At 73.8% G+C, this 56499-nt stretch carries 50 protein-coding genes and 2 pseudogenes; 22 read left to right on the forward strand and 30 right to left on the reverse strand.

Translation table 11 applies throughout. From position 1 onward, the window contains the following. From ABZY91_RS19335 to ABZY91_RS19345, 3 genes and pseudogenes are all read right to left on the reverse strand, one after another. Nucleotides 1-356: pseudogene (locus ABZY91_RS19335) on the reverse strand (hypothetical protein); the annotation flags it as partial. Nucleotides 357-362: 6 nt separating this feature from the next. Further along, on the reverse strand, nt 363-4253 hold the full coding sequence (locus tag ABZY91_RS19340; RefSeq protein ID WP_355403812.1) for a glycosyltransferase: 3891 nt from the start codon (nt 4251-4253) through the stop codon (nt 363-365). A gap of 270 nt (nt 4254-4523) precedes the next feature. Further along, the gene (locus tag ABZY91_RS19345) at nt 4524-4793 is read right to left on the reverse strand and encodes a WhiB family transcriptional regulator (RefSeq protein ID WP_030310813.1); all 270 of its coding nucleotides are present in this window, start codon (nt 4791-4793) and stop codon (nt 4524-4526) included. Between the two features lie 619 nt (nt 4794-5412). Between ABZY91_RS19345 and ABZY91_RS19350 the strand changes: the two genes are divergently transcribed. The 3 genes from ABZY91_RS19350 (at nt 5413) to ABZY91_RS19360 (ending at nt 8449) form a co-directional block, all read left to right on the forward strand. Beyond that, nucleotides 5413-6081 carry a cysteine dioxygenase family protein gene (locus ABZY91_RS19350; RefSeq protein ID WP_355403814.1) on the forward strand — a complete coding sequence of 223 codons (669 nt, stop codon included), beginning with the start codon at nt 5413-5415 and terminating at the stop codon, nt 6079-6081. A 68-nt stretch (nt 6082-6149) separates the two neighbouring features. After that, complete coding sequence (gene cofD, locus ABZY91_RS19355) at nt 6150-7160, forward strand: 2-phospho-L-lactate transferase (protein WP_329950816.1); 1011 nt, start codon at nt 6150-6152, stop codon at nt 7158-7160. After that, the gene (locus ABZY91_RS19360) at nt 7157-8449 is read left to right on the forward strand and encodes a coenzyme F420-0:L-glutamate ligase (RefSeq protein ID WP_355403817.1); all 1293 of its coding nucleotides are present in this window, start codon (nt 7157-7159) and stop codon (nt 8447-8449) included. The genes cofD and ABZY91_RS19360 overlap by 4 nt, the downstream gene beginning before the upstream one ends. A gap of 34 nt (nt 8450-8483) precedes the next feature. On the opposite strand, the gene ABZY91_RS19365 is transcribed toward ABZY91_RS19360, so the two are convergent. Both ABZY91_RS19365 and ABZY91_RS19370 read right to left on the reverse strand, forming a co-directional pair. Beyond that, nucleotides 8484-8831, reverse strand: coding sequence for a VapC toxin family PIN domain ribonuclease (locus ABZY91_RS19365; RefSeq protein WP_355403819.1), 348 nt, complete (start codon nt 8829-8831; stop codon nt 8484-8486). Between the two features lie 55 nt (nt 8832-8886). Continuing rightward, on the reverse strand, nt 8887-9822 hold the full coding sequence (locus ABZY91_RS19370; RefSeq protein ID WP_355403822.1) for a DNA-3-methyladenine glycosylase 2 family protein: 936 nt from the start codon (nt 9820-9822) through the stop codon (nt 8887-8889). Between the two features lie 39 nt (nt 9823-9861). Between ABZY91_RS19370 and ABZY91_RS19375 the strand changes: the two genes are divergently transcribed. Beyond that, entirely contained in the window at nt 9862-10353 is a 492-nt protein-coding gene (locus ABZY91_RS19375) for an SgcJ/EcaC family oxidoreductase (RefSeq protein WP_355403824.1), read from the forward strand. Nucleotides 10354-10459: 106 nt separating this feature from the next. On the opposite strand, the gene ABZY91_RS19380 is transcribed toward ABZY91_RS19375, so the two are convergent. Continuing rightward, nucleotides 10460-11776 carry a peptidoglycan recognition protein gene (locus ABZY91_RS19380; protein WP_355403826.1) on the reverse strand — a complete coding sequence of 439 codons (1317 nt, stop codon included), beginning with the start codon at nt 11774-11776 and terminating at the stop codon, nt 10460-10462. 103 nt (nt 11777-11879) lie between these two features. Here ABZY91_RS19380 and ABZY91_RS19385 point away from each other — a divergent pair, with 103 nt between their 5' ends. The 3 genes from ABZY91_RS19385 to ABZY91_RS19395 all read left to right on the forward strand — a co-directional run bounded on the left by ABZY91_RS19385 (nt 11880) and on the right by ABZY91_RS19395 (nt 16062). Then, complete coding sequence (locus ABZY91_RS19385; protein WP_329882765.1) at nt 11880-12671, forward strand: TIGR03089 family protein; 792 nt, start codon at nt 11880-11882, stop codon at nt 12669-12671. Nucleotides 12672-12707: 36 nt separating this feature from the next. Next, nucleotides 12708-14153 carry an LCP family protein gene (locus ABZY91_RS19390; protein ID WP_355403828.1) on the forward strand — a complete coding sequence of 482 codons (1446 nt, stop codon included), beginning with the start codon at nt 12708-12710 and terminating at the stop codon, nt 14151-14153. 214 nt (nt 14154-14367) lie between these two features. Continuing rightward, the gene (locus tag ABZY91_RS19395; RefSeq protein ID WP_355403830.1) at nt 14368-16062 is read left to right on the forward strand and encodes an LCP family protein; all 1695 of its coding nucleotides are present in this window, start codon (nt 14368-14370) and stop codon (nt 16060-16062) included. Between the two features lie 140 nt (nt 16063-16202). Here the strand turns inward: ABZY91_RS19395 and ABZY91_RS19400 are convergent, their stop codons facing one another. Together ABZY91_RS19400 and ABZY91_RS19405 are read right to left on the reverse strand one after the other, a co-directional pair. Continuing rightward, nucleotides 16203-16892, reverse strand: coding sequence for an acyltransferase (locus tag ABZY91_RS19400; RefSeq protein ID WP_355403832.1), 690 nt, complete (start codon nt 16890-16892; stop codon nt 16203-16205). A gap of 102 nt (nt 16893-16994) precedes the next feature. Next, nucleotides 16995-18035, reverse strand: a complete 1041-nt coding sequence (locus ABZY91_RS19405) for a glycosyltransferase family 2 protein (RefSeq protein WP_355403834.1) — start codon at nt 18033-18035, stop codon at nt 16995-16997. 176 nt (nt 18036-18211) lie between these two features. Here ABZY91_RS19405 and ABZY91_RS19410 point away from each other — a divergent pair, with 176 nt between their 5' ends. Continuing rightward, nucleotides 18212-19849, forward strand: a complete 1638-nt coding sequence (locus tag ABZY91_RS19410) for an LCP family protein (protein ID WP_355403836.1) — start codon at nt 18212-18214, stop codon at nt 19847-19849. A gap of 202 nt (nt 19850-20051) precedes the next feature. On the opposite strand, the gene ABZY91_RS19415 is transcribed toward ABZY91_RS19410, so the two are convergent. The 4 genes from ABZY91_RS19415 to ABZY91_RS19430 form a co-directional block, all read right to left on the reverse strand. Beyond that, the gene (locus tag ABZY91_RS19415) at nt 20052-22622 is read right to left on the reverse strand and encodes an FtsX-like permease family protein (protein ID WP_355403838.1); all 2571 of its coding nucleotides are present in this window, start codon (nt 22620-22622) and stop codon (nt 20052-20054) included. Between the two features lie 19 nt (nt 22623-22641). Continuing rightward, nucleotides 22642-23409: an ABC transporter ATP-binding protein gene (locus ABZY91_RS19420; protein WP_329882793.1), complete on the reverse strand. Its 768-nt coding sequence runs from the start codon at nt 23407-23409 to the stop codon at nt 22642-22644. Nucleotides 23410-23809: 400 nt separating this feature from the next. Next, nucleotides 23810-24364 (reverse strand): NADPH-dependent FMN reductase, encoded by a 555-nt coding sequence (gene ssuE, locus ABZY91_RS19425; RefSeq protein WP_329882758.1) that lies wholly within the window; start codon nt 24362-24364, stop codon nt 23810-23812. Between the two features lie 185 nt (nt 24365-24549). Next, nucleotides 24550-24636: a putative leader peptide gene (locus ABZY91_RS19430; protein ID WP_355403890.1), complete on the reverse strand. Its 87-nt coding sequence runs from the start codon at nt 24634-24636 to the stop codon at nt 24550-24552. A gap of 366 nt (nt 24637-25002) precedes the next feature. Between ABZY91_RS19430 and ABZY91_RS19435 the strand changes: the two genes are divergently transcribed. Further along, nucleotides 25003-26400, forward strand: a complete 1398-nt coding sequence (locus ABZY91_RS19435; protein WP_355403840.1) for an LCP family protein — start codon at nt 25003-25005, stop codon at nt 26398-26400. 48 nt (nt 26401-26448) lie between these two features. Then, the gene (locus ABZY91_RS19440; protein WP_355403842.1) at nt 26449-26943 is read left to right on the forward strand and encodes a hypothetical protein; all 495 of its coding nucleotides are present in this window, start codon (nt 26449-26451) and stop codon (nt 26941-26943) included. A gap of 50 nt (nt 26944-26993) precedes the next feature. Here ABZY91_RS19440 and ABZY91_RS19445 read toward each other — a convergent pair whose 3' ends face one another. Then, nucleotides 26994-27614 carry a hypothetical protein gene (locus ABZY91_RS19445; protein WP_355403844.1) on the reverse strand — a complete coding sequence of 207 codons (621 nt, stop codon included), beginning with the start codon at nt 27612-27614 and terminating at the stop codon, nt 26994-26996. Between the two features lie 188 nt (nt 27615-27802). Between ABZY91_RS19445 and ABZY91_RS19450 the strand changes: the two genes are divergently transcribed. Further along, nucleotides 27803-28336, forward strand: coding sequence for an NUDIX hydrolase (locus ABZY91_RS19450; RefSeq protein WP_355403847.1), 534 nt, complete (start codon nt 27803-27805; stop codon nt 28334-28336). An 84-nt stretch (nt 28337-28420) separates the two neighbouring features. Then, nucleotides 28421-28945, forward strand: a complete 525-nt coding sequence (locus tag ABZY91_RS19455; RefSeq protein ID WP_355403849.1) for a peptidylprolyl isomerase — start codon at nt 28421-28423, stop codon at nt 28943-28945. 94 nt (nt 28946-29039) lie between these two features. Here the strand turns inward: ABZY91_RS19455 and ABZY91_RS19460 are convergent, their stop codons facing one another. Then, the gene (locus ABZY91_RS19460; RefSeq protein WP_355403850.1) at nt 29040-29618 is read right to left on the reverse strand and encodes a TetR/AcrR family transcriptional regulator; all 579 of its coding nucleotides are present in this window, start codon (nt 29616-29618) and stop codon (nt 29040-29042) included. A gap of 98 nt (nt 29619-29716) precedes the next feature. Here ABZY91_RS19460 and ABZY91_RS19465 point away from each other — a divergent pair, with 98 nt between their 5' ends. After that, on the forward strand, nt 29717-30157 hold the full coding sequence (locus ABZY91_RS19465; protein WP_329882751.1) for a DoxX family protein: 441 nt from the start codon (nt 29717-29719) through the stop codon (nt 30155-30157). A gap of 110 nt (nt 30158-30267) precedes the next feature. On the opposite strand, the gene ABZY91_RS19470 is transcribed toward ABZY91_RS19465, so the two are convergent. Both ABZY91_RS19470 and ABZY91_RS19475 read right to left on the reverse strand, forming a co-directional pair. Continuing rightward, a complete protein-coding gene (locus ABZY91_RS19470; RefSeq protein WP_355403852.1) occupies nt 30268-30762 on the reverse strand; it encodes a peptidylprolyl isomerase in 495 nt (164 codons plus the stop codon). 107 nt (nt 30763-30869) lie between these two features. Beyond that, nucleotides 30870-31508, reverse strand: coding sequence for a class I SAM-dependent methyltransferase (locus ABZY91_RS19475; RefSeq protein ID WP_355403854.1), 639 nt, complete (start codon nt 31506-31508; stop codon nt 30870-30872). 63 nt (nt 31509-31571) lie between these two features. Here ABZY91_RS19475 and ABZY91_RS19480 point away from each other — a divergent pair, with 63 nt between their 5' ends. From ABZY91_RS19480 to ABZY91_RS19490, 3 genes are all read left to right on the forward strand, one after another. Beyond that, entirely contained in the window at nt 31572-32183 is a 612-nt protein-coding gene (locus ABZY91_RS19480; protein ID WP_355403856.1) for an NAD(P)H-dependent oxidoreductase, read from the forward strand. A 256-nt stretch (nt 32184-32439) separates the two neighbouring features. Beyond that, nucleotides 32440-33039 carry a hypothetical protein gene (locus ABZY91_RS19485; protein ID WP_355403858.1) on the forward strand — a complete coding sequence of 200 codons (600 nt, stop codon included), beginning with the start codon at nt 32440-32442 and terminating at the stop codon, nt 33037-33039. A gap of 50 nt (nt 33040-33089) precedes the next feature. Continuing rightward, a complete protein-coding gene (locus ABZY91_RS19490; protein ID WP_329882746.1) occupies nt 33090-33308 on the forward strand; it encodes a DUF397 domain-containing protein in 219 nt (72 codons plus the stop codon). Nucleotides 33309-33355: 47 nt separating this feature from the next. On the opposite strand, the gene ABZY91_RS19495 is transcribed toward ABZY91_RS19490, so the two are convergent. From ABZY91_RS19495 to ABZY91_RS19505, 3 genes are all read right to left on the reverse strand, one after another. Further along, entirely contained in the window at nt 33356-33835 is a 480-nt protein-coding gene (locus tag ABZY91_RS19495; protein ID WP_355403860.1) for a GNAT family N-acetyltransferase, read from the reverse strand. Nucleotides 33836-33879: 44 nt separating this feature from the next. Then, complete coding sequence (locus ABZY91_RS19500) at nt 33880-35196, reverse strand: beta-ketoacyl-ACP synthase II (RefSeq protein ID WP_355403863.1); 1317 nt, start codon at nt 35194-35196, stop codon at nt 33880-33882. A gap of 202 nt (nt 35197-35398) precedes the next feature. Continuing rightward, nucleotides 35399-36715, reverse strand: a complete 1317-nt coding sequence (locus ABZY91_RS19505) for an LCP family protein (protein ID WP_355403865.1) — start codon at nt 36713-36715, stop codon at nt 35399-35401. Nucleotides 36716-36926: 211 nt separating this feature from the next. Between ABZY91_RS19505 and ABZY91_RS19510 the strand changes: the two genes are divergently transcribed. Beyond that, entirely contained in the window at nt 36927-38264 is a 1338-nt protein-coding gene (locus tag ABZY91_RS19510) for a UDP-glucose/GDP-mannose dehydrogenase family protein (RefSeq protein ID WP_329882742.1), read from the forward strand. A gap of 111 nt (nt 38265-38375) precedes the next feature. On the opposite strand, the gene ABZY91_RS19515 is transcribed toward ABZY91_RS19510, so the two are convergent. Continuing rightward, entirely contained in the window at nt 38376-38498 is a 123-nt protein-coding gene (locus tag ABZY91_RS19515) for a hypothetical protein (protein ID WP_355403868.1), read from the reverse strand. A 353-nt stretch (nt 38499-38851) separates the two neighbouring features. Here ABZY91_RS19515 and ABZY91_RS19520 point away from each other — a divergent pair, with 353 nt between their 5' ends. Further along, on the forward strand, nt 38852-39628 hold the full coding sequence (locus ABZY91_RS19520; protein WP_355403870.1) for a TIGR04222 domain-containing membrane protein: 777 nt from the start codon (nt 38852-38854) through the stop codon (nt 39626-39628). 42 nt (nt 39629-39670) lie between these two features. Here the strand turns inward: ABZY91_RS19520 and ABZY91_RS19525 are convergent, their stop codons facing one another. From ABZY91_RS19525 to ABZY91_RS19540, 4 genes are all read right to left on the reverse strand, one after another. Beyond that, entirely contained in the window at nt 39671-40090 is a 420-nt protein-coding gene (locus tag ABZY91_RS19525; protein ID WP_355403872.1) for a CoA-binding protein, read from the reverse strand. A gap of 197 nt (nt 40091-40287) precedes the next feature. After that, entirely contained in the window at nt 40288-41520 is a 1233-nt protein-coding gene (locus ABZY91_RS19530; protein WP_329882738.1) for a dipeptidase, read from the reverse strand. 23 nt (nt 41521-41543) lie between these two features. Continuing rightward, the gene (gene purE / locus ABZY91_RS19535) at nt 41544-42077 is read right to left on the reverse strand and encodes a 5-(carboxyamino)imidazole ribonucleotide mutase (protein WP_355403874.1); all 534 of its coding nucleotides are present in this window, start codon (nt 42075-42077) and stop codon (nt 41544-41546) included. Beyond that, nucleotides 42074-43192 (reverse strand): 5-(carboxyamino)imidazole ribonucleotide synthase, encoded by a 1119-nt coding sequence (locus ABZY91_RS19540; RefSeq protein WP_355403876.1) that lies wholly within the window; start codon nt 43190-43192, stop codon nt 42074-42076. The genes purE and ABZY91_RS19540 overlap by 4 nt, the downstream gene beginning before the upstream one ends. A 280-nt stretch (nt 43193-43472) precedes the next feature. Between ABZY91_RS19540 and ABZY91_RS19545 the strand changes: the two genes are divergently transcribed. Further along, nucleotides 43473-44084, forward strand: a complete 612-nt coding sequence (locus ABZY91_RS19545) for a GtrA family protein (protein ID WP_355403879.1) — start codon at nt 43473-43475, stop codon at nt 44082-44084. Between the two features lie 194 nt (nt 44085-44278). After that, nucleotides 44279-44569, forward strand: a pseudogene (locus ABZY91_RS19550) (ester cyclase); the annotation flags it as partial. A 58-nt stretch (nt 44570-44627) separates the two neighbouring features. On the opposite strand, the gene ABZY91_RS19555 reads toward ABZY91_RS19550, so the two are convergent. Together ABZY91_RS19555 and ABZY91_RS19560 are read right to left on the reverse strand one after the other, a co-directional pair. Continuing rightward, a complete protein-coding gene (locus tag ABZY91_RS19555; RefSeq protein ID WP_329882734.1) occupies nt 44628-45875 on the reverse strand; it encodes an ATP-binding protein in 1248 nt (415 codons plus the stop codon). A 71-nt stretch (nt 45876-45946) separates the two neighbouring features. After that, nucleotides 45947-46621, reverse strand: a complete 675-nt coding sequence (locus tag ABZY91_RS19560; protein ID WP_030300686.1) for a response regulator transcription factor — start codon at nt 46619-46621, stop codon at nt 45947-45949. Nucleotides 46622-46951: 330 nt separating this feature from the next. On the opposite strand from ABZY91_RS19560, the gene ABZY91_RS19565 reads away from it, so the two are divergent. Continuing rightward, nucleotides 46952-48460 carry an oligopeptide:H+ symporter gene (locus ABZY91_RS19565; RefSeq protein ID WP_355403881.1) on the forward strand — a complete coding sequence of 503 codons (1509 nt, stop codon included), beginning with the start codon at nt 46952-46954 and terminating at the stop codon, nt 48458-48460. A gap of 132 nt (nt 48461-48592) precedes the next feature. Further along, complete coding sequence (locus tag ABZY91_RS19570; protein WP_355403883.1) at nt 48593-50701, forward strand: prolyl oligopeptidase family serine peptidase; 2109 nt, start codon at nt 48593-48595, stop codon at nt 50699-50701. A gap of 134 nt (nt 50702-50835) precedes the next feature. On the opposite strand, the gene hutI is transcribed toward ABZY91_RS19570, so the two are convergent. From hutI to hutU, 4 genes are all read right to left on the reverse strand, one after another. Then, nucleotides 50836-52005, reverse strand: coding sequence for an imidazolonepropionase (gene hutI / locus ABZY91_RS19575; protein ID WP_329950731.1), 1170 nt, complete (start codon nt 52003-52005; stop codon nt 50836-50838). A 166-nt stretch (nt 52006-52171) separates the two neighbouring features. Continuing rightward, the gene (locus tag ABZY91_RS19580; protein WP_355403885.1) at nt 52172-53521 is read right to left on the reverse strand and encodes a formimidoylglutamate deiminase; all 1350 of its coding nucleotides are present in this window, start codon (nt 53519-53521) and stop codon (nt 52172-52174) included. Next, the gene (locus tag ABZY91_RS19585; RefSeq protein WP_355403892.1) at nt 53512-54711 is read right to left on the reverse strand and encodes an allantoate amidohydrolase; all 1200 of its coding nucleotides are present in this window, start codon (nt 54709-54711) and stop codon (nt 53512-53514) included. Before ABZY91_RS19585 ends, ABZY91_RS19580 begins: the two co-directional genes overlap by 10 nt. 29 nt (nt 54712-54740) lie before the next feature. After that, nucleotides 54741-56408: a urocanate hydratase gene (gene hutU / locus ABZY91_RS19590; protein ID WP_329950729.1), complete on the reverse strand. Its 1668-nt coding sequence runs from the start codon at nt 56406-56408 to the stop codon at nt 54741-54743. Between the last annotated feature and the right edge of the window lie 91 nt (nt 56409-56499).

Raw genomic sequence — 56499 nt, forward strand, 5'->3', positions numbered from 1 at the left:
GCGGCGGCGGGCGCGGCCGCCTCGGAGATCCAGCCGGCCCCGCCGGCGGCGGGCGCACCGGCACCCGGCGGGGTGTAGGCGGTGAACGCGGTGGAGCCGGTGAGGCCCTGGATCGGCTGCGGGCAGACCACCGAGGTCCGCTCGACCTGCGCCGAGGCGGCGGTGGCGGTGGTCGCGGCCGGGGTCGCCGGCGGGCGGAGCGAGGCGATCCCGAACACCGCCGCCAGCACCACGGCGGCGGCCAGCAGCGACTGGGTGGTCCTCGCCGCGCCGGAGCCCTTCGGAGCGGCGCCGGACTGCCCGGCGGCCCCCTCGGTCTGCGGGTCGGACTTCTTCTTGAACGCGGGCTTCTTCATCGCGGGTCAGCTCCCCGATCCGTGGTGGTGCGGGTACCGGCCCGGCCCGTGCGGATCGTTCGGGTCATTCGGACTGTTCGGGTCGTAGTAGGGCTCGGGCTGCGGCTGCCCCGGCACCCACGGCTGCTGCCCGGTCTGCTGGTACTGGTCGTAGCCGTACGCCGGGTCCTGCGGGTCCTGCTGCTGGTACGGGTCGTAGCCCGGGGTCTGCGGGTAGGCCTGCGGCTGGTAGCCGTCCTGCCCGTAGCCCGCCCCGCCGCCGTACGGCGCGGCCACCGGCTGCTGCGCGGTGTAGGGGTCGTAGCTGTACGGGTCGGCCTGCTGGTAGGCCTGGTACGGGTCCGCGTACGGCTCGGACTCCTGGGCGGCGGCGGCCGCCCGGACCGCGCCGCCCGACGGGTCGCCGGCGGCCTGGGCCGGGACCGCACCCGGCCGGCCCTCGTACACGCCGCCGTCCGGGTCGCCGTGCTCCGGGCCGTCGCCGGCCTCGCCGCCCTCGGCGCGCTCGGCCATCCGGCGGGCCCGGCGGCTGCCGGGGGCGGGGGCCTGCGCCTGGGCCGCGGCGGCCAGTGCGGCGGCGGCCACCACGTCCTCCGGGAGGTCGTCGTCCTTGTGGCTGCGCCGGCCGGGCAGGGCCAGCACCAGGACGGTCAGGCCGAGCAGCAGCTGGGCCCAGATCCAGCCGGTGTGCAGCAGGCTGCCCTCCCGGGTGACGGCGAGCTTGCCGCCGGCCGCCGGGAGCTTGAAGCCCTGCGCCCAGCCGTCGACGGTGGTCGCCTCCAGCGCGGTGCCGTCCAGGGTGGCCTGCCACTCGGGGCCGACGGCCTCGGCGAGCCGGAGGACCCGGCCCTCGGGACCGGCCGGGACGGTGGTGGCGATGTCGCGTTCGCCGGACGGGACCACCACCGGGACGGCGCCCGGGGCGGTGATCAGGGCGCGGGTCGCCGGGGTGCCGTCGACCTGCCAGAGCGCGGCGCCGCCGTCCTGGTTGGCCTTGACCAGGCCGGGGGTGGTGTCGAGGACGTCCTTGAAGGCGCCGATCAGCGGCTGGTCGACCAGGACGTAGGCGATGCCGTACCCGGCGAGCGCGACCGCCTGGTCGGCGCCGGAGCCGGCCAGCAGGCTGCCGACCGTCCGGTCCAGGCCCGCGGTGGTGCCGGTGGCCGGGTCGACGGTGGACTCGGCCTGGCCGAGCGTCAGCCCGGCGCCGCGGACCACGGTGTAGCTGACCGAGCCGCCCTTCCGGTCGCCGGTGACGACCAGGGTGCGGGAGCGGTCGGAGGTGCCGGCCTGCTCCGCGATGAAGGCGGGTACCTGGGCGGAGCGGGCCCGGTGCAGCGGTCCGTCGGCGCCGGTGACCGCCCACCAGAGGCCGGTGCCCAGCGGGGCGAGCACCGCGGCGGCCACCACCAGGGCGGCGACGGGCTGGCGCCAGCCGAAGGCGATGCCGGCCACGCGGGTGTTGGCGCCGTCGGCGCCGATCGCGGCGGCGGCGAGCAGGGCGATGCCGGCCAGCAGGGTGGCCGGGCCGGACCACGCGGGGATGTCCGGGCCGCCGGAGGCCGGGGTCACCGAGGTGCCGGCGACCGCGACCGCGAAGAGCAGTCCGGCCCCGGCCGCGCCCCAGGCGGCGAGCACCGCGCGGCGGCGGTCGGCCCGGAGCAGGGCGGCCAGCGCGGCGAGCACCACGCCGGCGGAGAGCCAGACCGGCGGCACCCCGGCGCCACCCGGGTTGACCATGAGCAGGCCGGCCGCGGAGGGGACGGCGCCGTGCGGGCCGGGCAGGCCGGCCTCCAGCAGCAGCCGCTGGGGGTGCGACAGCACCTGGAACGACCAGGGGGCGAGCACCGCCACCGGAAGCGCGAGGATCACCAGGACGCGCAGGCCGAGCAGGCGCAGCGCGGCGACGCCGGAGCCGAAGGCACCGCCCCGGACCACCGCGGCGACCAGCATGGCCAGGCAGAGCGGGACGGCCAGGGCCCAGGCCAGCGGGACGAACGCGGTGGCCAGGGTGAGCAGCAGGACGGTCATCCAGACGGGGCGCCAGCCCGGCCGGGCGCCCTTGGCGGCGCTCTCGGCGCGGATGCCGAGGCCGGCGCCGATCGCGGCGGCGCGGGCCAGCGGCGGCAGCAGGACGGCGAGGACGGCGGTGCCGATCCGGCCCTGGGCGAGTGCACCGGTGGCGGCGGGCAGCAGCGCGTAGGTGGCGCTGGCCCAGGCGCGGACCAGCTTGGAGTCGATCAGCGGCCGGGAGACCAGGTAGGCGCTGACCGCCGAGAGCGGAACGGCGAGGACGACCAGCAGGGTGACCGCGAGGTCGGCGTGGTCGAACAGGATCCAGGAGAGCACCGACAGCACCGCGAGGTAGGGCGGCGCCGCGGAGGTGGAGCCGGTGCCGACCGGGTGCCAGGCGTCGGCGTACATCGACCAGAGGCCGGCGGCGCCGTCGGACGCGGGCAGCAGGGCGCCGCCGAAGAGTGCGCCGCCGCCGAACAGGCCGCGGCAGGCGACCAGGGCGAACACCAGCAGGGCGGCGAACAGGACCGGCGCGGGGCGCCGGGCCAGCTTCTTGATCAGCGTGAACTGCTCGACGACCAGGTCCTCGGCGTCCTCGTCGCCGGGGCCGGCCTCGACCGAGCCGTGCCGGCCGGCTCCGGCGTCGTCCGCTCCCCCTATGCCGAGCGAGCCGACCACACTTTCGACGGCGAGGCGGGCGGTGGCGCCGGGTGCGGGGAAGAGCGTCCGGTCGTCCAGGGCGTCGGCGGCGCGGGCCCGGGCCCGGCGTTTGCGGGCGGCCAGCAGACGGGGGAAGCGGACCAGCTCGTGGCCGAGGCCGGCCAGCTCGTCGAAGGCCTGCTTCGGGTCCTTGCCGAGCAGGTTGGCGACCACCCGCAGCACGGTGCCGAGCACCAGCCGGAGCAGGACGTAGGGGAAGAGCACGCCCTTGGAGTTGGCGAGCAGGGTGTAGACGGCGCCGGCCTTGTCCATCCGGTGCGGGTGGGCGGGGCCGCAGTCGATGGCGCGGCGCTCGCGGCTGGCGGCCTCGGCGTGCCGCAGCACGGCGTCGGGGGCGACGACGACCCGGTGGCCGGCCGCGTTGACGCGCCAGCAGAAGTCGGCGTCGTCGCGCATCAGCGGCAGGGCCTTGTCGAAGCCGCCGAGCTCCTCGAAGACGTCGCGGCGCACCAGCATGCCGGCGGAGGAGACGGCGAGCACCGGGCGGACCTGGTCGTGCTGGCCCTGGTCCTGCTCGCGGCGGTCGAGACCGGTCCAGCGGCGGCCGGAGCGCGCGATGCTGATGCCGACCTCCAGCAGCTGGCGCCGGTCGTACCAGCTGCGCAGCTTGGGGCCGACCACGGCGGCGCTGGGGGTGGAGTCGGCGACCTGGAGGAGGCGGCGCAGCGCGTCGGTCTGCGGCTCGCAGTCGTCGTGCAGCAGCCAGAGCCACTCGATCGGCTGGGTCTCCCGGGGGCCGCCGCGGCCGAGGTCGTCGTCCTGGCCGAGCGGGTCGCCGAAGTCGTCCCAGCCGCCGGTGACCGGGTCGTAGCCGGAGGGGTCGAGGCGGTAGGGCAGGTCCTCGGGCCGCAGCGGCGGGCTGTTGAAGACGGCCTCGGCGACGGCGGTGCCGAAGCCCGCCCGGCGGCCGAGGACGGTCGGGCCGCTCTCGGGGAGCCAGTCGGCGAGGGTGTCGGCGAGCAGTCGCGGAGAGTCGTCGGTGGAGCCGGTGTCGACGGCGAGGATCCGCTGGACCTGGCGGTCCTGGCCGAGCAGGCCCGCGAGGGCCTGGGGCAGCCAGCGGGCGCCGTCGTGCGAGACGATCACGGCGGTGACCAGGTGACGCGGATAGGCGGGCGGCCTGCTGGCGGAGAGTCCGCTCTGGTGGCTGTAGACGGTCATCGCGTGCGCGGGCCCCAGTTCTCGGTGGACACAGCCGGTGAACGGCAACCGGATGGCGCACCACACTAACGGCTCCGGGTGGCCGCTCCGTCCACGGAGTCCGTGCGAGCGGTGCAGGGGCCGTGGAGAAAGGGCCGGGAACGCGAAGGCGCCTCACCACCGGGGTGAGGCGCCTTCAGGGCGGTGCGGGTGTCCGGCCGCGGTCGCCGCCGGGGTTCGCGGAGGGTCGGGAGGGTCCGGAGCGGTGGCCGGGCCCGGAGGCCGGACCGGTCAGACGGCGCTCTTCTTGAGCCGACGGCGCTCGCGCTCGGAGAGGCCGCCCCAGATGCCGAACCGCTCGTCGTTGGCCAGGGCGTACTCCAGGCACTCGGAACGGACCTCGCAGGCGAGGCAGACCTTCTTGGCCTCGCGGGTCGAGCCGCCCTTCTCCGGGAAGAAGGACTCGGGGTCGGTCTGGGCGCACAGCGCGCGCTCCTGCCAGCCGAGTTCCTCCTCCTCTTCGATGCCGTCACCGATCAACAGCTCAAAGAGCTCGCTCATGTGGCGCGCCTCCTCTGCCCCTATTGGCGTCCCCGTGGTTGCCGTTGCCTCGTGCGGCCGACGACACGAGTGAAATTACAGTTGCGTCACTCTGGCCCAGTCAAGCCGAGCTCTGGTATTGGGGCCAGGATTCACTCCCCGGCACCAAGCCGTTACGAATAGTGTACATAACCGGACACATGGGACCTGTCGCCCGATTGCCTCGAACGTTCATGAACCGTTCGCCATCAGGGGCCGAATGACGCGCACTCACCTGCACAGGCCGGTCATCGGGCTGCCTTCCCGGCGATCTTCTCATCGAAACATAGAGGGTGATTTATCACCCCATCGGTTAGTTCATGGCCGATATCACCTGAATGTCCGCTCTCCGGAGTTGACACCGCACCCGCGGATGCGGTCTCCTTTCCCCTATGTCAGAGTTCGCCAGCCCCCGGAGCGGTTCCACGCTCCGCCGTGCCGTGAACTCCTGTTGTCGCCTCTGTTCCTGCCGCTGTATCTAGGCGCCCGCCGTCCCACCGCGCGCCGCCCAGGAAGCACAGAGGCCGCCCGCGATTCCCGCCCCAGGACATCCCGGATCCGGCTGATCCCCTGACGAACCAGCCATCCGAGGACGACTCCCGTGCGAATGATCCGCATCCGCAAGCGGAACCGCGACCGCAACAAGCTCATCCACCGCGGTCCCGGTGCCGCACACCCGGCTACCCCGGTCCGCCCGACCCATGCCTGGACGGACGGACTCAGCGACGTTTCCATCGCCGGCGACCCGCTGGCCTTCCCGCACCTCGCCCGCACCGACCTGCCCAGCCACCCCACCACCGTCGCCGGCTACGCCCAGCTGGTCCGCGAGATCGCCGCCGACCGCTCCCGCTGGGAGCCGCTCGTCCGCTACGACGCGCTCACCCGCTGGTACTCCCGGCTGGAGACCGGCCCCGGCTACGAGGTCTGGCTGCTCAGCTGGCTGCCCGGCCAGAGCAGCGGCTTCCACGACCACGGCGAGTCCAACGGCGTCATGACCGTCGTCCGGGGCGAGCTGGTCGAGCGCTCGCTCACGCACGCGGGCGAGGGCGCCCGGACGCTGCGCCCCGGCGGGCAGCGCGTCTTCTCCTCCGGCTACCTGCACGAGGTGGTCAACGGCTCGCTGGAGCCGGCCGTCTCCATCCACCTGTACACCCCCGGTCTGACCGCGATGAACCAGTACGGCGGCGCCGCGGTCCCCGAGCAGCACGCCGAGCAGCACGCCGACCGGGAACCGCAGCAGCACCCGCAGGAGCAGGCCGGAGCCCACTGACCCGGGACCCGGCGACGGACGGTCGAGGGTCGGGCTGACGACCCGTCGGCGCGTGGCAGGATGGGCGCATGCGCATCGTGGCACTGGCAGGCGGGATCGGCGGAGCGCGTTTCCTGCGCGGACTCCGGGAGGCCATCGGTCCCGAGGACGAGATCACCGTCATCGGCAACACCGGTGACGACATCCACCTCTACGGGCTGAAGGTCTGCCCCGACCTCGACACCGTGATGTACACCCTCGGCGGAGGAATCCACGAGGAACAGGGCTGGGGCCGCACCGACGAGACCTGGTCGATCAAGGCCGAGATGAAGGAGTACGGCGTCGGCCCCGAGTGGTTCGGGCTCGGCGACCGCGACTTCGCCACCCACCTCGTCCGCAGCCAGATGCTCACCGCCGGCTACACCCTCAGCCAGGTCACCGAGGCGCTCTGCGTCCGCTGGCGGCCCGGCGTGCGACTGCTGCCCATGAGCGACGACCGGATCGAGACCCACGTCCGGATCACCGACGAGCAGGGCACCCGGGCGATCCACTTCCAGGAGTACTGGGTCAGGCTGCACGCCGCCGTCGACGCCGAGGCCATCGTCCCGGTCGGCGCCGACACCGCCAAGCCCGCACCCGGCGTGCTGGAGGCCATCGCCGCCGCCGACGTCATCCTCTTCCCGCCGTCCAACCCGGTCGTCTCGATCGGCACCATCCTCGCCGTGCCCGGCATCCGCGCCGCGGTGGCCGCCGCGACCGCGCCCGTGGTCGGGCTCTCCCCGATCATCGGCGGCGCGCCCGTCCGGGGCATGGCCGACAAGGTGCTCGCCGCCGTCGGCGTCGAGGCCACCGCCGAGGCCGTCGCGCTGAACTACGGGAGCAGGGCGGCGCTGCGGGACGGCACGGACGAGGGCGGCCCCGGACACCGGGAGGGCCTGCTCGACGGCTGGCTGGTCGACACCGCCGACGAGGCCTCCGTGGCCGCCGTCGAGGCGGGCGGCATCGCCTGCCGGGCCGTCCCGCTGCTGATGACCGACGTCCCCACCACCGCCGAGATGGCCAGGGCCGCCCTCGCGCTCGCCGAGCAGGTGCGCGCGTGACCCTGACCGTCCTCCCCGTCACCGGACTGCCCGAGATCGACGAGAGCTCCGACCTCGCCGGGCTGATCGCCAAGGCCGCGGCGTACGAGGACGGCGACATCCTGCTCGTCACCTCCAAGGTGATCAGCAAGGCCGAGGGCCGGGTGCTCCGGGCCACCGACCGGGAGTCCGCGATCGACGCCGAGACCGTCCGGGTGATCGCCCGGCGCGGCAGCATCCGGATCGTCGAGAACCGCAACGGCCTGGTCATGGCCGCAGCCGGCGTCGACGCCTCCAACACCGCCCCCGGCACCGTCCTGCTGCTCCCCGAGGACCCGGACGGCTCGGCCCGCGCCCTGCGCGCCCGCCTCCAGCAGCTGACCGGCCGCCGGCTCGCCGTCGTCGTCACCGACACCTTCGGCCGCCCCTGGCGCAACGGGCTCACCGACGTCGCCATCGGCGCCGCCGGGCTGCCCGTCCTGGAGGACCACCGGGGCCGCACCGACTCGCACGGCAACGAACTGGCCCTCACCGTCACCGCCACGGCCGACGAGCTCGCCGCCGCCGCCGACCTGGTGAAGGGCAAGGCCACCGGCACCCCGGTCGCCGTGGTCCGCGGCCTCGGCCACCTCGTCACCGCCGAGGACGGCGAGGGCGTCCGGCCGATCATCCGCCCCGCCACCGAGGACATGTTCCGGCTCGGCACCTCCGAAGCGGTCCGACAGGCCGTCACCCAGCGGCGCACCGTCCGCGCCTTCACCTCTGAACCGGTCGACCCCGGCGCCGTCCGGCGCGCCGTCGCCGCCGCGGTCACCGCACCCGCACCGCACCACACCACGCCCTGGCGGTTCGTCCTGCTGGAGACCCCCTCGGTGCGGACCGAGCTGCTGGACGCGATGCTCGCCGCCTGGCGACGCGACCTCGCCGGACTCGACGGCTGGGACGAGGAGAAGATCGCCCGCCGTACCGCCCGCGGCGACGTCCTGCGGGCCGCGCCCTACCTGGTCGTGCCCTGCCTGGTGATGGACGGCTCGCACGACTACCCCGACGCGCGCCGGACCACGGCCGAACGGGAGATGTTCACCGTCGCGATCGGCGCCGCCGTGCAGAACCTGCTGGTCGCCCTGGCCGGCGAGGGCTACGGCTCGGCCTGGGTCTCCTCCACCATGTTCTGCCGCGACACCGTGCGGGAGGTGCTGGACCTCCCCGGTCACTGGGACCCGATGGGCGCCGTGGCCGTCGGCCGCCCCGCGGAGCCGCCGCGCAGCCGCCCGGAGCGCACCGCCGACGCGTTCGTCGAGGTGCGGTAGCCGCACCGGGACACGGGAGCGACCGACGCCGGGATCAGCTGCCGAGGCCGTCCGGCAGCAGCCGGAAGGCGTCGTGGTTGCTCAACGGCCGGATCGCACGGAAGTGGCGCCGGTCGGCCGTCAACACCGCGTCGGTGCGGAACTCGGCTGCCGACGCGACGTTGACCGCGCCGGTCAGGCCGACGTTCAGCGCCGGGTACCTGCGCATCACGACCCTGGCCGCCGCGAGGCGCGAGGCGACCTCCGGCACCTCGAAACGGCCGACGGCACACTTGTCGATCACGTCGTCGAGGATGCGCATCGCCCCGGCCGGGCCGAGCGCCCTGGTGGCCAGGTGGTCCAGCTCCGCGAGGACCAGCGGCGAGATGACCGGATGGCCCACGGTCCGCAGGGCCTTTGGGCAGGCGACGTGATCGGGTTCGTCCCCCGCGTTCGGGTCAGCGGTGGCGGTGGTCGTTGGGGGCGAGGCGGGGGCCGAAGCGGGGTGCCTGGGCGCCGGTGGAGGCGAGCAGGCGGCAGAGCCGGTGGCGGTGCGGACGGTACGGCTCCAGCAGGGCCAGCATCTGGGCGTCGTCGCTGCGCACCCGGCCGGCCAGCGCCCAGCCGACCGTGTTCGGGAGGTGGAAGTCGCCGACCGAGACCGCGTCCGGATCCCCGTTGCTGCGCTGCAGCGTCTCGGCCGCCGTCCAGACACCGATCCCGGGGACGGCGGTGAGGCGGGCGAAGGCGGCGGCGTGGTCCATCGCGGACGCCTCCTCCAGCCGGGGTGCCAGCCGGACGGCCCGCTGGACCGTCGCCGAGCGCTTCGGGTCCACGCCCGCACGGTGCCACTCCCAGCTCGGCACCATGGCCCACTCCCGCGCCGACGGCGCCACCCACATGTCCTCGGCCGGGCCCGGCGCCGGGGTGCCGAAGTCCCGCAGCAGGGTGCGCCAGGCCCGGTAGGCCTCCCTGGTGGTGACCTTCTGCTCCAGGATCGCCGGCACCAGCGACTCCATGACCAGGCCGGTCCTGGCCAGCCGCACCCCCGCCGCCGCGCGCTGGGCGTCGCGCAGCGGACCGGGCGGCAGCACCAGGCCCGCCGGGTCGTCCTCGGCGCCGAGCAGGACGGGCAGCCGGTCCAGCAGCCACTCGGCGCCCGGACCCCAGGCGTTCGCCTCGACCGCGCCCTCGGCCGGGCGGGCCAGCACCCGCAGGGTGCCGACACCCGCCGGGGTGCGGGACGCCCGCCAGACCGCGCCGTCCCCCGTGGTCCGGTACGACGGGTCGGCGGGGCCGCGGCGCAGCGGGAGCAGGGTCCGGGCCGCGTCCAGCGGGAAACCGGGCCGCCAGCGGCGGGCGGTGCCCTCCACCGTCGCGACTGCGCCGTTCATCGCCGTGCACCTCCATCGCTCGCCCCCGACCATGGGGGTATGAACGATACGCGGCTGCCGGAGCTCTCCCCGGGGGACCGGAACGCGGTCCGGGCCCTCTACCGCCGGGCCCTGGAGGGGTGGAACCTGCGGGACGGCTCGGCGTTCGCCGGACCGTTCGCGGCGGACGGCGAGGTGATCGGGTTCGACGGGACCCGGCACAGCGGGCGATCGGTGATGGCCGCCGAACTGGGCCGGATCTTCACGGACCACGCCACCCCGGAGTACGTCGCCAAGGTGCGGCGGGTGCGGGCACTGGGGCCGGGGGTCGCGCAGCTGGACGCGGTGGCGGGGCTGGTGCCGGACGACGCGGAGGACCCGGACCCGGCGCTGAACGCGGTGCAGACGGTGATCGCGGTGAACGCGGGGGCGGGGTGGCGGATCGCGCTGCTGCAGAACACCCCCGCCCGGTACGACCTGCGGCCGGACCTCGCGCAGGCGTTGACGGCGGAGCTGCGGGGGCTGACCGGGCGGGGGCCGGGGCCGGAGTGACGCCGGGGCGGCACCTGATCGCCGTCTCCTTCGCCCCGCCGCCCGCACCCCGGCGGTGGGGCGCGCGGGGGTGCGGGCGGCGGAAGGGTCCGGCGGGCAGCGGGGGTCAGCGGCCCTGGAGCGCGGCGGCCCGGGTCCGCAGGTCGGGCAGCAGCGGGTAGAGGGCGGCCCCGGGGCACTCGGTGTTGAAGCCGTCGCGGTGGCCGGAGACGGCGTCGAAGCCGACCCTCGTCCCCAGGGGGTAGCGGCTGGCGTTCGACCCGGACACCAGCTGGGTACGGCCGGCGGCGTCCTGGTCGGTGAGACCGAGCTTCCAGGCGGAGATCCCGGCCAGGCCGTCCAGCAGGGGCTGCGGCGGGACGTCGGTGACGTAGGTGCCGATCGCCGCGACGCCGGCCGAGTCGGTGTTGAAGCCCAGGGTGTGCGCGCCGTGCACCGGCAGGTCGGTGCCGCCGGCGCGGCCCTCGTAGACGGTGCCGCAGCGGTCGACCAGGAAGTTGTAGCCGATGTCCCGCCAGCCGTTGCCCTGCACGTGGTACTGGTAGATCGCCCGGATCACCCGGGGCGCGTCCGCGCACTCGTACGCGGTGGCCGTGGCGGTGTGGTGGACGAAGACGACCCGGACCGCACCGGTGTACGCGAACTCCGCCTCGCGGATGGACTCGTCGGCGCCCCAGCCGGCCCGGGTGACGATCCCGGGCCGCGGCGCCTGGTGACCCACCCGTCGACCGCCGCCCGGGGGTTCGGCGGGCAGCGTCCGGACGGCCGCGGAGTCGGCGCCGTGCCCCGGGTCGACCAGGTCGACCCGCAGCCCGGCCGGCAGACCGCCGGGACCGGGCAGCACCTCGACGGCCACCCCGTCGCTCGGGCCGGTCCAGAGCGGTGCCGTCGCACCGCGCGGCAGACGGTCCGGGCCGTGGGCCGCGCCGTCCGGACCGTCCTCGCCGTCCGTCTCCAGCTCGTGCCAGCCGCTCCACACCCGGGTGGCCGCGTCCCGGGTGCGGACCCGGACGGTACCGCCGGCCAGCGAGCTCGCGGGGCCGTCCCAGCCGACGCCGAGCAGTTCGAACCGCGGGGTGCTGCGCGGCGTGAGGAGATGACCGGCGGTCAGCGGCAGGGTGGTGACCGACCCGCCGCCCGCCGACGTCCGGATCCGGGCGGACGGGCCGGCCGACGCGGCGGATGCCGCCGGTTGGAGCAGCAGGGCGGCGGTGCAGCCGGCGAGCAGGGCGGCGGGGACGGCGCCGCGGAGGGAACCGACGGGCCGGCGGGCGGCACGGGCGGGCGGAGGTCGGTACGCGGACGGGGAACGGCGGGCGGCCGGGGGGTGGTGGGCCGACGGGCGCCGGAGGACCGGCAGGGAACGGAGGCCGGGCAGCGAACGGAGGGCGGCGGGCAGGACGATCGGGGAAAAGATGCGCATAAACGGGATGTTCACCTCAAACCGCCCCGAGCGCCACGCCGCTCCGCACCTGCTCCACCACCCTCCCGGTCGTCCACCCGAAGGCCGTAGGCTGGGGCGCACCATGACTGCGCCTTTCGCTGCCGATGCCCAAACCCCCGTCGAGCTGCTGCACGCATTCCTGCGAGGTGGCACTCCCTCGGTCGACCCTGCGGCCCCGCTGGTCACCTTCTACGACGACGCCACCGGCGAACGGGTGGAGCTGTCCGCCCGGACCTTCGACAACTGGGTGGCCAAGACCGCCAACCTGCTCCAGGACGAGCTGAACGCCGGCCCGGGCGACCGCGCCGCCCTCCTGCTACCGGCCCACTGGCAGAGCGCCGTATGGCTGCTGGCCTGCTGGTCCGTCGGAGTGGTGGCGCTGCCCGCCGGAGACCCGTCGACCACCGACCTGGTGGTCAGCGGACCTGACGGCCTGGAGGCCGCCCACGCGTGCGAGGGCGAACGCGTGGCACTCGCCCTGCGCCCGCTCGGCGGCCGGTTCCCGCAACGCCCGGACGGCTTCCTCGACTACGCCGCCGAGGTGCCGGGCCAGGGCGACCGGTTCGCCCCCTACTCCCCCGTCGCCCCGGACGCACCGGCGCTGGAGACCTTCGTCGACGGTCTGCCGCTGAAGCTGTCCGGGGACCAGACCGTCCGGCTCGCCCGCGAGGGCGCGGCCCGGCTCGGCCTGCAGCCGGGCGACCGGGTGCTCTCCACCCTCTCGTACGACGGCTGGACGGGCCTGGAGGCCGGCCTGCTGGCTCCGCTGGCGGCCGGCGCGTCGGTGGTGCTCTGCCGCAACTCGGACGGCCTGAGCGCCGAACAGTGGGAGAAGCGGGTGGAATCCGAACGGGTGACACTGCGCCTCGGGTAACCCCCGGTCCGGGCCCGGCGGGTAGGGATCCCTGCCATGGCCGAGGACGACACCGAGCACCCCCCGACCGAGAACCCCGACGATCCGGGCCCGGGCACTCCGGGCCCGGACGCTCCTGACACTCCGACCGCGCCCCGGCGACGGCGCCGACGGTGGTTGATGATCACCGCCGGCGCCCTCGCCTTCGTCCTGGTCGCCTGCGGCACCCTGCTCTGGATCGCCTACCGCAAGCTCGACGGCAACATCCGGACCGACTCCACCACCGACCAGCTGCTGGCCCGTCTGGAGGCCGAGCGCCCCAGCCGGACCGCCGGGGCCCGGGGCGCCGAGAACATCCTGCTGATCGGCAGCGACGACCGGACCGGTGCCAACGCCACCTACGGCACGGCCGGCGGCCAGCGCTCGGACACCACGATCCTGCTGCACCTGGCGGCGGACCGGCACCACGCGACCGCCGTCTCCATCCCGCGCGACGTCATGGTGACCGTCCCGGCCTGCCAGAAGCCGGACGGCACCCGCAGCCGCCAGAGCCTGATGCAGTTCAACGCGGCCTTCGAGACCGGCGGCCCGGCCTGCTCGATCCGGACCGTCGAACAGCTCAGCGGCATCCGCATCGACCACTACGTGATCCTCGACTTCGCCGGGTTCAAGCGCATGGTGGACGCCGTCGACGGGGTCGAGGTGTGCGTCCCGCAGGCGATCCACGACAAGGACGCCAAACTGGACCTGCTCGCCGGGCGCCAGACCCTGCGCGGCGAGCAGGCCCTCGGCTACGTCCGGGCCAGGGAGACCCTCGGCGACGGCAGCGACACCCAGCGGATGGGGCGTCAACAGCAGTTCCTGGCGGCGCTGATCCGCAAGGCCCAGTCGCAGGACGTGCTGCTCAACCCCACCAAGCTGTGGCCGGTCCTGGACGCGGCCACCTCCTCCGTCCAGGCCGACAGCGGGCTCTCCTCGCTCGGCGCGCTGTACGACCTCACCCAGGACCTGCGCGGCATCCCGTCGTCGGACGTGGTGTTCCTGACCGCCCCGCGCCGGCCGTACCGGTTCGACTCGGACCGGGACGAGTTCGTGCAGCCGCAGACCACGCAGCTGTTCACGGCCCTGCGGGACGACCGGCCGGTGACCGTCCGGCCACCGGGGTCGACCCCTTCGGCGGGGGCCTCACCGGGGGCAGGGACCGGCCCCTCGGCGGCGGCCCTCGCGTCGGTGACGGCCCTTCCGTCGGCAACGGCCCTTCCGTCCCCGGGGGCCGGGGCGTCGGCGGGCGCCCCGGCCGCTGCGGCGGCGGACTCCGCGGCGGAGGCGGCGGCCGGGGCGGCCGACACGGCAGTCGGTGCGGCGGCCGGTGCGGAGGCGGACGCTGCGGCGGCCGGGCCGGGCGGCGGCGCGGAGCGGGCATCCGGGGCGTCGCCGACCGCGACGGCTCCCCCGTCCTTCGAAGGGCGGACCGCCGACGTGGACGCCTGCACCGTGCATTGACCTCGGGTCAGGTCACACTTTCGTGTACGGATCATGATCTTCGCAGGTTCTCCCCGGCAATTCCCAGGACTCGATTTACCTGCGGAATTGCGGTGCGCGAACATGGCGGAGATCACACCAGGAACAATTCCCCCACCCGGCTCGTCTAGGGTGTCCGAGTCGGTCGCGCAATTCGCGAACCGCCGGTGGACCGGTCGGAGGGAGGGGAAAGCCCGTGCAGCAGGACAGCCACGACGTCGACCCCGCCGACCAGTGGGTGCTCGACCCGGACACCGGCCAGTACCGGCTCGACCCGGCCGCCGGCATCCCCGCCCAGCGCCGCCGGGCCCAGCCCGGACCGACCGCGGCGGACGGGGCGGACGGGACTCCCGCGACCGTCCCGCACCAGGCCCGCACCGGCGGGCGCGCCGCCCACCGCCGGGCCGGCGCCAGGAAGCGCAACCGTCGCCGGCGGCTGCTGAAGTGGACCGGCGGGATAGGCGCGCTGGTCCTGGTGGCGGGCTGTGGCGGCGCCTACTACGCGTACCAGCACTTCAACAACAACATCACCGCCGTCAAGGTGCAGCTGGGCGACGAGGCGGAGCGGCCCAAGGCCACCAGTGACGCGCTCAACGTCCTGGTCATCGGCACCGACAGCCGGGAGGGCCTGGGCCGCGAGTACGGCGACGAGGGCAGCGCCGGGCACGCCGACACCACGATGCTGTTCCACGTGGCCAAGGACCGCAGCAATGCGACCGCGATCAGCATTCCGCGCGATCTGATGGTGGAAGTCCCGGAGTGCCGGACCGCGGACGGAAAGACGATCCCCGGCTCTGCGCGCACGATGTTCAACAACAGCCTCGGCCAGGAAGGCCGCGACCCGGGCTGCACCTGGAAGACCGTCGAGAAACTGACCGGGATCCGCGTCGACCACTTCGTGATGGTCAACTTCGACGCCGTGAAGACGCTCTCCACCGCCGTCGGCGGCGTCGAGGTGTGCGCGGCCAAGGACATCAACGACCCGGACTCGCACCTGAAGATGAGCAAGGGCCGGCACGTCGTCCAGGGCGACGAGGCACTCGCCTTCGTCCGCACCCGGCACGCCGTCGGGCTGGGCGGCGACCTCACCCGGATCCCGCTCCAGCAGCAGTTCATCAGCTCGATGATCCGCTCGGTGAAGAGCAGCGACACCCTGACCAACCCGGCCAAGCTGTGGAAGCTCGCGGACGCCGCCACCAAGGCGCTCACCGTCGACTCGGGGATCGGCAGCGTCGACAAGCTGAAGGACCTCGCACTGGACGTCAGCAAGGTCGACACCGAGCACATCACCTTCGCCACGGTGCCGGTGGTGGACGACCCGGCGGACGAGAACCGGCTGGTGGCCAAGCAGCCGGACGCCGGGCAGCTTTTCTCGATGATCGGGAACGACCGGTCGCTGACCGAGACGGCCGCGCCCGCGACTCCGGAGACCGCACCCGCGGCCGGGGCACCGTCCGCCGCCCCGTCGTCCGCTGCCGCGGCGGCTCCCTCGACGGCCGCGGCGGCAGCGGACGCGAAGAACGTCCGGGTGACGGTGCGCAACGGAACCGGGACGCCGGGACAGGCACAGCAGGCGGTGGACCGGCTCCGGACGCAGGGCTTCGCCAAGGCCGCGACAGGGGCCAACGCCACCACCGTGCCGACCACCACGGTCTCCCACCCGGCCGGGAAGGCCGACGAGGCGGCCGCGCTGGCCACCGCGCTGGGCCTGCCGGCCGACGCGGTCAAGGCGGACCCGAAGGCGGGGGCGAAGGACGGGCTGGTGGTGGTGCTCGGCCAGGACCTGCCGACGGCCCAGGCCCAGGTCGGGACGCCGAGCGCGGTGCCGACCGAGGCGCCCAAGGACCTCCAGCGGGTCCAGGCGGACGACACCGACGTCTGCGCGAAGTAGCACTCCTGCGGCCGTCTGGACCCGGACCTGCGCCAGGGTCCGCGTCCTGGCCCTCGCCCGGGTCCGCGCCAGGGTCCGTGCCTGGACCGTCGGGTTGCTCGGCGCTCCCGGAGTGCGGAGCGCCGGGGATGCTGCGGGTGTTACGGCTGATGTGGCGGCGGCGCTGCCGGGTCCGGGTCTGGCTCTGGGTCCGGGTCTAGGTCCGGCTCTGGCTCGCCGGGCGTGAGCACGCCGTCCGTCTCCCGGTACTCCTCACCGGTGCGCGGGCAGCGCCACCGGCCCTCGCCGGCCGGCTCCAGCGGCTCGCCGGCCCGGCCGACCCACTTGATCCGACGGGCCGGGACACCGGCCACCAGCGCGAAGTCCGGGACGTCCCGGTGCACCACCGCACCGGCGGCGACCAGCGCCCAGCGGCCGACCGTCACCCCGGCGACCAGGACGGCACGACCGCCGATCGAGCAGCCCCGGCGGAGCGTCACCCCACGGGCGTCCCAGTCGTCGCCGCGCTTGAGCCGGCCGTCGACGTCCACCGAGCGCGGGTAGAGGTCGTTGGTGAGCACCGCGGCCGGGCCGACGAAGACGCCGTCCTCGACCACCGCCGGCTCGTACACCAGCGCGTGGTTCTGCAGTTTGACCCGGTCGCCGATCCGTACGCCGGGGCCGACGTAGGCACCCCGGCCGATGATGCAGTCGGCGCCGATCACCGCGTCCTCACGCACCTGGGCCAGGTGCCAGACGGTGGTGCCGGGGCCGAGCACGGCCCGGTCGTCGACGTCGGCGCTGGCCTCGACCCGGGCAACGGCGGCGGACCCGCCCTCGACTGTCCCCATGGCGCCCGACGATAGCGCCGGGCGGGGGGACGGGAGGGCGGGTCCGCGGGATTGGCCGGATCACCGCACGGGGCGGTGGGGCGGTGGGGTCCGGCGGCGCGGTCAGCGGCGCTCGGCGACGACGTTGCCGGGAGACGGGGCGCTGCTGCCGATCACCTTGCGGGCCAGCGAGCGCGGCGAAGTGAGGAAGCCGAAGCCCCAACTGAGGTGCATGGTGGCGAAGGCCACCGGAAGCATCGCCTTGGCCTTGGCGGAGAGGCCGCGCCCCTCGACCAGCGCGCCGCCGGTGATGCCCAGCAGGTAGGCGCCGGGCGCCGCCAGGAAGGCCGGGTGGACGGCCGCGCCGAGGACCAGCCCGAGCACCACGCCGAGGAAGGCGGCCGGCGGGGCGAGGTAGCGGAGGTTGACCGAGCCCTTGTGGTACCGGGTGACCACCCGGCGCCAGCGGCCGTAGTCCTTGTACTGCTTGGCCAGCGCCCGGACGTCGGGACGCGGCCGGTAGGTGACGCTCAGCTGCGGGGTGAACCAGACCAGGCCGCCGTCCTGCCGGATGCGGTAGTTCAGCTCCCAGTCCTGGGCGCGCACGAACTCCTCGTTGTAGCCGCCGAGCCGCTCCAGCACCTCGCGCCGGAACACCCCGAGGTAGACGGTGTCCGCCGGACCGGCCAGGCCGCCGGTGTGGAAGGCGGCGTTGCCGACGCCGATCTTGGAGGTCATCGCGGCGGCGACCGCGTTCTCCCACTCGGTCTCGCCCTCGGCGTGCATGACGCCGCCGACGTTGGCGGCCTCCATCTCGCCGAGCAGCCGGACCGCCGTGGTGATGTAGCCCGGGGTCAGCAGGCCGTGGCCGTCGACGCGGACCACTATCGGGTGGCTGGAGCCGCGAATGGCGGCGTTCAGCCCGGCGGGCGTACGACCGGTGGGGTTCTCCACGGTGCGTACCCGCGGGTCCTCGGCGGTCAGTTCGGCGGCGATCTCCGCGGTGCGGTCGGAGGACGGACCGAGGGCGATCACCACCTCCATCGGGCCGGCGTAGTCCTGTTCCAGGATGTGCCGGACGGCCGTGCGCAGGTGTCGTTCCTCGTTGAGCACCGGCATGATCACGGAGACCGCCGGCAGCTCCTCAGCAGCCTTGGTGTTCATCGGGGCCAACCGTACCGGTGCGGGCGGGCCGCCGTCCTGTCCCGGTCCGGGCTGCTCCGCAGGCCCCGGGGTCCGGGGCGGCCGGAGGAACGTTTCACCGATCGAGGCCGACCGTACTCCCGGGCCACGGCGCGCCCTCACCCGGCCCGGTGGAGGGCGCCCCTACCATCCGAGAGATGCCCGTCTCCCCCCTCTACGCCCGGTCCGGGGCCCAGCCCCGACGGCACCGTCCATGGCCCCGCCGGCTGGCCACGGGCATCGCCCTCGGTGTCCTCGCCACCTCCGGCGGCGGCTGGGCGCTCCTGCACGGCCTCGGCTCGATCGACCGGGTGGACGCCTTCAGCAACGACCAGGCCCGGCCGGCCGACGACGGCTCCACCACCTTCCTGGTGGTCGGCACCGACGAGCGTGACGGCATCCCGGAGCGGACGCTCAAGGACGTGCTGCACGCCGGCGGCGAGTCCTGCCACTGCACGGACACGATGATGATCGTCCAGCTCTCCGGGGACGGTTCGCGGGCCACTGTGATCAGCATCCCCCGCGACTCCTACGTCGACATCCCCGCCCACCGGGACCGGGTCACCCGCAAGGAGGTCCCGGCCGGCAAGGGAAGGATCAACGCCGCGTACGGGCTGGGCGGGCCGCAGCTGACCGTCGCCACCGTCGAACAGAACACCGGGCTGCGGATCGACCACTACCTACAGGTGAACTTCGCCGGGTTCGTCTCCGCCGTGGACGCCGTCGGCGGGGTGCGGGTCTGCACCGCCAAGCCGCTCAAGGACGAGTACTCCGGCCTCGACCTGCCCGCCGGCACCAGCACCCTGGACGGCGCCGGGGCACTCAAGTACGTCCGGGCCCGGCACCTGGACGGCAGCTCCGACCTGGGCCGGATGCACCGGCAGCAGAAGCTCGTCGCCCAGCTGCTGCACCAGCTGACCAGCGGCGGCACCCTGCTCAGCCCGGTCCGGCTGGCCCGGGTGACCGACAGCGTCCTCGGCTCGGTCAAGGCCGACAAGGGCCTCACGGCGGACGACCTGATCACCCTGGCGACCCGGATGAAGGACCTCACCGCCGGGCGGGCCGACTTCGCGACCGTGCCGCTGTCCGCGGTGGACCACCAGGTCCCCGGGTGGGGCTCGACGGTGCTCTGGGACCGGGCCGGGGCGCGGGCGCTGTTCGACGCGGTACGGGCCGGACGGCCGCCGACGGAGGCGACGGCCTCCGCCGCGCCGTCCGGCGCTTCCGGGCCGACCGCGGTGACGCCCCCGGCGACGCCCACGGCGGTGCCGGCCGTCGCCCCCGAGCAGGTGCACGTCCAGGTGTTCAACGCGGCGGGGGTCGCCGGGCTGGGGGCCCGGGCCGACGCCGATCTGCGGCGGGCCGGTTTCGCCACCACCGGTGCGCCGTCCAACGCCCCGGTCGGGACGGCGGGCGGACGGACCGTGATCCGGTACGACCCGCGCTGGGCCGAGTCGGCCCGGACGCTGTCCGGCGCGCTGCCGGAGGCCGAGCTGACGCCCGTCCCGGGGCTGGGGCCGACGCTGCAGGTGTACGTGGGCGGGGACTACCCGGCGGCCGCAAGCCCGCCGCTCGGGAGCCCGCCGCTCGGGAGCCCGCCGCCCGCAAGCCCGTCGCTCGGCGCGAAGGCGGTGAGTCCCTCGGTAGTGAGTCCCTCGGTAGTGAGTCCCTCGGCGGCGGTACCGGCACCGCCGCCGCCCGCGCCGACCGCCCAGGCACCCGGCGCGGGCACCGGCGCAGCGGCGGCCGACACGGCTGCGGGGGCCGGGCGGGCGAGCGACATCATCTGCCCCTGAGTCGGGCCCGAACCGCCACTCCCCCGCCCCCGGAGGTGCGCGGGAGGCAGGGAAGCAGGGCAGCCGCGGACGGACGGGAAGGGGCAGGGTGCGCATCGGCACCCTGCCCCTTCCTGCCGGGCGTCCCCCCGGCCCCCCGACCGGGGGGACGCCCTCGGGAGTCCGTCCGGGGTCGGACCGGTCCGACCCCGGACGGACCGGGTCAGTCCGTCGCGATGGCCGAGAGGACGTTCATCCGACCGGCCCGGAAGGCCGGGACGAGGGCGGCCAGCAGGCCGATGACCACCGAGGCGGCCAGCGTCGCGACGATCGTCCCGACCGGGACGGCGAGCGCCTCCAGCCCCTGCGACTTGAGCACCTGCTGGCCGGTGATCCCCCAGGCCAGGCCGAGGCCGGTGCCGAGCACCGCGCCGAACAGCGCGATCACCACGGATTCGAGGCGGATCATCCGGCGGAGCTGGCGGCGGGAGAGCCCGATCGCCCGGAGCAGGCCGATCTCGCGGGTCCGCTCGACCACCGAGAGCGCCAGGGTGTTGACGACGCCGAGCACCGCGACCACGATCGCCAGGCCGAGCAGGCCGTAGATCATGTAGAGCAGGGTGTTGACCTGCTCCTGGACGAGCTCCTTGTAGCCGGCCTGGTCGCGGACGGAGGCCTGCGGGTACTCCTTGAGTGACTCCTCCAGTGCGGCGAGCGTCTTGGTGACGTCCGCCCCGGAGACGGCCTTGCCGAAGAGCACCGCGTCGACCGGCAGGTCGGCGGCCGGGACCGCCTTCGTCACGGCGGCGAGGTCGGCGAAGGTGGAGCCGTCGAAGAGCGAGTTGCCCTTGGTCATGACGACCCCGACCGGCAGCGACTGGGTGCGCCCCTTGCCGTAGTCGATCCTGACGGTGTCGCCGACCTTGAGGCCGTGCTCCTTGGCGTAGTCCTCACCGACGGCCAGCGAGCCCTGCTTGAGCGACTCGGCGGTGCCCGCCTTGACCGGCAGGCGGAAGTCGTCGGCGAAGGTGGCGGAGACGGCGGAGATGCCGTCCTCCGTGGTCTTGCCGTCCGGCGTGATGAAGACCGCCGGGAGGAACTTCTGCTCGGTGACGTGGTCCACGCCCGAGGTCTTCCGCACCGCGTCGACCATGCCCGGGGTGATGCCGGTCTGCCCCGCCGAGATGATGTAGTCGGCGCCCACCGAGCGGTCGATCTGCTGGTTGGTGGACTCGATCACCGACGAGGTGAAGACCGAGGCGCCGATCACCAGCGCCAGTCCGATCATCAGCGCGGCGGCCGTGGCGCCGGTCCGCCGCGGGTTGCGCATCGCGTTGCGCTGGGCGAGCCTGCCGGACGGGCCGAACAGCGAGGGCAGGAACGCCCCCAGCACCCGGACCACGGTGGTGGCCAGCAGCGGGCCGAGGACCACGAAGCCGACCAGGGTGAGGAACACTCCCAGGCCCAGGTACTGGCCGCCGGTGGCGGCCTTCTCCGCCTTCGCGGCCAGGACCAGCAGGCCCCCGCCGCCCGCCGTCAGCACCAGACCGAGGACCGCCCGGACGGTGTTGGACCGGGCCTCGGCCGGGGTCCCGTGGTCGCGCAGGGCGGCGATCGGCGCGATCCGGCTGGCCCGGCGGGCCGGGATCCAGGCCGCGAGCACGGTGATCACGATGCCCACCGCGTACCCGGCGAGCGGGACGTTCAGCCCGATCTTCAGGTCCGAGGCGCTGAGGTGCATGCCGGCGGCGTTCATCAGCTGGATCAGCCCGACCGCGAGGCCGAGCCCGGCACCGATGCCGAGCGTCGAACCCACCGCGCCGAGGAGCAGTGCCTCCACCAGCACCGAGCGGTTGACCTGGCGGCGGCTGCCGCCGACGGCACGGAGCAGGCCGATCTCCCGGGTGCGCTGGGCGACCAGCATCGAGAAGGTGTTGATGATCAGGAAGCCGCCGACCAGCAGCGAGACACCGGCGAACCCGAGCATGGCGTACTTCATGAAGTCGAGGAAGGACCCGACGTCCTTGGCCCCCTCCTCCTTCTGCTCGGCGGCCGTCTTCGCCTGGTAGCCGCCGCCGAGCTTGGCGAGGGAGTCGGCCTTGAGCTGGTCGTCGGAGCGGCTGCCGTCGCCGAACAGCTCGACGGAGGTGTAGGCGGCCTGCCCCAGCAGGAGGCCCTGCGCCGTCGGGGTGTCGAGGAAGGCCAGTGCCGCGCCCGGGTTGGTGGTCCTGAAGGTGGCGATACCGGCGATGGTGAGGTCGTGCTTGCCGTCCGCGGTGAGCACGCGCAGCTTCCCGCCGAGGGCGAGACCGGCCTTCTTCGCCGTGTCGGCGTCGAGCACGACCTGGTCGGCGCCCTGCGGCGCGTGACCGGAGGTGATCTCGACCGGGTTGCGCGGGGTGTCCGCCCAGTTGCCGGTCATCGTCGGGGCGCCGTTGGTCGGGCCGACCTTCTTGTTGGTGGCCGGGTCGACCAGGACGGCGTTGGTGACGAAGATCTGACCGATCGCGGACTTCACGCCGGGAACGACGGAGACCTTCTGGAGGGTGTCGACGGGTATCGTCCGCGCCTTGCCCCGGGCGTCGTCGTCCTCCTCGCCGAACTCGGCCTTGGCCGGCTGGACGGAGAGGTCGGAGGCGGTCGAGGCGAAGAGCTTGTCGAAGGTGCTGGTCGCGGTGTTGGAGAACACCAGCGTCCCGGAGACGAACGCGACCGACAGCACGACCGCGACCAGGGAGAGCAGCATCCGGCCCTTGTGGGCGAAGAAGCTTCTGAGTGACGTCTTGAGCAGCATGGTCCGGTGTCCCCCGCGCTCAGCTGGTGCGCTTGCCGTCGAAGCGACGCATGCGCTCCAGGACGGAATCAGCGGTCGGGGCGTACATCTCGTCGACGATCACGCCGTCGGCGAGGAAGAGCACGCGGTCCGCGTAGCCGGCGGCGACCGGGTCGTGGGTGACCATGACGATGGTCTGGCCCAGCTCGTCGACCGAGCGGCGCAGGAAGGAGAGCACCTCGGCGCCGGAGCGGGAGTCGAGGTTTCCGGTGGGCTCGTCCCCGAAGATGATCTCCGGGCGGGCGGCCAGCGCCCGGGCCACCGCGACGCGCTGCTGCTGGCCGCCGGAGAGCTGGGTCGGGCGGTGCTTGAGGCGGTCCGCCAGGCCGACGGTCTCCACCACCCGGTCGAGCCAGGCGGCGTCCGGCTTGCGCCCGGCGATGTCCATCGGGAGCGTGATGTTCTCCAGCGCGTTCAGTGTCGGGAGCAGGTTGAACGCCTGGAAGATGAAGCCGATCTTGTCCCGGCGCAGCTTGGTGAGCTGCTTGTCCTTCAGGCCCGTGATCTCGGTGTCACCGATCCAGATGCGTCCCTCGGTGACCGTGTCCAGCCCGGCCAGGCAGTGCATCAGGGTCGACTTGCCGGAGCCCGAGGGCCCCATGATCGCGGTGAACCGGCCGCGCTGGATGTCGACGTCGACCGCGTCCAGCGCGGTGACCCTGGTCTCGCCCGAACCGTAGGCCTTGGTCACCTGACGCGCCGAGGCGGCGGCGGCAGGGGCACCGCCGGGAAGCTGGGGGTCGTACACGGCTGCTGCTGCCGTCGTCACGTGCGTCTCCTAAGAAGTGGGCCCACCCGTTGCCCCCAGCCTCGTCCTCACCACCTGCCCTGCGACATCGCGCAGGGGATAGTTCTTGACCGGGAGTTAGCCCCACCCTCCCGGTGTACCGGAAGCCCGGACCCGACAGAGGCGGGCCCGTTTCGGACGGGTGGGGACAGGAACCACGTTAGGAGTCGGGGCCCACCGTCCTCGTCATCCGACGGGAGGAAGAGGCCCAACCGTAGTTGTACGGGGCGCGGCACCCCTCCCCCTAGGGGTAGCCGCGCCCCACCTCAGGGTGGGCCCGTACGGGAACGCTTCTGACGCTCGGTCATCCCGTTTCGGTTCGCATCCGCACCGGCCGCGGGGGGCGGCCCGGGACGCCCGGTCAGGACGCCAGGACCGGAGTGGCGAGCCGCTCCAGCGCGGTGGCGAACCCGTCCACCACCGGGCGGAGCAGCACGTCCGTCTCACGCTCGATCACGGTGGCGCCGTCCTCCCGGACGGTGATGTGGCGGTCGAGCACGAACCAGCCCTGGGTGATGTGACCCGCCCCCATCGAGCTGAGCACCGGACGCAACGCGTAGTCCACCGCCAGCACGTGCGCGGTGGAGCCGCCGGTGGCGAGCGGCAGGACGGCCTTGTCCCGGAGCGCGAACTGCGGCAGCACGTCGAGCAGCGTCTTGAGCAGGCCCGAGTAGGCGGCCTTGTAGACCGGGGTGCCGATCACCACGCCGTCCGCCTCGGCGAACAGCTCCAGGGCGGCCACTATCTCCGGATGCGAGAAGTCGGCGGTGAGCAGCGCGTGCGCCGGCAGGCTGCGCACCTCGAAGGGGACGACGCGGTGGCCGCGCGACTCCAGCTGTGCGTCCACGTGGCGCAGCAGGCGGGTGGTGCGGGAGGTGGCGGACGGGGAGCCGGAGACGGACAGGACGGTGGCCATGGGTTCACCTCGGGGAGGAAGCGGGCGGAACTGCGGGCGGCACGGCACCTCGGCGGCGTCGGACCCACCGGCCCGGCGGCGGGCCGGACGGACGGCGGGCCGGGCGGGGCAGCGGTCAGCGCGCTGCGCGGGCAGCGTCGAGAAGGGGGAGAAGAGGAGGGAGTGGCGGGTTCGACGGTCGAGCGTCAGCCACAACAGAGCGAACAGGACACACGCAGAAGGTCGACGTGACGCCGACGCGTGAGGGTCCATCGCTGATCCATGGCATTCATGCAAACACGCAGCGTTCCGGACGGTCAAGGATCGTCCCGGCAGCCGAACACCAGGTGAGACGGATGGTGAGACGGCAGGTGCGGCGGGTGGCGGCCCGGAGGCCCCGCGGGCTGTGCGGCGGACGCCCCGCGAGCGGCTCGGCGGGCCCCGCGGAGGACGGCGCGGCGGGGCCGGACGGTGCATGGCGGGCGAACGACCGTTGCGCGGCGCGGCGGTGGCGTGCGGTGGCGGGCCGGGCACCCCGCGTACGCCCGTCCGGGACCTTGCCGCGGAACGATCCGGCGCGTGCATCAAAACTGCTACAAGGGTCCTGGTGAGGGCCCCGGGGGGAGTCACCGCACCCGACGTCGGGCATCCTCTCCCACATGAACACGTGGCAGGAGGGCCGCCCCGGTGGCGGCGGGAACTCGTACGGCAGCGGCAACGGTGGCGGTGGCGGCGCGTACGGGCAGAGCGGTGGCGGCGCCCAGGCCGAGCCGCCGCTGCCCTCCTCGATGAACCCGCGCGGTCCGGGCGCCCCGGCGCCCCGGCAGCCGCAGCCGCCGCAGTCCCCGCCCCAGCAGTACGGGCAGCCGGCGGGCGGCGGGCGGCCGGGCGGCGGTCAGACGCAGCCGCCCGGGTACGGGCCGGCCCAGGGCTACGGCCGGCCGCAGCAGTACGGGCAGCCCGACGGGCGACCGGGGGTGCCCCCGCAGGGGACGCCCGGCGGCCCCGGCGCACCCGGGGGACCGATAGCCCCCGGCGGCTCCCAGCCGCCCGCGGCCGCCCGTCCGTCGCGTTGGCCGCGGCGCCGGATCGTCAAGTGGTCGGTCTTCGGCGTCCTGATCGCGCTGATGGTCACGACCGTCTCCACCTGGTTCTGGGCGGACTCCAAGCTCAACCACGAGAACGTGCTCGCCGACTACCCCGGCCGCCCCGCCGCGGGCAAGGGCACCAACTGGCTGATCGTCGGTTCCGACAGCCGCAACGGCCTCTCCGACTCCCAGGAGGAGGACCTTCACACCGGTCACGCGGGCGGCAAGCGCAGTGACTCGATGATGGTCCTGCACGTCGGGGAGAACGGGAACACCCTGATGAGCATCCCGCGCGACTCGTGGGTGCCGATCCCGGACCGCCCGGGCGACAACGGCAAGACCGTCAAGTCCGCTCCCGCGAAGATCAATTCGGCCTTCGCGCTGGGCGGCGGGAAGCTGCTGGCGCAGACCGTCGAGATGAACACCGGCATCCGCATCGACCACTACGCCGAGATCGGTTTCGCCGGCTTCGTGGGCATCGTCGACTCGGTCGGCGGCGTGGACATGTGCATCGAGCAGGACGTCAAGGACAAGGACTCCGGCCTCGACCTCAAGGCCGGCTGCCAGACCCTCAGCGGCACCCAGTCGCTGGCCTTCGTCCGCCAGCGCCACCAGATGGCCGACCAGGACCTCGGCCGGATGCGCAACCAGCAGCAGTTCCTCGGCGCCCTGGCCAAGCAGGCGGCCTCCCCCGCCACGGTGCTCAACCCGTTCACCTTCTACCCGCTGGTCTCCTCCGGCCTCGGCACCCTGATCGTCGACGAGGACGCCGGACTGACCGACCTCGGCTCGCTGTTCCTCGCCATGAAGGACGTCAACGGCGGCAGCGGCAAGAGCATCACCGTGCCGATCGCCAACCCGGACTTCAGGACCAGCACCGGGGAGTCGGCGGTCAAGTGGGACACCGCCAAGGCGAAGCAGGTCTTCGAGGCCTTCAAGAACGACACGGCCGTGCCCGAGGTCAAGTGACCGCGGGTCCTGCGTGACGCCGTGTAACGCTCCCGACACAATGGGTGGATGTCTCTCGTCACCGCGCTGATCTACCGCCGCCGTCACCGCCTCCTGGGCCGCCTGGTCCAGGAGGCGCTCGCCGTCTACGGGATGGAGGTGCCGGCCGCCGCCGAGATCGGGCCCGGCCTGGTCGTCTTCCACCGCGGCTTCGGCACCGTCCTGCACCCGTACACCACGCTCGGCTCGGGCGTGACGCTGTACAACGGCGTGACCGTCGGCCGGGCCGACCCGTGGGTGCCGCAGGAGCTGAGCCCGATGCGCCGCGTGGTGGTCGAGGACGGCGCGGTGCTCTGCGCGGGCGCCAAGGTGGTCTGCAAGGAGGGCGTGCTGACCGTGGGGGCGGGCACCGTCGTCGGCGCCAACGCGGTGCTCACCCGTTCCACCGGCCCGGGCGAGGTCTGGGCCGGCGCCCCCGCCCGCAAGGTGGGGACACGGGCGGGATGGGAGGGTGAGCGACCGCGCGTGGCGCCGCAGGCGGTGGCGGCGGTGACGGGACCCTAGGCGCCGGTGCCCGGTGACCCGGCGGCGCGGTCCGGACCGGACCGGACCGATCAGGGGACGACGATCTGCCGGAGGTGGCCCGTGGCGCACTCCGCGTACCGCTGGACCGGCTCGCCCTCCCCGTCGCACCCCTCCGTCTCGCCGGCGAACCCGTAGTGGATCTCCGGCCCACCGGCGCCGCCGGTCCACCAGGCATCCGCCAGGTGCACCACGAGGGTGGCCGGGTGGTGCGGCTCGGGGCGCTCCAGGACGAGCTCGCGGAGGGTCTCGCCGGGCCGGAAGGCGATCACCGTCTCGCTGGTCCGGATCCGCGCCCGGCCGTCCCCCCGGTCGCAGGCCCAGTAGGCGGCCACCTTGACGTCCAACCGGCCCTCGACGCTGCCCTCGCCCGGGCGGACGTACTCCTCCTCGGGCACCCAGCGGGCGTGGTTGCGGATGTCGTCCGGCCCGAACCACTCCGCCCAGGTGACCCAGTAGCCGGCGACCCGTTTGAGCGTCATGCCCTCGCGCACGATCCGCACCGGGATGCGGGTCGGGTTCGCCGGCTCGTCGACGAGCAGCACGCGGCCCTGGCGGTCGACGCGGGTGCCACTGTGCGCCTCGAAGGACAGGACGGTCACCTGCTCGAACGTCACCTCGGCGTCGTCCCTGCGTCGACTCGACTGACTCATGGGTGGAACCACCTTGCCGGAGAGCTGAGTTGGTCGGCAGCGGGCACCCCGGAACCGGTGATCCACCCGCGCCAGGGCAGCCTACGGTGCACGGACGGTCGCGATCCGTGATTCCGACGAAGCCGCCCGAACCGGTCGGTGCGCGGCTATTCTGCGCGTGCACACCACGTGGAGGAGGTCGGTCCCGAATGGGCGACGCACACTGGCGGGAGCTCCGCCGGGAGCCGATCCACAGCGCGTACGGGCGCGGCACGGACCGGGTGACCTTCGCCCTCCCGGACGGCCGCGAGGGCGTCTACCACCTCGCGAACGAGTACTCGGCCGCCACCGTCGTCGCCCTGACCCCGGACCGGCGGATCCTCCTGACCAGGCAGTTCAGGCCCGGCCCGCAGGCCCTGCTGTACGAGCTGCCGGGCGGTGTGGTGGAACCCGGCGAGGCGCCGGAGCACGCCGCGGCCCGCGAACTCGCCGAGGAGACCGGCTACCGGGGCACCGTCGAACTCGCGGCCGCCGCCTGGCACGACGCCTACTCCAACGCCCGCCGCTACGCCTTCGTCGCCACCGACTGCACCCCCGCGTCCCGACCGGCGCCCGACCGGGACGAGTTCATCGAGGTCGTGCCGATGCCGCTGGAGGAGTTCAGGGCCACCGTGCTGCGGCGCGGGCTGCTCACCGACGTCGGGCCGGCCTACCTGGGCCTGGACCACCTCGGGTTGCTGTAGGCCGATCCCGCGGAGCTCGCCGGAGGGCCACCGGGCCGTGGCAGGATCGGGCGGACGTTTCCCCACCACTCCCGGAGGCATCCCGTGGCCGAGCAGCTGTACGCCGTCCTCAAGACCAACCACGGTGACATCACCGTCAAGCTCTTCCAGTTCCACACCCCGAAGACCGTGCGCAACTTCGTCGAACTCGCCGAGGGCGCCCGGGAGTGGACCGATCCGGCGACCGGGGAGCCGAGCACCGCCCGGCTCTACGACGGCACCACGTTCCACCGGGTCATCCCCGGCTTCATGATCCAGGGCGGCGATCCGCTCGGCACCGGCACCGGCGGTCCCGGCTACTCGTTCCCGGACGAGTTCCACCCCGAGCTCTTCTTCACCAAGCCCTACCTGCTGGCGATGGCCAACTCGGGCCCCCACTCCAACGGCTCGCAGTTCTTCATCACCGTCCGCGCGACCCCGCACCTGAACCGCAAGCACACCATCTTCGGCGAGGTCGCCGACGAGGCCGGCCGGAAGGTCGTCGACTCCGTCGCCGCCACCCCCACCGGCCCGGGCGACCTCCCGCTCGACGCCGTGGTCGTCGAGTCGGTCGTGATCGAGCGCCGCTGACGTCGCACCGTCGCACCGTCGCCGCTCGACGGCGCGCGGGCGGCCCGCCGAAGGCTCCGGAGCGGGGGGGCCGACCCGTCCGGCCTCCCGCTCCCTACACCGGGCGGGCGAACACCAGCTCCAGCACCGCCCGCGCCAACTCCTCGACGTCCGCCTCGCCCCGGCTCTCCGGCAGGGCGCCGTTCAGCCAGAGGGCGGCGAAGCCGTGCGCCAGCGACCAGGCCGCGATCGTCGACAGCCGGTCCGCGCCCCCCGACGGCGACAGCTTCCGCCCGCTCGCCGCCAGCACCGCGCCCGCCCGCTCCCTCGCCGCGGCCATCTCCGGGTCGTCCGCCCGGTACAGCTCCGGCCGGAACATCACCTCGAAGTACGCCCGGTGGTCGACCGCGAACCGCACGTACGCCACCCCCGCCCCGAACGGGTCCCCCGCCGCGCGCTCCAGGCTGTCCGCGAACAGCTCGAACCCCTCCGCCGCCACCGCGGTCAGCACGCCCGCCTTGTCGCCGAAGTGGTGCGCCGGCGCGGCGTGCGACACCCCCGCCCGCCGTGCCAGCTCGCGCAGGCTCCACCCCGACGGCCCGGACTCGGCGATGGCGGCCAGCGCGGCGTCCAGTACCGCCCGCCGCAGGTTCCCGTGGTGGTAGCCCGGTCGCTCCTGGTCGGTCGTCGCCATGTCCGTTCCTCTCCTGGGTGATCCCCCCACCTTATCTAGTCATTGACAAGATTACCTCCGGGGGGCAATCTTTCCAGTGACAAGATAGGAGTCCGACCATGGCCCCCCTGATCGCGCTCGTCGGCGGCTTCGCCGTCCTCCGCCTGCTCGGCCTGATCGCCGTCGACGGCCTCGACGCCTGGCAGCCCGCCGTCCGCGGCGCCCTGGCGCTGATGTTCGTCACCACCGGCGTGCCGCACTTCGTCCCGTCCTGGCGCCGCCAGTTCGTCGCGATGGTCCCGCCGGCGCTCCCCGCCCCCGCGCTGCTCGTCACCGTCACCGGTGTGCTGGAGCTGGCCGGCGCCGCCGGACTCCTGGTGCCCCCGCTCGCGCCCTTCGCCGCCGCCGGACTCGCCCTGCTGATGCTCGCGATGTTCCCGGCCAACGTCCACGCGGCCCGCCACCGCCTGACCCTCGCGGGGAGGCCGGTCACTCCGCTGCCCGCCCGCACCGCGCTCCAGGTGCTCTTCGTCGCCGCGGCCGTCGCCGCAGCCGTCTGACGGGCCGGGCGGGGCCCGCCGGGGCCGCACGGCCCGGACGGCCCGGAAAAAGCGCGGACGCGGCCCGCATGGTGCGGGCCGCGTCCGAGTGCGGTGAAAGGGACCGGTCCCTACTCCACGATGCCGGAAGCGGCGATGGTGACCTTGGCCGACGGGCGGCCGCTGCCCGAACCGAGCCCCTCGATCTTCTTCACCAGGTCCAGGCCCTCGACGACCTCGCCGAAGACGACGTGCTTGCCGTCCAGCCAGTCGGTCACGATGGTGGTGATGAAGAACTGCGAGCCGTTGGTGTTCTTGCCCGCGTTGGCCATCGAGAGCTGGCCCGGCTTGGTGTGCTTGAGCTGGAAGTTCTCGTCCGCGAACTTCTCGCCGTAGATGCTCTTGCCACCGGTGCCGTCACCACGGGTGAAGTCACCACCCTGGAGCATGAAGGCCGGGATGATGCGGTGGAAGGACGAGCCCGCGTAGCCGAAGCCGTGCTGGCCGGTGGCCAGCTCGCGGAAGTTCTGGGCGGTCTTCGGGACGATGTCGTCGAAGAGCGTGAAGACGATGCGGCCGGCCGGCTTGTCGTCGATGGTGATGTCGAAGTAAACGTTGGAACCCATGCAGGGATCATGGCATGTCGCGCGCCCGGGCGCGCGGCACCCCCCGAAGCCCGGGCACGCCGCGACGGGGAGGGCGACGCGCCCCGGGCCGGTCCACGGGCCGCGCCTCAGGCCGGCCTGTGCGCGAGCAGGAACGCCTGCGGGGTCTTGTCCTCGCCCACCGGCTCGCGGACCAGGCGGGTGGTGACCGTCAGGCCCGCCCCGGCGGCCAGCGCGGTGACGTGGTCGGGCTGCCGACGGCGGAAGTCCAGGACCACCGGGTGGCCGAACGGCCGGTCGACACGGAGCGGCCGGTCGCCGACCTGGAAGGCCAGCAGGAGGTGGCCGCCGGGCGCGAGGACGCGGTGGAACTCGGCGAAGACCCGGGGCAGGTGCTCCTCCGGGATGTGGATGATCGAGTACCAGGCCACCGCTCCGGCCAGCTCGCCGTCGGCGTAGGGGAGTTCCAGCAAGGAGCCGACCTCGAACCGGAGCCCGGGACAGGTGGCCCGGGCCACCTCGACCATGCGCGGGGAGAGGTCGAGGCCCGAGACGTCCAGGCCCAGCCGGGCCAGGTGATCGGTCACCCGGCCCGGTCCGCAGCCGAGTTCGACCGCCCGGCCGTCGCCCACCAGCTCGGCGAAGGCCGCCAGCATCGCCCGGTCCAGCGGCTTGGCCGCCAGCTCGTCGCGGTAGCGGTCGGCGTAGTCGACGGCCACCGCGTCGTAGAACGCCCGGGCCGCGGTCAGGAACTCCGGTTCGGTCATGGTCCCCGACCCTATCGGGGCTAGCATCGCCGCCAGAAACGACCGGCGTAGGGGGAAAGGGACATGATGCGGATCGGGGTCTATCTGGCGCACCCTCGGACGGGCAGCTTCAACCACGCGCTGTTCGGGGCCGTCGTCGACGAGCTGCGGGAACGGCGCGGCTGCGAGGTCGTCGCGCACGACCTGTACGCGGAGGGGTTCTCCCCGCTGCTGGCCCCCGAGGAGACGGAGACCGTGGCCGAGCACGGGCCGCAGCGGCCGGGGGCCGGTGATCCTCTACTCGCCCTCCACCGGGCCGAGGTGGCCGCCCTGGACGCGCTGGTCCTGATCCACCCGAACTGGTGGGGCATGCCGCCCGCCGTGCTCACCGGCTGGGTGCAACGGGTGCTCGTCCCGGGAGTGGCCTACAAGCTGGGCACGGCGGACGGCGAGCCGGTCGGGCTGCTGCGGGCCGGACGGGCACTGGTGCTGAACACCTCGGACACCCCGGAGGACCGCGAACGCGAGGAGTTCGGGGATCCGCTGCAACGGATCTGGGCGGCCTGCGTCCTGCCGTACGTGGGCGTCACCGACGTGCGCCGGCGGGTGTTCCGCACCGTGACGGACTCGTCCGACGACGTCCGCGCGCAGTGGCTCCGCCAGGCGCGGCAGGAGGCCGCGGCGCTGATCGGCTGAGGCCGGCCGGAGGACACCGTGCGTCGCGCGTAGACGGCGGACCGGGGAGTGACCGTCCGGACCGGGACGTCCGGGTACCGGTGTGCGCGGGCGTGCTAGAACCGGCATCGGGTGTGAACGCTCACCCTGCACCGCACCCCGGCACCACCGCGTCACCGCGCAGCCCCGCGCCCGTCCGTGGCGCGTCGTGCCACCCGTGCCACCTGCGTCACCCGTGCGATTCCGTGCAACCCCGGCCACCCAACAAGGGAGACCCATGTTCACCGCACACGCCCCCCGCCGCGCCCCCGTGCGCCTGTTGCTCGCCGCCTTCGCCGCCCTGGCGCTGCTGCTCTCCGGCGCCGCCGCCGCGACCACCGCCTCGGCCACCACGACCGGGCTGGACGGCGCCTGGGCCTGCTCCGTCCCGTCCGGGTACACCTACGACCAGGTGTCCATGAACCGGACCTGCAGCTCCGGCAGCTGGAACGCGCCGCAGTTCCACCTGCGCACCCCCGTCGACGGCCTGACCGCCTGTACCAGCGCGCCCGGCTTCGTCTACGACTCCATCACCTGGGGCAGCGCCTGCAGCCAGCAGCCCGGCGTGACCTCCAACGCGTACCACCTGCGGACGCCGTACGACGGCCTCACCGCCTGCATGGGCACCCCCGCCTTCACCTACGACCTGATCACCTACACGAGCGGGTGCAGCCTCAACCAGGGGACCCAGGCCACGACCTTCCGGCTGCGCAAGCCGGTCAACGGCCTCTGGGCGTGCCAGGTCCCGAACGGCTTCACCTACAGCGCCACCACCCAGAACTGGGACTGCAGCCACATCCAGGGCGTACCGTCCACCAAGTTCCTGCTGATCGGCTGAATACGGCCGTGGGGGCGGGCCGCCCGGCGGACGCCCGGTAGCCTGCCCCCATGGAGAACGACACGACGCCGGACGCCGAGCCGCTGCACTGGCAGAAGGGGACACTCGACCCCGACGCGCCCGTGCCCTGCCTGGAGATCGCCGCCGACGGGGACCTGATCCGGCTCCGCGAGTCGGACGCCCCCGCGCTCGTCGTCACCACCAGCAAGGCGAAGCTGCGCGCCTTCATCCTGGGCGTGAAGGCGGGCGAGTTCGACCACCTGGTCTGAGGGCCGGCACCCGGTCCGGGGGCCGGGGCGGTCGGGCCCGCCCGCCGTCAGACGAGGTCCAGCTCCGCGACGGCCTGGTCCCCGCTGAACTCGCCGGTCGGCCGGAAGCCGAGCTTCGCGTAGAACCCGCCGGGCCCGTCGTCGTCCGGCACGTAGGTGACGGTGACCCTGCTGCCGCCGCGCCGCCGGATCTCCTCGCCGACCTGCGCGACCGCGAACCGGCCGTAGCCCCGGCCCTGGGTGTCCGCGGCGATGTTGAGCCGCCACAGACCGGAGCGCGGGAGCTCGCCGGGCCGGTCCGGGTGGAAGGTGACGTCGAAGAAGGCCATCACGAACCCGACCAGCCGGTCGCCGTCGAGGATCAGCCGGGGCCAGGCGATCTCCCCGTGCGCGTAGGCCTCGGCCAGCGACTTGGCCACCGGCGAGACGAAACGCTCCTGGTCGGGGCGGACCTTCAGTTCCAGTGCCGCGTCGATGTTCTGCGGGGTGATCGGTTCCAGGCGCAGCGACGGTGATGACGTAGACATGGCGGCCACCCTAGTGAGCGGTTCCCCGGGCCGTCGCCCGGATTTCACGGCGCCGGCGTGAACACCAGCGACGCGTTGTGCCCGCCGAACCCGAAGGAGTTGGTGAGCGCGGCGGTGAGCCGCCCCCGGCGCGGGGCACCGGCGACCACGTCCAGCTCGACCGCCGGGTCCGGCACCTCCAGGTTGCGGGTGGCCGGCACCACCCCGTCACGCAGGGCCAGTACGGCGGCGAGCGCCCCCACCGCCCCGGCCGCGCCGAAGAGGTGACCGGTCATCGACTTGGTGGCGGTCACCACCGGGTGCCTCCCGATCGCCTCCAGGACGGACGCCGCCTCGACCAGGTCGCCCAGCGGGGTGGAGGTGGCGTGGGCGTGCACGTGAGCGACGTCCCGGGGCGAGAGCCCGGCCTCGGCCACCGCCCGGCGCATCGCGCGGACCTGCCCCTCGGCGGCGGCCCCGGTGATGTGGTGGGCGTCCGAGGTGACCGCCGCGCCGGCGAGGGTGGCATGGGCGCGGGCCCTGCGGGCGGCGGCGAAGCCGGCCCGCTCCAGGACGACGACCGCCGCGCCCTCGCCGATCACGAAGCCGTCGCGGCCGACGTCGAACGGCCGGGAGGCCCGCCCGGGCTCGTCGTTGCGGGTCGAGTGGGCCCGGGCCTGGGCGAACCCGGCCAGCGGCAGCGGACAGATGCACGCCTCGGCGCCGCCGGCCACCACCACGTCGGCCCGGCCGAGCCGGATCAGGTCCAGACCGAGCGCGATCGCCTCCGCACCGGACGCGCAGGCGCTCACCGGGGTGTGTGCGCCGGCCCGCGCGCCCAGTTCGATCGACACCCAGGCCGCCGGACCGTTGGCCATCAGCATCGGCACGGTGTGCGGCGAGACCTTCCGGACGCCGGAGGCCTCCAGGACGTCGTCCTGGCCGAGCATGGTGAGGGCCCCGCCGGTGCCGGTGCCGATCACCACGGCCAGCCGCTCGCCGTCCACCTCGGGCGCCCCCGCGTCGGCCCACGCCTCACGGGCGGCGATCAGTGCGACCTGCTGGCAGCGGTCCAGCCGCCGGGCCTGCACCCGGTCCAGCACCCCGGACGGCTCGACGGCGAGCCGCCCGGCGATCCGGACGGGCAGACCGGACGCCCACTCCGCCTCGATCGGGCGGATCCCCGAGTCGCCGGCCAGCATCGCGGCCCAGGTCGAGGCGACGTCGCCGCCGAGCGGGGTCGTGGCGCCGAGGCCGGTGACGAGGACCGGCTCGGCGACGAGGCCGGCGGCACGGCCGGTGCGGTCGGCGTGACCGGCGTGGTCGGTGCGGTCGGCATGGCCAGTGCGGTCGGCGTGGTCGCGGTGGTTGTCAGTACCCATCCAGGACGCTCCGTGGTTGTGGTGAATGTTGTGAGGTCGCCACAACCCGCCACATCGATGGATGCGGGTCGCTCTCGCCTCTTCAGCCACACTGTCACGGTCGTGACGGGTGTTCAGGCGCGCAAGCCGACCGATTCGACCGGTGGGAGTTTGTCAGAACCCTCCACATCGGCACGGGTGCGCCCCCCATAGCCGGCGGAGGTCAGTCGACGTCCGTCCCGAGGAGGTCGCCGGTCCGGTGCTCCTGGAAGTACTGCGCCGTCCGGTCGTTGCGCACCGCCTCCCAGAGCTGGGCGGCCGGGCCTTCGTCCAGCAGCACGACGCTCTGCCCGTCCCGGGTGTCGAAGCCGCCGAAGGGCGCGTTCATGAACCGCACGTCGTCGGCGCGCAACGAGCGCAGGCTCCAGGCGAGCTGGTACAGGTCGGTGTTGGAGAGCCGGTCGTCGACGCCGACCACCTCGCCGACCGTGCCCAGCAGGCCGCCCAGCCTGGACGGGCTGGTCAGCGTGCCGGAGTCCATGACCTTCAGCATCAGCGCGCGCAGGAAGTTCTGCTGGCGCTTGGTGCGGTCGAGGTCGCCGCCGGGGAGGCCGTAGCGCTCGCGGACGTAGAGCAGCGCCTGCGCGCCGTCCATGTGGTGGGTGCCGGCCTCCCAGGCGCGGGCCTCGCCGACGCCCTCGATGGTGCGCGGGACGGTGATGTCCACGCCGCCGACGGCGTCGGTCAGCGCGCGGAAGCCGTTCCAGTCGATCACGGCGACGTGGTCGACACGGATGCCGGTGAGGTTCTGCACGGTCTCGGTCATCAGTGCCGGGCCGCCCCAGGAGTAGGCGGCGTTCAGCTTGGCTTCGCCGTGGCCGGGGATCGGCACCCAGGTGTCGCGGGGGAGCGAGACCAGGGTGGCGGAGCGGCGGTCGTCGGAGAGGTGCAGCAGCATCATGGTGTCGCTGCGGGCCGCACCCGCCTGCCAGGCCGGGCCCTTGGCGGCGCTGCCGGTGGTCGGGGCGTCGGAGCGGGCGTCCAGGCCCACCAGCAGCAGGTTGAGGCCGCTCGCCGGGACCGGCCGTGGCTGGGCGGACTCCGGCGCGGTGGGGAAGGCGTCCGGGATCCGGTGGACGGAGGAGGCGTAGTGCTCGGCGGTCCAGTACAGGGCGCCGCACCCGCCGACGACGAGGACCAGCAGCATGGAGAGCGTCCAGAGCAGGACGCGCCGGGTGCGGCGGCGCCGGGCCGGCGGCTCGGGAGACTCGGGCCCCTCGGCAGTCTCGGGCCCCTCGGGGCTCTCGGGACCGGAGGGCCCCTCGGGACCGGAGGCGGGCGCGTCGGCGTCCCGGGCATCAGCGTCCCGGGCGTCGGGGCCGGGGCCGGGGGGACCGGTCGGCGGGGCGGTGGACCCGGCGCGCGGCTCGAACAGGCTCAGCCCGGACGGGGCCCACGCCTCCCCCGGACGCTCCGCCCCCGCCCCGCCCGTCACTTCGTCGCCCGTCCGGCCGTCCACCCGTTCGCCATCCGCCACCATGCGCGCATTGTGCCGCCGGTCACAGTCGCCGCGCGGGGTTTCCGCCGAGCCCGCGCCCGCGTGCGCGCCCCCTGCCCGGAAAGTGAGGCTGCGGCGGCCGAAACCGGAGGTCACACGGGACGGCATGGGCCCGGCTCGTGCGGCCGGATAGCATCGGTGGGCGCGGCCCCCACCGGGACCGTCACCCTCAGCTCGTTCCGAAGGGGAAACCGTGACCCTCCGCATCTCCGTGATCGGCACCGGCTATCTCGGTGCCACCCACGCCGCCGCCATGGCGGAGTTCGGCTTCGAGGTGCTGGGCCTGGACATCGACCCGGAGAAGATCGCCACCCTGACCGCGGGCCAGGTGCCGATGTACGAGCCGGGCCTCTCCGAGCTCCTGCTCAAGCACGTGGCGGGACACGAGGGTTCGACCGGCCGGCTGCGGTTCACCACCTCCGCGAAGGAGGCTGCCGAGTTCGGCGACGTGCACTTCGTCTGCGTCAACACCCCGCAGCGCAAGGGCGAGTTCGCCGCCGACATGTCGTACGTCGACGCGGCCGTCGACGCGCTCGCGCCGCACCTGACCCGCCCGGTGCTGGTGGTCGGCAAGTCCACCGTCCCGGTCGGTTCGGCGAGCCGGCTGGCCGAGCGGCTGGCCGCACAGGCACCGGTCGGCGAGGCCGCCGAACTGGCCTGGAACCCGGAGTTCCTCCGTGAGGGCTTCGCCGTCCAGGACACCCTGCGCCCGGACCGGATCGTGATCGGCACCCGCGACGGCCGCGCCGAGCAGCTGCTGCGCCAGGTGTACGCGGAGCCGATCGCCGCCGGGGTTCCGTTCCTGGTCACCGACTACGCCACCGCCGAGCTGGTGAAGACCGCCGCCAACTCCTTCCTCGCCACCAAGATCTCCTTCATCAACGCGATGGCGGAGGTCTGCGAGGCGGCCGGCGCCGACGTCACCCAGCTGAGCAAGGCGCTCGCGCTGGACGAGCGGATCGGCGGCAAGTTCCTCAACTCCGGTCTCGGCTTCGGCGGCGGCTGCCTGCCGAAGGACATCCGGGCGTTCATGGCCCGGGCCGGCGAGCTGGGCGCCGATCAGGCGCTGACCTTCCTCCGCGAGGTCGACTCGATCAACATGCGCCGCCGCTCCCGGATGGTCGAGCTGGCCCGCGAGCAGTGCGTCGGTGGCTTCCTGGGCCGCCGGGTCGCCGTCCTCGGCGCCGCGTTCAAGCCCAACTCCGACGACATCCGGGACTCCCCCGCGCTCAACGTCGCCGCCCAGATCCAGCTGCAGGGCGCACAGGTCACCGTCTACGACCCCAAGGCGATGGACAACGCCCGCAAGATGTTCCCCGGCCTGACGTACGCCGGCTCGCCGCTGGAGGCCGCCGAGGGCGCGCACGTCGTCCTGCACCTCACCGAGTGGCAGGAGTTCCGCGAGCTCGACCCCGCCGAACTGGGCGCGGTGGTCGCCGAGCGCCGCCTCCTGGACGGCCGCAACGTGCTCGACGCCGACGCCTGGCGTGCCGCCGGCTGGACCTACCGGGCCCTCGGCCGCCCGAGCTGACCCGACCGGGACGGCGCCCCGGCCAGTGCCCGATCGGTGCCCCGCCCGCATCCGGACGGGGCGCCGGCTGCTGCTACAGGTAGACGTCCGAGACCTCGAACGTCTGGACGCTCAACGCACCACAGCCGACCAGAAACGGCCGCCCTGGATCAGGGTGTCCTCGTAGTACCGGTAGCGCTGGCCGTCGCCGTCACCGACGCCGGTGACCCGGCGCTTGACGAGGGCGCCCTCCACCCCGGGCCCGCCGAACCGGGACAGGTCGAAGGTGAGCCACTGCGCGTTCTGGTAGTCGGCGGCGACGATGACCAGCTTGTGGTTGACGCCGTCGTACGCGGCGACCGCGTCGGGGTGCCCGGCGTTCGTGTAGAGGCAGCCCCTCCTGGACGGTGTTCATCAACGGCTTGTACCCCCGGTCCAGGCCGGGCTCGTTGACCGGCTGGACCGAGGCGAAGTCGATGCCCCGGTGGTCCCGCGCGTAGCGGGCCACCGTCGCCAGGTAGGCCGCCTTGTGCCGGGCCGTCACCACTCCCACACTGTGGAGGCGGCGGCCGGCCGGGCCGCCTCGGAGCGGGGGTGCCGTGGGAGCCGTGACCGTCCTGTTCATCGCCTCCGTCGTGGTGGTGGGCTACAACGTGTTCAGGGCCGCCACGGCCGTGGCGGCCCTCCGCCGGGCCGAACGGACCCCGCGGCGCTCGGGCTTCACCACGGGCCCCTACGAACTCGCCTACCTGGCCGAGCACCTGGCCGAGACCGCGATCGCCGTGATGCACCAGGAGGGGCGGCTGACGGCGTCCCGCTCGGGCACGGTCACGATCACCGATCCGGCCACCGCCGCCGAGATCGAGGTGCCCGCCGAGGCCACCGTGGTCCTCGCCGTCGGCCCGACCCGGACCCGCGGCCTGGCCGACCTGCTCGACGACCGGCGGCTCTCCGGCTGGCAGCTCTCCGAGGCGTCCGCGGAGCTCCGCGACCGCCTGGTGGCGTCCGGTCTGCTCCGGGACCAGCGGCTGTACGCCAGGGCGCTGGCCGGCTACCAGTCGGCGCCCTTCGCACCGGTCCTGGTCGGGCTGGCGGGGGCGTTCGCACTCTGGCAGGCGGATCTGCACGAGGGCCCGGTACGGCTGGTCCAGGTGGGCTTCGGGGTCGTGCTCGCGGCGGCCCTCGCCGTCGCGCTGTGGCCGCGGCCCCGGCCGAGCCGCACCAGCGAGCACGGCCGAAAGGTGCTGGCGCGGGCCCGGTCCTCCTCCGCGGGGGACTCCCCCGCCGTCCTCGTCGCGCTCGGCGGGCTCGCCGCGCTCCCGCCGGACCACCCGCTGGCGGTGGCCGGGGCGGCCGCCTACGTCCCGCCCGGGACCGCCCGGTAGGGGCCGGACGACCGGGGCCGGAAGGTCAGGGCCGGACAGGGCCTAACGGGTGGCCGGGTCGAGCCTCGGGATCTCGATGGCGGGGCACCTGTCCATCACCATCTCCAGCCCGCCGGCGCGCGCCCGCTCGTACGCGCCCTCGTCGATCACGCCGAGCTGGAACCAGACGGCCTTGGCGCCGATGGCCGCGGCCTCGTCCACGACCGGCCCGGCGAGGTCGGAGTTGACGAACACGTCGACCACGTCGACCTCGAAGGGGATCTCCGCGAGGGAGGCGTACCCCTGCTCGCCGTGCACCGTCTCCGCCTTCGGGTGCACGGGCACGATCCGCTTGCCGAAGCGCTGGAGCACCTCGGCCACCCCGTAGGCCGCGCGCCGCCGGTTGGACGAGAGGCCGACGACGGCCCAGGTGTCGCCCGTCTCGGTCAGGATCCTGCGGACCGTCTCCGGGTCGCCGTACATGCCGTGCCTCCTCGTGTCCCGCTGTGCCGGTGCTCTCGGGCTGTACCCGGCGCTGCGGGCGCCGGGGCCTCGTCATGCCCAGCGCAGCCCGGTGCCGGGTCATTCCCGCTCGCGGACGCCCGGGAGCCGGGCCCGGCGGGCGGACCCGCCAGGACCCGGCTCCCGGGCACGGGCACGGGCACGGGCCCGGGGCGGGGTCAGGAGCCGTCGAGCTGCCCGATGGTGGCGATCGACGGCGTCCGGCCGGCCGCACGCAGCCGGGCACCGGCGGCCTCGGCGTCGCGCAGGACGCGGACCGCGTTGTGCCAGGTCAGCTTCCCGAGATCGGTCTCCGACCAGCCGCGGCGCAGGAGCTCGGCGATCAGGTTCGGGTACCCGGCGACGTCGTCGAGGCCGGACGGGAGGAAGGCGGTGCCGTCGAAGTCTCCCCCGATGCCGATGTGGTCGATGCCGGCGACCTCGCGCATGTGGTCGAGGTGGTCGGCGACGGTGGACGCGGTGGCGATCGGACGCGGGTAGGTCTCCTCGAACGCACGCTGGCAGGCCATGCCCGCCGGCGTCGTGTCGAGGTGGTCGAAGCCGTGGGCGACCATGTTCTCGTCGGCGGCGAGGGTCCAGTCGATGGCGGCGGGCAGGATGAACTTCGGCACGAAGGTGGCCATCGCCACGCCGCCGTTGCCGGGGAGCAGGCCGAGCACGTCGTCCGGGATGTTGCGCGGGTGGTCGCAGACCCCGCGGGCGGAGGAGTGCGAGAAGATCACCGGCGCCTCGGCGACCCGCAGGGCGTCGCGCATGGTGTCGGCGGAGACGTGCGAGAGGTCGACCAGCATGCCGAGCCGGTTCATCTCCCGGACGACCTCCTCGCCGAAGGCGGTGAGGCCGCCGGCGACCGCCTTGTCGGTGGCCGAGTCGGCCCACGGGGTGTTGTCGTTGTGGGTGAGCGTCAGGTACCGGACGCCGAGCGCGTACAGCGCGCGCAGGGTGGCGAGCGAGCAGTCGATGGAGTGGCCGCCCTCGGCGCCCATCAGGGAGGCGATCCGGCCCTCGGCGCGCGCGGCTTCGAGGTCGTCGGCGGTGACGGCGAGCCGCAGCCGGTCGGGGAAGCGGTCGACCAGGGCGTGGACGAAGTCGATCTGCTCCAGGGTCGCGCTGACGGCGTGGTCCCCGGCGAGCCGGGAGGGGACGTAGACGGACCAGAACTGCGCGCCGACCCCGCCCGCGGTGAGGCGGGCGAGGTCGGTGTGCAGACGGGCGCTCTGGTCGGCCGCCAGGTCGAGCGCGTCGAGGTCGTAGCCGACCTGCTCGCGCATCGCCCACGGGAGGTCGTTGTGACCGTCGACCACGGGGGTGTCACGGAGGACGGCTCCGGCGCGCTCCAGCAGGGCCGGGGAGGCGGTGGAGGCGGAGGGATCCAGCAGCTCAGAGGTCATACGAGCTGTTGTATCCGATTTGCCTACTTCCCAAAGCCGAAGGAGGGGGAACCCGCCACCTTGGCCCGAAGCTTCCGGCCCTTCTCGGTCGCCTGGTTGTTCAGCTCGGCCTGGAAGTCCGTCATCTTCTCGGCCAGCTCCGAGTCGAACGCGGCCAGCATCCGCACCGCCAGCAGGCCCGCGTTGCGCGCGCCCGCCACCGAGACGGTGGCCACCGGCACGCCGGCCGGCATCTGCACGATCGACAGCAGGCTGTCCATGCCGTCCAGGTAGCGCAGCGGCACCGGCACGCCGATCACCGGCAGCGGGGTGACGGAGGCGAGCATGCCCGGCAGGTGGGCGGCGCCGCCGGCCCCGGCGATGATCGCCTTCAGCCCGCGCCCGTGGGCGCTCTCGCCGTACGCCACCATCTCGCGGGGCATCCGGTGCGCCGAGACGACGTCGACCTCGTAGGGGATCTCGAACTCGTCGAGGGCCTGGGCGGCGGCCTCCATCACGGGCCAGTCGGAGTCGGAGCCCATGACGATGCCGATCAGGGGCGCGGTGGGGGTGGTCATTCGGTGATCGTTCCTCGCAGGTAGGCGGCCGCGTGACGGGCGCGCTCACGGACGTCGTCGAGGTCGTCCCCGAAGACGTTGACGTGGCCGACCTTGCGGCCGGGCTTCACGTCCTTGCCGTACATGTGGATCCGCAGGCCGGGATCGCGGGCCATGCAGTGCAGGAAGGCGTGGTACATGTCCGGGTAGTCGCCGCCGAGGACGTTGACCATCACGGTCCACCGGGCGCGCGGGCGGGGGTCGCCGAGCGGCAGGTCGAGGACGGCCCGCAGGTGGTTCTCGAACTGCGACGTGACCGCGCCGTCCTGGGTCCAGTGGCCGGAGTTGTGCGGGCGCATGGCCAGCTCGTTGACCAGGATCCTGCCGTCCCGGGTCTGGAACAGCTCGACCGCCAGGTGGCCGGTGATGTCCAGCTCGCCGGCGATCCGCAGGGCCAGCTGCTGGGCCTCGTCGGACAGGGCCGGGTCGAGGTCGGGCGCGGGGGCGGTGACCTCGGCGCAGACGCCGTTCTCCTGGACGCTCTCCACCACCGGGTAGGCGACCGCCTGGCCGCTGGGCGAGCGGACCACGTTGGCGGCCAGCTCGCGGACGAAGTCGACCTTCTCCTCGGCGAGCACCGGGACGCCGGCCCGGAACGGGGCCGCGGCCTCCGTCTCGTCGTCGACGACCCAGACCCCCTTGCCGTCGTAGCCGCCGCGCACGGTCTTCAGGACGACCGGGTAGCCGGCGCCCTCCGCCGCGAACGCGGTCACGTCGGCCGGGTCGGCGACGAGCCGGTGCCGCGGGCAGGGCACGCCGATGGAGTCGAGCGTCGCCCGCATCACGCCCTTGTCCTGGGCGTTGACCAGCGCCTCCGGGCCCGGCCGGACGGCGATGCCGTCGGCCTGCAGGGCCCGCAGGTGCTCGGTCGGCACGTGCTCGTGGTCGAAGGTGATCACGTCGCAGCCGGCCGCGAAGCGGCGCAGGGTGTCAAGGTCGCGGTAGTCACCGAGGACGGTGTCGGAGACGACCTGCGCGGCCGAGTCCTGGGGGGTGTCGGCGAGGAGCTTGAACCGGATCCCGAGCGGGATACCCGCCTGGTGCGCCATGCGGGCCAGCTGCCCGCCTCCGATCATGCCGACCACTGGAAAATTCGCATTGCCCGGAGAAGTCACCCCGCCAGGATATCCGGGCCGGTCGGAGGGTGTGGAACCGCTCCGGCAGTCGGGGCGTCTACGGTTCGGGGCCCTTCGATACCGTACGGAGGGGCTGAGCCGATCGGCGGAACCGGGTAGCCTGGACGGCCAGGTCCTGGTACGCGTGATCCGATCATGTGCGTGCACGCAGGGCTCAAGGGGCCGACCGCGTTCACGCGCCGGGCCCCTTTCGTCCGCAGGCACATGGAGGCAGCCCGGTATGGCGACGACCACGGCGTCGAACCCCTCACTGGCGCAGAAACTGCGCGGCATGTCGGGCGAGGTGGTGAAGTTCGGCCTCGTCGGCCTCAGCGGCGTGGTGGTCAACTTCGTCGTCTTCTGGGTCTGCCTCAACGGCCTGCACCTCGCCTCGCTGCGCTCCAACATCGCCGCCACGCTGGTCGCGATCGCCACCAACTACCTGGGCTACCGCTACTGGCTGTACCGGGACCGCGACGCCGCCTCGCGCAAGCGCGAGATCACGCTCTTCCTGGTGTTCAGCGGCGCCGGCATGCTGATCGAGACCGGGGTGCTCGGCATCACGGTGTACGCGCTCGGGTTCTCCTCGCACTTCGAGCAGCTGGCCGCCAAGGTGGCCGGCCTCGCGCTGGGCACGGTGTTCCGCTTCGTCTCGTACCGGACCTGGGTGTTCAAGGCCGTCCCCGAGTCGACGACCGCGCCGTCGGCCGCGACCGCGCCCGGGACCGTGCCCGCACCCCTGGCCGAGGCGCTGGCCGAGACCGTCGCCGGGACGGCTCCGGCGGCCGGTGTGGTCGCCCAGGCCGAGCTGATGCTGGCCGCCCAGGAGATCCGGTACGCCAAGGCCGAGTAGCGGCCGCACCCGGCCCGCCCGGGTCCCGCTCGCCCGCCCGCGTCCCGCTCCTCCTTGCCCGCCCGTGTCCCGCTCGCCCGCCCGCGTCCCGCTCCTCCGCTTGCCCCGCCCGCTCCGGCAAGAGGAGAGTGGTGACCGAGGGCGAGCACGGCCGGCGAACGATCGAGTCCGAGGGGGAACCCAGGAGGCTCGTCATGGCGTTCGTCCAGATCATCGACTGCAGGACCGACAGGGTGGACGAGCTCAACGGTCTGCTGGACCGCTGGGCCGAGCAGACCGAGGGCCGGCGGACGGTCGACCACGCGGTGCTGGCCACCGACCGGTCGGACCCCCGGCACGTCGTGGAGATCGTCGAGTTCGCGTCGTACGAGGACGCGATGCGCAACTCCCGGCTGCCGGAGACGGACCGGATCTTCCGCGAGATGGTCGCGCTCTGCGACGAGCCGCCCGCGTTCACCGATCTCGACGTGGTCCGGGAGGCCCGGTTCTGACCCGCCCCGTTCCCCGGGTCGCCGCCGCCCGCCCGCCAGGCCCCGCCCGGGCCTAGACGTCGCGCCGGCTGCGGCCGAGGAAGAGTGCGAACACCGCAGGCCGCAGCGAGAGCAGCTCCAGCCGGCCGCCGTCGGCCTCCGCGAGGTCACGGGCGACGGCCAGCCCGATCCCGGTCGAGTTGCGGCCGCTGACCGCGCGTTCGAAGACCCGGTTGCCCAGTTCGGCGGGCACCCCGGGGCCCTCGTCCTGCACCTCGACCACCGCCGACGTCCCGGACGGCCGGACCCGCAGGGTGATCGTCCCGGCGCCGTGCATCAGCGAGTTCTCGATGAGGGTGGCCAGCACCTGGGCGACCGTGCCGGGGGTACCGACCACGGTGACCCCGTGCAGGCCCTCGACCTGGAGCACCCGTCCGGTGCCGCGCAGCGACGCGCCCCACTCCTCCACCTGCTGCTTGACGACGTCGTCGAGGTCGAAGGCCACGGCGGTGGGGCTGCGCGGGTCGCGCTGGGTGGTGAGCAGCCGCTGGACGACGTCGGTGAGCCGCTCGACCTGCTGGAGGGCGATGGTGGCCTCCTCCTTGACGGTGTCCGGGTCCTCGGCGAGCGCGGTGATCTCCTCCAGCCGCATGGAGAGTGCGGTCAGCGGGGTGCGCAGCTGGTGGGAGGCGTCGGCGGCGAGGCGGCGTTCGGCGGTGAGCATCCGGGCGATCCGCTCGGCGCTGACGTCGAGGACCTCCGCGACCCGGTCGAGTTCGGGCACGCCGTAGCGGCGGTCGCGCGGGCGCGGGTCGCCGGAGCCGAGCCGTTCGGCGGTCTCGGCGAGGTCGGTGAGGGGGCGGGCGAGCCGTTTGGCCTGCCAGACGGCGAGGGCGACGGCGGCCTGGACGGCGAGCAGCGCGACCACGCCGAGCAGCAGCAGCATGTTGGCGATCTCGTGGTCGACGGCGGCCCGGGACTGCTCGACGGTGACGGTCTCGCCGCTGACGCCCCGCTCGACCGCCTTGAGCAGGTGGTTCCCGTCGGGCCGGTGTCCGCTGGAGACGGTCGACTGGCCGGGGATGTCCACCTCGACGTACTGGCCCTCGGAGACCTGGTTGGCGAACTTGTCGCCGGTGACCGGCTCGTTGGCCGCCAGCCGGTTCTCCACCAGGGAGAGCACCCGGACGGCGGCCGCGTCGACCCGGTCCTGGGCGGAGCTGACGATGGTGCGCTTCTCCACCAGGGCGAGCGGGACGCAGAACACCACGACCACCACGAGGACGACGCCGAGCAGCGAGTTGATCATCCGGCGTTTCACGCTGGCGCTCCCCGTGGTGGTGCGAAGTGGTGGTGCCTGCCCGGGTGCCGGGGCGTCGCGCCCCCCGGGCCCTAGTTCTTCTCGAAGCGGAAGCCCACGCCGCGCACGGTGGCGATGTAGCGGGGGTTCGCGGCGTCGTCGCCGAGCTTCTTGCGCAGCCAGGAGATGTGCATGTCGAGGGTCTTGGTGGAGGTCCACCAGGTGGTGTCCCAGACCTGGCGCATGATCTCCTCCCGGGTGACCACCCGGCCGGCGTCGCGCACCAGGACCCGCAGCAGCTCGAACTCCTTGGCGGAGAGGGTGAGCTCCTCCTCGCCGAGCCAGGCGCGGTGCGACTCGATGTCGATCTTGACCCCGTGCGCCCCGGTGGTCAGCTGGTCGACGTTGCCGCGCCGGAGCAGGGCGCGGACCCGCGCGAGCAGTTCGGCGAGGCGGAACGGCTTGGTGACGTAGTCGTCGGCGCCGGCGTCCAGGCCGACCACCGTGTCGACCTCGTCGGCGCGGGCGGTGAGCACCAGGACGGGGCAGCTGCGGCCGTCGGCGCGCAGCCGGCGGCAGACCTCCAGCCCGTCCATCTCGGGCAGGCCGAGGTCGAGGACGACGAGGTCGACCTCCTCGCCGAGTCCGGCGGCGAGCGCGGAGGGGCCGTCCTCCCGGACGAGCACCTCGTAGCCCTCGCGGCGCAGGGCCCGGGCGAGCGGTTCGGAGATCGCCGGGTCGTCCTCGGCGAGCAGCACACAGGTCATGTGGTGATGGTAGTCCGCCCGGGTACGGCCGTTGTGGCCGTGAGGTAGTTCACAGTGCGTGATCGTTATACGGAGTGCGATCAAGCCTCAACCGACACGCCCGGCCCGGTCGTTCGGCGAAGATTCTGCTCTTGGATCTTGCAACTGAAGGAATTAAGGCTGCTCTACCATGGATAGATCCAGCGAATCTGTCGCCGACTTTGCTATCGGCATACCTAATTGCCGTGTTTTGTCAGCTGATGACGCCAAATATCGCCACGTAGAGTGGTTCCGTCCACGTCCGCCGCCACCCCCCTTGGCGGACGCTGTCAGGCAAGGAACCCACTACACATGGCGTCTACGACCCTGGAGTCCGGCGTACAGCCGGCCTCTCCCAGCGGCAAGACCTTCCTCGGGCACCCCCGGGGCCTCGCCACGCTCTTCATGAGCGAGATGTGGGAGCGCTTCAGCTACTACGGCATGCGTGCCCTGCTGGTGCTCTACATGACCGCCTCCGTCACCGACGGTGGCCTCGGCATGAAGCTCGCCGTCGCGAGCGCCGTCTACAGCGTGTACACGGCCATGGTCTACCTGCTGGCTCTCCCGGGCGGCTGGATCGCCGACCGCTTCCTCGGCGCCCGGAAGACCGTCGCCCTCGGTGGCTCGATCATCATGATCGGCCACTTCATGCTGGCCCTTCCGGCGAGCGTGTCGTTCTTCGCCGGCCTCGCGTTCATCGCGGTCGGCTCCGGCCTGCTCAAGGCCAACATCTCGACGATGGTCGGCCACCTCTACGACGGTCCCAACGACCCGCGTCGTGACGGCGGCTTCACCATCTTCTACATGGGCATCAACCTCGGTGCCTTCGCCGCCCCGCTGATCATCGGGACCATCGGCCAGGAGGTCGACTGGCACCTCGGCTTCGCCCTCGCCGGCGTCGGCATGGCCCTGGGCCTCACCCAGTTCCTGCTCGGCACCCGCCACCTGAGCGCCAAGAGCGACGTGGTGACCTCGCCGATCTCGCCCGCCGAGAAGAGCGCCATCTTCAAGAAGGCCGGCCTCTGGCTGGCGGTGGCCGCCGTCTTCTACGCGGTCGTCGCGCTGACCGGCCACTTCACCATCAACTGGGCGATCTGGCCGCTGTCGATCGCGGGCATCGCGCTCCCGGTCTTCGTCTTCGCCAAGGTGAAGCGGGACAAGGACCTCGACGAGACCGAGCAGTCCCGGATGAGCGGCTACATCTGGTTCTTCGTCGCCGCCGCCGTCTTCTGGATGATCTACGACCAGTCCGGCTCGACGCTGAACATCTTCGCCCAGGACAACACCTCGTCGACCCTGTTCGGCTTCGACTTCCCGTCCAGCTGGTTCCAGTCGCTCAACCCGCTGTACATCATGGCGCTGGCCCCGGTCTTCGCCTGGCTCTGGGTCCTGCTGTCCCGCAAGGCCAAGAACCCCAGCACCACCATGAAGTTCGCCTTCGGCCTGCTCATGATCGGTGCCTCGTTCATGGTCATGATGCTGGCGATGGCCGCCGCCTCGGGCGGGGCCAAGGTCACCCCGCTCTGGCTGGCGATGGTCTACCTGATCCAGACCGTCGGCGAGCTCACCCTCTCCCCGGTGGGCCTCTCCGTCACCACCAAGCTGGCCCCGGCCAAGTACGCCAGCCAGATGATGGGCGTCTGGTTCCTCGCGGTCACCGCGGGCGACTGCGTCGCCGCCATCTTCCAGCTCGTCCTCGGCGACGGGGTGGTCGGATCCACCTGGTACTTCGCGGTCCAGGGCGGCATGGCGATCATCGCCGGCGTGGCCCTCGCGATGTACCGCAAGAAGGTCGTCCGGCTGATGGGCGACGTCCACTGACGACGCCCGGCCGCACCGCCTGACCGTCTGCCTCCGGGGCCGGCGCGGAGTCCCGAGCTCCGTGCCGGCCCCGGTCGCCGTTCCCGACGGCCCGGGTGACCGGAGCGGCACCGGCGTGTCAGTGTGCCGACCATGACCCATGGCCCCGTACACGAACGCCCGCCGACCCTCCCCCGCCAGCTCGCGCGCACCCGGCGCTTCACGCTCGGCGCACCCGCCCGGCCGACGATCTCCGCCGACGGCCGGACCGTCCTCTTCCTGCGCAGCCGCTCCGGCGACGACCCGGTCTCCTGCCTCTGGACGCTCGACACCGGCAGCGGCGAGGAACACCTGCTCGCCGACCCCGTCGCGCTCGGCGTCGACGAGAACGACCTGCCCGACGCCGAACGCGTCCGCCGCGAACGCGCCCGCGTCCTGACCGGCGGCATCACCGCGTACGCCACCGACACCGCCGGCCGGCTCGCCGCCTTCGCCCTCGGCGGCACCCTCTGGCTCGCCGACACCGGGACCCGCGAGGTCCGGCCCGTCCCCACCGGCGGAGGGGTGTACGACCCGCGCCCCGACCCCACCGGCCGCCGGATCGCCTACGTCCGCGCCGGCGCCCTGCGGGTCGTCGAGGCCGACGGCACCGGCGACCGCGCGCTCGCCGAACCCGAGCACCCCGAGGTCGGGTACGGCGTCGCCGAACACGTCGCCGCCGAGTCCATGCACCGCAGCCGGGCCCACTGGTGGTCCCCGGACGGCACCCGACTGCTGGTCGCGCGGGTCGACGAGCGCCCGCTGCGCCGCCTGCACCTCGCCGACCCGTCCGACCCGGCGAGTCCCCCGCGCACGATCCGCTACCCGCTGGCCGGCACCGCCAACGCGGACGTCTCGCTCCTGCTGCTCGGCATCGACGGCTCCCGCACCGACGTCCCCCGGGACGGCGCCGCCTCCGAGTACCTGACCGCCGCGGGCTGGGACGGCCACGGCCCGTTCGCCGCCGTCCAGAGCCGCGACCAGCGGACGGTGCGCACCCTCGCGATCGACCCGGCCGACGGGTCCACCCGGGTCCTCGCCGAGCGGCACGACGAGCACTGGGTCGAACTCGTCCCCGGCCTGCCCGTGCGCACCGCCTCCGGCCGCCTGATCGACGCCGCCGACATCGGCGACACCCGGCACCTCACCGTGGACGGGCGGCCCGTCACCCCGGCCGGCCGGCAGTTGCACGCGGTCCTCGGCGTCGACGGCGACGAGGTGCTCCTCACCGCCTCCGAGGAGCCGGTGGAGTCCCACCTCTGGGTCTGGAGCCCCACCAAGGGCGCCCTCCCGCTCAGCGACGAAGCCGGCGCGCACACCGGCGTACGGCGGGCCGGCACGCTGGTCCACACCGCGTGCACGCCCGGCGCCCCTGGCCCGGTCACCACCGTCCGCCGGGACGGGCAGCCCGCCCTCACGATCGCCTCCCGCGCACAGACCCCGGTCCTCACCGCGCGGCCCGAACTGCTCCGGCTCGGCCCGCGCGAACTGCGCGCCGCGCTCTTCCTGCCCGCCGGCCACCGCCCCGCGGACGGGCCGCTGCCCGTCCTGCTCGATCCGTACGGCGGACCGGCCGGCACCAAGGTCTCGGCCGGCGGCGGATGGCCCGACCTGGTCTCCCAGTGGTTCGCCGACCAGGGCTACGCCGTGCTGGTCGTCGACGGCCGCGGCACTCCCGGACGCGGCCCGCGTTGGGAGAAGAGCGTCTTCGCCGACGTCGCCACCCCCGCCCTCGACGACCAGGTCGAGGCGCTCCACGAGGCCGCCGGCGCCCGCCCCGGTCTGCTCGACCTCGACCGGGTCGGCATCCGCGGCTGGTCCTACGGCGGCTTCCTCGCCGCGCTCGCCGTCCTGCGCCGCCCCGACGTCTTCCACGCCGCCGTCGCCGGGGCGGCCCCGACCGACCACCGGCTCTACGACACCCACTGGAAGGAACGATTCCTCGGCCACCCGGACGAGCACCCCGACCGGTACGACGCCTGCTCGCTCCTCCCCGACGCCCCCGGACTGCGCCGCCCCCTGCTGCTGATCCACGGCCTCGCCGACGACAACGTGCTCCCCGCCCACACCCTGCGCCTCTCCGCCGCGCTCCTGGCCGCCGGGCGCCCGCACGAAGTCCTCCCGCTCGGCGGCACGGCCCACTCGCCGAGCGACGAGACGGTGTCGGAGAACCTGCTCCACCACCAGTTGGACTTCCTGAAGCGGTCGTTGAAGCGGGCCTGAGCGGCAGGCCCGGGCAGCGGACCCGAACGGCGGCAGGCCCCGGACACGCCGGAGGGGCCGGCGCGTGAGCACCGGCCCCTCCCCCGCCCGGCCGCCCGTCGGGCAGGCCCTGGGGCGGCCCGCCAGACCTCCCGTCAGACCTCCCGGACGCCCGCCCGCCAGACCGCCGCCGTCAGCGGCACGCCCGGACGGTACGCCAGGTGCACGGGAGAGGGTGCCTCCAGCAGCTGGAGGTCGGCCCGGGCCCCCACCCGCACCGTGCCCACGTCCGACCGCCGCAGCGCCCGCGCACCGCCCGCCGTCGCGGCCCAGACCGCCTCGTCCGGCGTCATGCCCATCTCCCGCACCGCCACCGCGATGCAGAAGGCCATCGAACTGGTGAAGCTGGAACCGGGGTTGCAGTCGGTGGAGAGCGCCACCACCGCCCCCGCGTCCAGCAGCCGGCGCGCGTCCGGGTAGACGGCCCGGGTGGAGAACTCGGCGCCCGGCAGCAGCGTGGCGACCGTCGCCGAGCCGGCCAGCGCGGCCACGTCCTCGTCGGTGAGGTGGGTGCAGTGGTCGGCGGAGGCCGCCCCCAGCTCGACGGCCAGCTGTACGCCCGGCCCGTAGGTGAGCTGGTTGGCGTGCACCCGGGGGGTGAGCCCCCGCTCGATGCCGGCGGTCAGGATCGCCCGGGCCTGGTCGCCGTCGAAGGCGCCCTTCTCGCAGAACACGTCCACCCAGCGGGCGTACGGCGCGCAGGCGTCCAGCATCGGCCCGGTGACCAGGTCGACGTACCCGGCCGGGTCCTCCGCGTACTCGGGGGCGACCACGTGCGCGCCCAGGTAGGTGGTCTCCGGCGTGTACGAGGAGGCGATCCGCAGCGCCCGGGCCTCGTCGGCGACGGTCAGCCCGTACCCGGACTTGCACTCGACCGTCGTGGTGCCCTGCCGCAGGGCCTCCCGCACCAGCCGGGCCAGGTTGGCGTCGAGTTCGGCGTCGGCGGCGGCCCGGGTGGCGGCGACCGTGGTGCGGATGCCACCGGCGGTGTAGGACTGGCCGGACATCCGGGCGTTGAACTCGGCGGTGCGGTCGCCGGCGAAGACCAGGTGGGCGTGCGAGTCGACGTAGCCGGGCAGCAGGGCGCGCCCCGCCGCGTCGAAGCGCTCGTCGGCGGCGGGCGCCTCCGCGGCCGGACCGACCCAGGCGACGGTCGCGCCGTCGATCACCACGGCCGCGTCGGTGAGCAGGCCGAGCGGCCCGGTCCCGTGCGCGGGGTCGTTGGTGACCAGGCTTCCGATGCCGGTGATCAGCGTGCTCGGGATGCTCGGGGTGCTCACGTCGTGCCTTTCGGGAACGGGGCCGGGGGAGCGGGCCGAAGCGGCCCGCTCCCCCGGCGTCGACAAGGAGGCGACGACCGGGAGAGGACTCCCGGTCGGCGGCTCGGCGGTCCAACGGCTCAGCAGCTCAGCAGCTCAGCAACTCAGCAGTTCAGCAGTTCAGCGCGGTGATCGAGGTGTGCAGCGCACCCGGCACGTCCGGCACCAGCTGGTGCACGCCGTCCTTGACCACGTGCCGCCCGCCGACCACCACGTGCCGCACGTCGGCCGCCGAGGCGGCGAAGACGGCGATCTCGGCACCGAGCCGGAACGCCGGCCCGGCGGTCCGCACCGAGTCCAGCGCGATCACCGTGAAGTCGGCGAACGCACCGGCCTCGATCCGCCCGGCCTCCGGCCAGCCGAGCGAGGCGTGCCCGTCCTCCGTCCCCGCCCGCAGCAGCGAGTTCGCCGTCCAGTGGCCCCGGGTGCGGGTCCGCAGCCGCTCGTTCAGCTCCAGCGCGCGGGCCTCCTCGAACGGGTCGATGACGGCGTGGCTGTCGCTGCCGAGGGTGACCGGGCAGCCGCCGGAGGCGAGGGTCCGGGCCGGGCCGATGCCGTCCGCGAGGTCCCGCTCGGTGGTGGGGCACATGCAGACGGTGGTGGAGGAGTCGGTGAGCAGCTTGACGTCCTCCTCGGTGAGGTGGGTGGCGTGCACGGCCGAGGTGCGCGGCCCGAGCGCGCCGTGGTCGGCGAGCAGCCGGGTCGGGGTGACACCGTGCGCGGCGAGGCAGGCGTCGTTCTCGGCGGTCTGCTCGGAGAGGTGGACGTGCAGCGGGGCCTCGCGCTCCGCCGCCCAGCGCGCGACGGTGCCGAGCTGCTCCGCGGGGACCGCCCGCACCGAGTGGATCGCGGCCCCGATCCGGGCGTGCTCGCGGGCCTTCAGCCCGTCGGCCCGGGCGGCCCAGGCCTCGGCGTCGCCGTCACCGAACCGGAGCTGCGGCTTGGTCGGTTCGGCGCCGAAGCCGGACGACAGGTAGCAGGTGTCGAGCAGGGTGATCCGGATGCCGGCCCGGGCGGCGGCCTCGATGAGCGCCTCGCCCATCGCGTTGGGGTCGTCGTAGCGGGCGCCGCCGGGCGCGTGGTGGAGGTAGTGGAACTCACCGACGGCGGTGATCCCGGCGAGCGCCATCTCGGCGTAGACGGCGGTGGCGAGCGCCAGGTAGCTGTCCGGGTCGAGCGCACCGGCGAACCGGTACATGGTGTCGCGCCAGGTCCAGAAGGTCCCGGAGCCGACCTGGACGTGGCCGCGCAGCGCCCGGTGGAAGGCGTGCGAGTGGGCGTTGGCCTGGCCGGGCAGCAGCAGACCGTCGAGCCGGACGGCGCCGGGCGGGCAGGGGCCGCTGTCCGGCTGCACCCGGGCGATCTTGCCGCCGGCGCCGGTGCTGATCAGCACGTCCTGCTCGACCACCGGCCCGTTGGCGTGCGGCAGCCAGGCGTACCGCGCCCAGTAGGTCACTGACACGCCAGGTCCTCCAGTACGTCGGCGAGGGCGGCCACGCCGGCCAGGCAGTCGGCCGTCTCGGCGTGCTCGGCCGGGGAGTGGGAGACTCCGCTCGGGTTCCGCACGAACAGCATGGCGGTCGGGACGGCCGATGCCAGGATCCCGGCGTCGTGTCCCGCACCGGTGGGCAGCACCGGGACGGCGCCCGGTCCGCGCTTGCCGAGGACCTGTGCGAGGCGGTCGCGCAGCGGGCCGTCGAAGTCCACCACCGGGGTGTAGGACTCGCGGGTCAGCTCGACCCGGACGCCGTCGCGCTCGCCCCGCTCGTACGCCGCCCGCCCGATCTCCTCGACGAGCGCGGCCAGCGTGGCCTCGTCGGCGGCCCGGGAGTCCAGCCAGCCGCGGACCAGGGAGGCGATCGCGTTGGTGCCGTTGGGCTCGACGGCGACCTTGCCGAAGGTGGCGAGCGCGTCGGCGAGCTTCGCCTTCTTCCGTGCGGCGAGCACGGTGTTGGCGTAGGTGAGCATCGGGTCGCGGCGGTCCTCGATCCGGGTGGTCCCGGCGTGGTTGGCCTCGCCGTGGAAGTCGAACCGCCAGCGGCCGTGCGGCCAGATCGCCGAGGCCACACCGACCGGCCGGTCCTCGTCGAGGTAGCGGCCCTGCTCGACGTGGAGTTCGACGAAGGCGCCGATCCGGGCCAGCCGGTCGGAGTCCGCGCCGATCGCGGCCGGGTCGTAGCCGGCCCGCTCCATCGCGTCGGGCAGCCGGACGCCGTCCGCGTCGCGCAGCTCGTAGGCGGCCTCGCGGTCCAGCACCCCGGCGGTGAGCCGGGAGCCGATGCAGGCCACGCCGAACCGGGCGCCCTCCTCGTCGCCGAAGTTGACGATCGCCAGCGGCCGGGTGAACCCGGCGCCCCGCGAGCGCAGTTCGTCCAGCGCGGCGAAGGAGGAGACCACCCCGAGCGGGCCGTCGAAGGCGCCGCCGTCCGGGACGGAGTCCAGGTGCGAGCCGGTGACGACCGCGCCCTCCCCGGCCGGGTCGCCGAGCCAGGCCCACTGGTTGCCGTTGCGGTCCAGCTCGTAGGTCAGGCCGCGGCTGCGGGCCTGCTGCTCGAACCAGGCGCGGCACTCGGCGTCGGCGGAGTTCCAGGCGAACCGGCGGTAGCCGCCGGAGGAGGCGGAGCGGCCCACGGGGAGCAGCTCCGCCCACATCCGCTCGAAGCTGTCGGAGCCGGGCTCGGTCACAGCTCGCCCATCGGGATGCGGACACCGCGCTCGGCGGCGACCTCGTCGGCACGGTCGTAGCCGGCGTCGACGTGCCGGATGACGCCCATGCCCGGGTCGTTGGTGAGCACCCGGCGGATCTTCTCCCCCGCCAGCGGGGTGCCGTCGGCCACGGTGACCTGGCCGGCGTGGATCGAGCGGCCGATGCCGACGCCGCCGCCGTGGTGGATGGAGACCCAGGACGCGCCGGAGGCGACGTTGACCATGGCGTTGAGGAGCGGCCAGTCGGCGATCGCGTCGGAGCCGTCCAGCATCGCCTCGGTCTCCCGGTACGGGGAGGCGACGGAGCCGCAGTCCAGGTGGTCGCGGCCGATCACGATCGGGGCGGACAGCTCACCGGAGGCGACCATGTCGTTGAACCGCTCGCCGGCCTTGTCGCGCTCGCCGTAGCCGAGCCAGCAGATCCGCGCGGGCAGGCCCTGGAAGTGCACCTTCTCCTGGGCCATCTTGATCCAGCGGTGCAGCGACTCGTTCTCGGGGAAGAGGTCGAGCACCGCCTTGTCGGTCTTGGCGATGTCCTGCGGGTCGCCGGAGAGGGCCGCCCAGCGGAACGGGCCCTTGCCCTCGCAGAACAGCGGCCGGATGTACGCCGGGACGAAGCCGGGGAAGGCGAAGGCGCGGTCGTAGCCGGCCAGCTGGGCCTCGCCGCGGATCGAGTTGCCGTAGTCGAACACCTCGGCGCCGCGGTCCTGGAAGCCGACCATCGCCTCGACGTGCCTGGCCATCGACTCGCGCGAGCGCTGGGTGAACTCGGCGGGCTTCTCGGCCGCGTACGTCGCCATGTCGTCGAAGGCGACACCGAGCGGCAGGTAGCTCAGCGGGTCGTGGGCGCTGGTCTGGTCGGTCACGATGTCGATCGGCGCGTCCATCGCGAGCAGCTGCGGGAACAGCTCGGCGGCGTTGCCCAGCAGGCCGATGGAGAGCGGCTGCTTCCTGTCGCGGGCGGCGGTGGCCAGCTCCAGCGCGTGCGAGAGGTTCTTGGCCTCGACGTCCAGGTAGCGGTGCTCGATCCGGCGGGAGATCCGGGACGGGTCGCAGTCGATACAGATCGCCACGCCGCCGTTCATGGTGACGGCCAGCGGCTGGGCGCCGCCCATGCCGCCGAGGCCGGCGGTGAGGGTGATCGTCCCCGCCAGCGTGCCCTCGTAGCGCTTGTTGGCGACGGCGGCGAAGGTCTCGTAGGTGCCCTGGAGAATGCCCTGGGTGCCGATGTAGATCCACGAGCCGGCGGTCATCTGCCCGTACATGGTGAGTCCGAGGGACTCCAGCCGCCGGAACTCCTCCCAGTTGGCCCAGTCGCCGACCAGGTTGGAGTTGGCGATCAGCACGCGCGGCGCCCACTCGTGGGTCTGCATGACGCCGACCGGACGGCCGGACTGGACCAGCATGGTCTCGTCCTGCTTCAGCCCCTCCAGCGTCCGGACCATGGCGTCGAACGAGCGCCAGTCCCGCGCGGCCTTGCCGGTGCCGCCGTAGACGACCAGCTTCGACGGGTGCTCGGCCACCTCCGGGTCGAGGTTGTTCATCAGCATCCGCAGGGCGGCCTCCTGCTGCCACCCCTGCGTCGTCAGCGCGGTTCCCCGTGCCGCCCGCACCTCGCGCGGCCCGCTCGCCTGCTGCACCATGTCCAGCCTCCCTACGGATGAATTCATTCAGTCTCTACTCGGCTGAATATATCCAAACATTCAGCCTCCGGCCAGACCTGCGCACATCCGA

This window comes from Kitasatospora sp. NPDC002965 (assembly GCF_040611255.1).
In the GTDB taxonomy this organism is placed as follows: domain Bacteria; phylum Actinomycetota; class Actinomycetes; order Streptomycetales; family Streptomycetaceae; genus Kitasatospora.

Coding starts and splice junctions, on each gene's coding strand:
- ABZY91_RS19480 (WP_355403856.1), top strand. CDS start 31,572: ATGATGCGGATCGGGGTCTATCTGGCGCACCCTCGGACGGGCAGCTTC.
- ABZY91_RS19410 (WP_355403836.1), top strand. CDS start 18,212: ATGCCCGTCTCCCCCCTCTACGCCCGGTCCGGGGCCCAGCCCCGACGG.
- ssuE (WP_329882758.1), bottom strand. CDS start 24,364: ATGGCCACCGTCCTGTCCGTCTCCGGCTCCCCGTCCGCCACCTCCCGC.
- ABZY91_RS19585 (WP_355403892.1), bottom strand. CDS start 54,711: ATGTGGGCGGAGCTGCTCCCCGTGGGCCGCTCCGCCTCCTCCGGCGGC.
- hutU (WP_329950729.1), bottom strand. CDS start 56,408: ATGGTGCAGCAGGCGAGCGGGCCGCGCGAGGTGCGGGCGGCACGGGGA.
- ABZY91_RS19385 (WP_329882765.1), top strand. CDS start 11,880: ATGACTGCGCCTTTCGCTGCCGATGCCCAAACCCCCGTCGAGCTGCTG.
- purE (WP_355403874.1), bottom strand. CDS start 42,077: ATGACCACCCCCACCGCGCCCCTGATCGGCATCGTCATGGGCTCCGAC.
- ABZY91_RS19460 (WP_355403850.1), bottom strand. CDS start 29,618: ATGGCGACGACCGACCAGGAGCGACCGGGCTACCACCACGGGAACCTG.
- ABZY91_RS19500 (WP_355403863.1), bottom strand. CDS start 35,196: ATGGGTACTGACAACCACCGCGACCACGCCGACCGCACTGGCCATGCC.
- ABZY91_RS19390 (WP_355403828.1), top strand. CDS start 12,708: ATGGCCGAGGACGACACCGAGCACCCCCCGACCGAGAACCCCGACGAT.
- ABZY91_RS19450 (WP_355403847.1), top strand. CDS start 27,803: ATGGGCGACGCACACTGGCGGGAGCTCCGCCGGGAGCCGATCCACAGC.
- ABZY91_RS19495 (WP_355403860.1), bottom strand. CDS start 33,835: ATGTCTACGTCATCACCGTCGCTGCGCCTGGAACCGATCACCCCGCAG.
- ABZY91_RS19445 (WP_355403844.1), bottom strand. CDS start 27,614: ATGAGTCAGTCGAGTCGACGCAGGGACGACGCCGAGGTGACGTTCGAG.
- ABZY91_RS19375 (WP_355403824.1), top strand. CDS start 9,862: ATGAACGATACGCGGCTGCCGGAGCTCTCCCCGGGGGACCGGAACGCG.
- ABZY91_RS19415 (WP_355403838.1), bottom strand. CDS start 22,622: ATGCTGCTCAAGACGTCACTCAGAAGCTTCTTCGCCCACAAGGGCCGG.
- ABZY91_RS19525 (WP_355403872.1), bottom strand. CDS start 40,090: ATGTACGGCGACCCGGAGACGGTCCGCAGGATCCTGACCGAGACGGGC.
- ABZY91_RS19485 (WP_355403858.1), top strand. CDS start 32,440: ATGTTCACCGCACACGCCCCCCGCCGCGCCCCCGTGCGCCTGTTGCTC.
- ABZY91_RS19345 (WP_030310813.1), bottom strand. CDS start 4,793: ATGAGCGAGCTCTTTGAGCTGTTGATCGGTGACGGCATCGAAGAGGAG.
- ABZY91_RS19475 (WP_355403854.1), bottom strand. CDS start 31,508: ATGACCGAACCGGAGTTCCTGACCGCGGCCCGGGCGTTCTACGACGCG.
- ABZY91_RS19400 (WP_355403832.1), bottom strand. CDS start 16,892: ATGGGGACAGTCGAGGGCGGGTCCGCCGCCGTTGCCCGGGTCGAGGCC.
- ABZY91_RS19470 (WP_355403852.1), bottom strand. CDS start 30,762: ATGGGTTCCAACGTTTACTTCGACATCACCATCGACGACAAGCCGGCC.
- ABZY91_RS19530 (WP_329882738.1), bottom strand. CDS start 41,520: ATGACCTCTGAGCTGCTGGATCCCTCCGCCTCCACCGCCTCCCCGGCC.
- cofD (WP_329950816.1), top strand. CDS start 6,150: ATGCGCATCGTGGCACTGGCAGGCGGGATCGGCGGAGCGCGTTTCCTG.
- ABZY91_RS19435 (WP_355403840.1), top strand. CDS start 25,003: ATGAACACGTGGCAGGAGGGCCGCCCCGGTGGCGGCGGGAACTCGTAC.
- ABZY91_RS19570 (WP_355403883.1), top strand. CDS start 48,593: ATGACCCATGGCCCCGTACACGAACGCCCGCCGACCCTCCCCCGCCAG.
- ABZY91_RS19370 (WP_355403822.1), bottom strand. CDS start 9,822: ATGAACGGCGCAGTCGCGACGGTGGAGGGCACCGCCCGCCGCTGGCGG.
- ABZY91_RS19565 (WP_355403881.1), top strand. CDS start 46,952: ATGGCGTCTACGACCCTGGAGTCCGGCGTACAGCCGGCCTCTCCCAGC.
- ABZY91_RS19505 (WP_355403865.1), bottom strand. CDS start 36,715: ATGGTGGCGGATGGCGAACGGGTGGACGGCCGGACGGGCGACGAAGTG.
- ABZY91_RS19490 (WP_329882746.1), top strand. CDS start 33,090: ATGGAGAACGACACGACGCCGGACGCCGAGCCGCTGCACTGGCAGAAG.
- ABZY91_RS19405 (WP_355403834.1), bottom strand. CDS start 18,035: ATGAACACCAAGGCTGCTGAGGAGCTGCCGGCGGTCTCCGTGATCATG.
- ABZY91_RS19540 (WP_355403876.1), bottom strand. CDS start 43,192: ATGATCGGAGGCGGGCAGCTGGCCCGCATGGCGCACCAGGCGGGTATC.
- ABZY91_RS19465 (WP_329882751.1), top strand. CDS start 29,717: ATGGCCCCCCTGATCGCGCTCGTCGGCGGCTTCGCCGTCCTCCGCCTG.
- ABZY91_RS19545 (WP_355403879.1), top strand. CDS start 43,473: ATGGCGACGACCACGGCGTCGAACCCCTCACTGGCGCAGAAACTGCGC.
- ABZY91_RS19340 (WP_355403812.1), bottom strand. CDS start 4,253: ATGACCGTCTACAGCCACCAGAGCGGACTCTCCGCCAGCAGGCCGCCC.
- ABZY91_RS19380 (WP_355403826.1), bottom strand. CDS start 11,776: ATGCGCATCTTTTCCCCGATCGTCCTGCCCGCCGCCCTCCGTTCGCTG.
- ABZY91_RS19430 (WP_355403890.1), bottom strand. CDS start 24,636: ATGAATGCCATGGATCAGCGATGGACCCTCACGCGTCGGCGTCACGTC.
- ABZY91_RS19440 (WP_355403842.1), top strand. CDS start 26,449: ATGTCTCTCGTCACCGCGCTGATCTACCGCCGCCGTCACCGCCTCCTG.
- ABZY91_RS19560 (WP_030300686.1), bottom strand. CDS start 46,621: ATGACCTGTGTGCTGCTCGCCGAGGACGACCCGGCGATCTCCGAACCG.